The organism is Methylobacterium sp. A49B (assembly GCF_053346215.1).
This window is the reverse complement of record NZ_JBKFBO010000094.1, coordinates 1-54011: the sequence shown is the minus strand read 5'-3', so window position 1 is coordinate 54011 and position 54011 is coordinate 1. Positions and strand designations below refer to the sequence as shown.

The window sequence follows — 54011 nt, the reverse complement described above, 5'->3', positions numbered from 1 at the left end:
AGGCAGGCCGGAAGGGCCAGCGCCGACGAGGTCGAGATGATGCCGGCCGCAACGGCGGCGAGGCATCGGATCAGAGTGGCCGAACTGGCACTCACGGGTACACTCTCTTACGCGTTGTGGAGGCAGGCCCGGGAGGGACTGCCGGGTTTTCCGGGCTGGCTCGCGTCCATCCCGTCTCTGTCCGCTGAAACGGTGAAGCTGACGTGAAGGTTCCGATCCGGTTCAGCTCTTCCGGCGTCGCCGGGAGGCGAGGATTGCCGATACGGTGACAGGGACGGGCCCCATCGGGTCGACGCCGACATCGTACTGCTTCGGCATCGGCTTGAGCTTGCCGTGGCTGTGACCGTGCAGGTTGAGAGCGCCGCGGCTCATGCCGTTCCAGGTCCGGAACGCGTAATGGCAGAGCACCACCATCCGACCCTCCACCTCCAGTTCCGCGTAGTGGCGGATCGAGGCCCAGCCCGGCGCCGTCAGCGTCTCGGATCCGTCGTTGTTGCCGACGATCAAGTGCTTCTCGCCGTTCAGCCCGTCGAGGATCTCGCGGATCCGCGCGCCGCTCGGGCCGAGGGCAAAGTCGCCGAGGTGCCAGACCGTGTCGCCGGGCGAGACATTGGCGTTCCAGGCCGCGATCAGGCCGGCGTCGTGGGCCGCGAGATCGGGATAGGGCCGGTGATCGAACCGCAGCGCCCGCTGGTCGCCGAAATGCGTGTCGGCCGTGAAGAAGATGGTCACTTGTCGGCTCCGCGAGCGCCCGCCGACATCGCGCGGACAGCCGCCGAAGCCCGCCACACCCGCCCGGGTTCCCTCGGAGCCGTGATCGGGGGCCGCGTTGACGGGCCGCGCCGTAGGCGCGAAGCCTGCGCGGGAACGGGCGGAACGGCGGGGAACCGACCATGCTGGGGACGATGGGCTTCGCGTTCCTGGCCGGCCTCCTGTCGTTGCTCTCCCCCTGCGTCCTGCCTCTGGTGCCGATCGTGCTCGGCACGGCGGCCTCTGAGCATCGGCTCGGACCGGTGGCGCTGGCGGCCGGCCTGGCGATCGCATTCACCGCGATCGGGCTGTTCGTGGCGACGATCGGCTTCGCCATCGGACTCGACGGCGACGTCTTCCGCCGGGTCGGCGCAGTCCTCCTGATGATCCTGGGCCTCGTGCTGATGCTGCCGCGGCTCCAAGCTCAGGTCGCAACCGCGGCCGGACCCGTGGGCGCCTGGGCCGAGGCGCGTTTCGGCGGCGTCGGTTCCGTGGGCCTGTCGGGCCAGTTCGCCGTCGGGCTGCTGCTCGGCGCGGCCTGGAGTCCCTGCGTCGGCCCGACCCTCGGGGCCGCCTCGCTGATGGCGGCGCGGGGCGAGCAGCTCGGGAGCGTCGCCGTCACGATGCTGGCCTTCGGGATCGGGGCGGCCCTGCCGCTGGTGCTGCTCGGCTTCGCCTCTCGCGAGGCGCTGATGCGCTGGCGCGGCGGCCTCGCGGCGGCGGGCCGGACCGTGAAGGCCGGCCTCGGCATGGTCATGGTGGTGCTCGGCGTGCTGGTCCTGACGGGACTGGACAAGCGCGCGGAAGCCGCCCTGGTCGCGGCCTCGCCGGACTGGCTCACCGCCGCCACGACGCGCTACTGACGATCGGCGTGACCTTCCCGTACCGGACGGGTCAGAGACCCGCGATGGCCGATGCCCTTCCCCGGAGCTCGCGAGGAGGGCGTACCCGGGCAAAGGGAGGGCGAAGCAGCATGAGGCTTCGGCGGCCGGAGAGGCAATCTTCAACTTTCGCGGCCAGGCTCGCGCCGTGCATGACGTTCGATCCGCCACCGATATCGCCGTGACCGCACGCCTGTCGCCACCCGCGCACGGCATCGCCGACTGGCCATTCGGGCCGCGAGCCGCCACGCCCGCCCGGCCCGCATCCCTTCCCGACGGCCGCCCGTGGCCGCGAATCCGCGTGATCACCGTGGCCGGAGACGGGGCGGACCTCGCCGGGACTGTCGCGTCGGTCCTGCGCCAGGACTATCCGGAACTCCGCCACGACATCCTGGCTCCCGCGACCGGCCGCGCGGCCGTGGAGCGGACGCTGGCGGATCCCGACATCGATCACCTGCTCTGGCTCCGCGCGGGCGACCTCCTCGCCCCCGGCGCGCTCACCGCCTTGGCGCTGGAGGCCGCCCTGACCGGCGCCTCCGCGGTCGCCGGCCTGCGCATCCTGTTCGATGCCGCAGTCCGCGCCCTCGACGGCCCGGGAACGGGGACCTTCCCCGGCGGCGCGGTGCTCTGGGCCCGGGAGCACCTGCGCGCGCAGCTCGACCCCGAGGGGATGCTGCATGCGGCCGTCGCCTGGTCGGCGATCCCGGAGATCATGCGGTCGCATATCGGGCGCCCGGTGCTGCTCCACAGGCTGACGGCGGAAGCAGCTCCCCTGCCATCGGGATTGTCGATCGTGTCGCTCACAGGAACCGGCACGCAGGGGGGCGCTGGCGTCGCCCAGAGGCGGCTCGCCGAGGCGCTGATGCTGACCGGCCACCGCGTCACCGAGATCGCCCTGAGCCGGCGTCCCGAGGCCGCCGAGTGGACCGACCGCTTCCCCCAGGCCGAAGCGGCGATCGCGGCCGCCGCGCCCGACCTAGTCCTGGCCGGCAATCTGCACGGGGCGACCCGCAGCCTCGATGTGGTCGACCGCCTCGCCCGTCGTGGTCCGGTCGCGCTCGTCCTGCACGACCTGTTCCCGCTCACCGGACGATGCGCGCACCCCCGGGATTGCGGCCGCGCCCGGACCGGCTGCGATGCCGCCTGTCCCGGACCGGACGAGTACCCGCAGCTCGCCCCGAAGCGGATCGCCGGCATGCATGTCCGCAAGCGTGCGACCCTGGCCGGATCCGGGGCACCGTGGCTGCTCGCCAATTCCGACTGGACTCTGGCGCGCGCCCGGGACCTCGCGCCGACCGGCGCAGGCGCGGAGCGGGTCCAGCTCGCCTTCCCGACCGCCGTGTTTCGGCCGGGCGACCGCACCGCCCTGCGCCGCCAGCTCGGCCTGCCGGGAGACGGCGTGCTGATCCTGATCTCGGCAGTGATCGTCGATGGTCCCGACAAAGGCTTCTCGGATCTGCGCGACGCGCTCCGGGCCGTGGCGCGGCCGGGCGTCGCCGTGGTGGCGATCGGCCGGCTCGATGATCCGTCCCGGCTCGGCGTCCCGGACCTGTTCGCGCCCGGCCTTATCGGCGACGAGGAGACCTTGGCCGCCTGGTACGGCGCCTGCGATCTCCACGTCACGGCGAGCCGCCACGAGACCCTGGGCCAGACGCCTATCGAGGCCGGCCTCTGCGGCGTGCCGACCCTGGCCTATCGCACGTCGGGCCTGACCTCCGCGGTGATCGACGGCGTGTCCGGCCGGCTCGTGCCGGTGCGGCCCGGAGCCCTTGCCGAAGCCCTGGCGGATCTGGTCGCGGATGCGGATGCGCGGGTGCGCCTCGGCGCCTTCGCGCGCATCACCCTGGAGAGCCGCTACAGTCCGGCCGCCGCCGCCCTGTCGCTCGACGCGATACTCCGAAGGCGCGGGCTTCTGGATGCGGCGGCGCCCCTCACCTTCGCGCCGGCGATGCTCGGTCACTTTCCCTTCGCGGCCGAGCAGCGGCGGGGCGCGGCCGGCACTGTCCCGGCGGCCTCGCCGCGACTCGTCCGCCGGCTGCGGCGGGCCAAGCAGATGGTGCTCGGCCGCCGGATGCCGCTCTTCGTGCGCCGCTGCCTCTACCTCGCCGGGCGTCTCCGGCGGAGCGCCCCATGAGGCGCGACCCCAACGGGCCAGCCGCGTCTCAGGCCGGCGTGACGCGCAGGATCTATCTCGACCAGACCCACCTGCGCGGCCACGTCACCGGAATCGAGCGGGTCACCCTCGATCTGTTCGCCCCCGACAAACTCGGCCCTCACCAGATCCGGCCGGTGACCAGCCGATCGCTGCTGGGCATGACCATCGCGCAGCATCTCACGCTGCCCCTGCGGGCGCTCCGGGATCGGGACGCACTCCTCCTGTTCCCCGGCTTCCCGCCGGGACCGCTCTGCGCGCTCGCGGCCGCGCGCTGCCTCCTCTACGTGCACGACACGTTTCTGCTCGACCGGAAGGCGGATCTGAGCCTGCGCAGCCGGGTCTACATGAGCCCGAGCTTCGCATTCGCCCTGCGCTGGTGTCCGAACCTGTTCGTCAACAGCCGCACCACCGGCGAGGCGGTGCGGGCGGTCTGCGCGCGGCGCGCCCGCGTCGCCCTGCTGCGGCCGACCGTGCGCGACGCATTCGGCCTCGGCGACCTGCCCGGACCGGCGCCTTACGGCCACGGCCAAGCGCTCCGGCTGCTCGCCATCGGGACGATCGAGCCGCGCAAGAACTATCCGGCCGCCCTCGCCTTGACGGCGGCCCTGAACCGGGCCGGCATCCCGGCGGAGCTGCACCTCGTGGGCCGGGTCGGATGGGGGCGGCACGACTTCCTGCAGGCTCCGCCGGACTTCCTGCACCGGCACGGCTACCTGTCCGATGCCGAACTGCGAAGCCTCGTCGCCTCGTGCCACCTCCTGGTCTCGACCTCGAAGGCTGAGGGCCTCGGCCTCCCGATGCTGGAGGTGCAGCACGGCGGCCTGCCGGTCGCCGCGCCGGACGATCCCGTGTTCCGGGAGGTGCTGGGCACCTCCGGTCTGCTGGTCCGTCCTGAGGATCCGGAGACCGCCGCCGATGCCCTCGCGGCCTGGATCGCCGGAGGGGGCCTGATCGGCGCGGCCGAGCGGAGCCGGAGCAACGTGGCGCGCTGGAACGCGATGGCGGCCGACGATGGGCAGCGCTTCCAGCGGTTTCTATCCGGCGACGGAGCGGCCTACGCGGCTGTCGGGTCGATCGTGGCAGCAAACGGGATCGCGTGAGACCTGGTACGTAGTTCGCGGTGAGAACACGGTTAATTTTGCCTTAAAGCCGCGACAATTGGAGCGAAGTCAGTTAGCGTTAACTGTGGGTTTCCTGCTACCGGGCACCGCATCAAGCCGAGAGTTCTTGTCCGGTATGCCGATTGCTGGACTGTTGGAGAAGACATCGCTGCGACCCGAAAGCTGTCCCGGATCGGCACGAAGCCGGTCAGAAGCGGAACAGCTCCGGATGGCGGCGGTGGGCGGTCCGATCCGCCCCGACAGGTCAGGGAGCGAGGCGTATGTTCGACTTCTCGACACGAATGAGCGGTGAGCAGCCCGTCCGCATGGTCCTGCCGCAGACGTCGCCGCGGACGGAACCGCGCGTGATCCTGCGGCGGCTGTGGCGCGGCAGCGGTTTCATTGTCCTCGGCGGGCTGTTCATGGTGGCCGCCGCTGTGGCGCTGCTGGGCCTTCTGCCCCCGCGTTACACCTCCAGCATCCAGATCCTGGTGGACCCGAGCGACCTGCGGGTCGTCGAGAACGACGTGAACGCCCGTCAGCCGCAGGCCGACAGCGGCGTCTCCATCGCCGAGAGCCAAGTGCGGGTGATCCAGTCGGACAACGTCCTGCGCCGGGTCATCGCGAAGCTGCACCTCGATCAGGATGACGAGTTCGTGCAGCCGGACGGGAATAACCCGGTCGTCAACGCCGTGAAGGGCGCGCTCGGCATGCTGCCGCCGGCCGCCAGCCGGGATCCGGTCAACATCGCCCTCGACACGCTCCAGAACCGGCTCAGCGTCCGCCGGGCCGAGCGGACCTTCGTGATCGACGTGGCGGTGCAGTCCCGGGATCCCGAGAAGGCCGCGCAGATTGCCAACGCCATCGGTGACGCCTACTTCGCCGAGGAGGCCGCCGCCCGGACCGACACCGCCCGCCGCGCCTCGGACGCCCTGGCCGGCCGCCTCGCCAGCCTGAAGCGCGACGTCGAGGAGGCCGAGAGCGCGGTCGTGCGCTATCGGGAAGACCACAAGCTCGTGGCCTCCAGCGGTCGGCTGCTCACCGACCAGCAGCTCGGCGACCTGAACCAGCAGCTCGTCACCGCCTCCATCAAGACCGCGGAGGCGAAGTCCCGCCTCGATCAGGCCCGGAGGATGCGCTCGTCGGATCCCAGCACGGCCCTGCCCGAGATGCTGCAATCCCTCGAGATGCAGGCCCTGCGCCAGCAATACGCCACGCTGTCGCGGAACACCGCCGAACTCGCGACCCGGCTGGGCGAGCGTCATCCGGCCATGGCCGAGCAATACGCCCAGCAGCGCGACCTCCAGCGCCTGATCCAGCGCGAGAAGGAGCGGATCATCGAGACCACGCAGAAGGATTACGACCGCGCCGCCGCCAGCGAGGCGGCGATCCGGGCGAACCTCGACCGGGTGAAGACCGAGACGACGACCAGCGACCGGGCCTATGTCGGCCTGCGCGAGCTGGAGCGGACGCTCGACTCGCGCCGCGGCGTCTACGAGGCCTATCTGAAGCGCGCCCGTGAGGCGAGCGAGCAGGAACGGCTGAACACCACCAACGTCCGGGTCATCTCGGTGGCGACGCCCGCGCGCCAGCGGACCTTCCCGCCGTCGCCGAAGATCGTCCTGCCGCTGGCACTCGTGCTGGGCCTGCTGCTGGGTGGCGCCATCGCCCTGGTGCTGGGTGCCGACCGGGACCGCCGCCGCACGCGGCGCGCCGCCACGCGACCGGCCGCCAGCTTCCGGGCCGCCGATGCGTGATCTCGGGAACTTCGGCTTCGGCCTGGATGCGGGGGAAACGCTCGGTCGGGAGGTGTGTACCGTGCGATTGCCCATGCCACTCCCCCTCGCCTCCGGCTCCGCGGAGGCGAGCGCGACCGTCGAGCTGTTCGGCCTGCGGTTCCAGACCGCAGACGCCGCCACGGTGGTGGCCGCGGTGGCGGCCGGGTCCGGCGACGGACCCCGCATGATCGTGACGGCCAACGTCGATCACATCGTCCAGCTCGGCGAGAACGCCGATTTCCGCGGCGCCTATGCCCGTGCGGCAGCGCGCACCCTCGACGGGATGCCCCTGGTCTGGTTGGCCCGCCGGGCATCCCGCCGACCGGTCCATCGGGTGACCGGCCACGATCTCCTGGCCTGCATCCTCGCCGACCCGCCCGCCTTCGCGGGACGGATCTTCTTCGTCGCTTCCCGGCAGGATGCGGCGGACGCCTTGAGCGACCGCCTCCAGGCCGGCGGGCTGCCGGCCGGGTCGGTGACCAGCGTGGTGCCGCCCTTCGGGTTCGAGGCCGATCCGGATTACAGCCACGCCTTGATCGAGCGGATCCGCGCGCACAACACGACGCTGCTGGTCATGGCGGTCGGCGCTCCCAAGTCCGAGATCTGGGTCGACCGGCATCGGGCCCACCTCGGCGATCCGGTGGTGTTCTGCGTCGGCGACGCACTAAACGTGGCGGCGGGATGCATGTCCCGCGCACCGGGCGTGCTGCAGCGGCTCGGGCTCGAATGGGTCTTCCGCTTCCTGCAGGCGCCGCGCCGGCTGTTCCGCCGCTACTTCATCAAGTCCTGGCGGTTCGTCGGCATCGTGGCCCGTGATCGCGTGGCGCGCTGGGGCAGGTAGCCTCAGCCCCTGTCGGCGAATAGGTCGGGCCGCCGCAACTGCAGCGCGAACAGCAAGGTCAGCGACTTCATGTCGGTGAGCGCGCCCCGTCGGCTCATGGCGGCGAGTTCCGGCAGCGGGATCTCGTGCACGGCGACGGCCTCGCCCTCCGCCGCCAAGCCGCCGCCCATACCGGTGCGGTCGGCCGCGCCGTACGCGGCAAGGAACAGGTCCATCCGCTCGGTGGAGATGCCCGGCATCGACCAGGCGCTGACGACGAATTCGAGTTGGGTCAGGCGCAGGCCCGTCTCTTCCATCGCCTCGCGCCGCACCTCGTCCTCGGGCGCGCCCTCATCCAAAAGCCCTGCCGGGACCTCGACATGGCTCGGCGGCCCGCCCGCATAGAGGACCGGCGCGCGGAACTGCGAGACGAGGGTGGCAACGCGCCGGTCCGGATCGTAGGGGAGCACCGCCACCGCACGGCCATGATCCTCGATCTCCCGCGACATGCGGGTGCCGTCATCCTGCATCACCTCGGCCACGAGATAGCGCGCCCAGCCTTCGTGCACGAGGCGCACGCCCCCGATCCGTGGTGCCATGCCGTTCCCACCTCACCTTCGCGAGCCTCCGGGATCGTTCAGGAATGCGGCGGCTTCGCGGAGGCGGTGATGCGGAAGCGCAGGCGATCGCCGGACCGCTCCGCCCCGTCGAGCCGGGCGCCCTCCTCGCGCACGAGGTTCGGGATGTCGATCATCGCCATCGGATCCGTGCAGGTGACCACGAGGGTCCGGCCGGCCGGAAGGCGCCGCAGGGCCTTGCGGGCGCGCAGGACGGGGAGAGGACATTTGAGGCCGCTGAGGTCGAGATCGACGCTGTCAGGATCGTCGGCCACCAGAACCTCTCGCGCGCCGGTCCGAGAGCCCCGGTCGCCTTCGACGCGGGCTCGGCCGTGGCCGGCTCACCACACGGAATAGCCGAAGGCCGGGCCGTAATACCAATCGGGTGCCGACCAGACGTAGCGCGGGCCATTATAGCCGTACTCGAAGCCCGGTCGCACGACCGGCGCATAGGCGTATCCGTACCCGAACGGCACCGGGTACTGGTACTCGCCATAATAGCTGTAACGCGGCCGTCCCGGGACGAACCCGACCGCACCCCGCCCCTGATGCAGCGGTGCGCCGACGGACCCGCGCGCCGAAGGACCGTAGTACGGCGGATCGGCGGCCAAAGGGGTTCCAGTGCTCAGGACGAGGCCTGTCAGGCCGGCCAGGATGGCGGCGGGGATGCGGGCCATGGGTCGTGTCTTCCGGACGTGCAATCGATTCGGAACGTTCCAATAGCACGCGGCGTAGGAGATTCGCTGCCTGGACGGCGAGCCGATCAGGCGTCGGTCAGAACACGCAGTCCGAGAAGGCGGCGCGGACGCAGGAGCCCCAGCGGCCCTCGTAGTCGGCGAGCAGATCCTCGGCCCGCGTCCGTCCGGCGGCGACGATCGCTTCGAGGGACTGGAGGTAGACCGTCTCGTCGCGCCCCTCGGCATCGCGGCGCCCGCGCGCCCGCAGGCCCGACCGGGCGATGGCCAGGGCCTCGGCGGCGACGGCGCCGAGGGTTGTGTTCGCCACCGGGGTCGCGAGCCCGAGCCGCGGGGCGGTCGCCCGCGCGGCCTCGCGGTTCGCCGGGCTCCAGCCCTTCACCAGGTCGAGGGCGGCATCGAGAGCCGATTCGTCGTAGAGCAGCCCGGTCCAGAAGGCAGCCTGAGCGGCGATCATGCCGGGATCGCCGACATCCGAGCCACGCATCTCCAGGAAGCGCTTCAGGCGCACCTCCGGGAAGGCCGTGGAGGCGTGATTGGCCCAGTCAGACACGGTCGCGTACTCGCCCGGGAGCTGCGGTAGCTTGCCGGCCATGAGGTCGCGGAATGAGGCGCCCGAGACGTCGTGATAGGTGTCGCCGCGCTTCACGAAGTACATTGGCATGTCGAGCAGCCAGTCGACATAGGCCTCGTAGCCGAACCCGGCCTCGAACGCGAAGGGCAGCATCCCGGTGCGGTCGCCGTCGGTGTCGCGCCAGATCTCGGAGCGGCGCGACAGGAACCCGTTGGGCCGGCCGTCGGTGAAGGGTGAGTTGGCGAAGAGCGCGGTCGCCACCGGCTGCAGCGCCAGTGACGCGCGCATCTTGCGGACCATGTCGGCCTCGGAGGCGAAGTCGAGGTTCACCTGCACGGTGGCGGTCCGGAGCATCATGTCGAGGCCGAGCGATCCGACCTTCGGCATGTAGCCCGCCATGATCCGGTAGCGGCTCTTGGGCATCACCGGCGTCTCGTCACGGCGCCATCGCGGGCTCATGCCCAGCGTCAGGAATCCGATCCCCAGGGAGTCGGCCACCCGCTTCGTTGCCGCCAGATGCGTGGCGAGTTCGGCAGCGGTCGCGTGGACGTCGGAGAGCGCCGCGCCGGAGAGCTCGAACTGGCCGCCGGGCTCGATCGAGATCGCCCCACCCTCCTCCGCCGACAGGCCGATGATGTTGCCGAGGTCGAGGATCGGCTCCCAGCCGGTCTCGCGGGCGAGGCCTTCCAGCAGGGCACGGATGCCGTGCGCGCCGTCATACGGCACGGGCGTCCGGTCCGCGCGATAGAACGGGATCTTCTCGTGCTCGGTACCGATCGCGAAGCGGTCGCGCGGCTTCTCGCCCGCGGCGAACCAGTCGATCAGTTCGGCGCGCGTGGTGAGCGGCGTGGTGTCGTTGCTGTCGCGCGCCATGCGCTGCCTGCCCGTGCGTCTGTCTCAAAGCCTGGGATGAGAGCGCGCCGGAGTGCTCCGGCGGGTCCGCCCGGTTCACCCCCTCCCTGCGAACGGGGTCCGGACGGACACCCGCCCCCGACCCCGATCAGCGCGCGGCGCAGGCGGCGTCCGTGGAGGACATAATGGAGGCGCCGGGAACCCACAACGCGACTCCCGTGGACGGCGGCCCGCTTCACGTCCGATCCGGGGAAACAATCGCACCGACCGAGATCTTGATGTGCGCCGGCACACATCGATGCACGGGCCGCAGCCGTCAGCGCGCGTCGCCCAAGACGGCTTGGACCAGCGCCAGCACCGTGACGGCGGCGGTATCGGCCCGCAGGATCCGGGGTCCGAGGGACAGCGCCACGGTGTTGGGCCGGGCCCGGATCAGCGCCCGCTCCTCCTCGGAGAAGCCGCCCTCCGGCCCCACCAGCACGGCGAGCGGCGGCGGCGCCATCGGATCAGCCGCAGCGGACAGGGCCCGAACGGGATCGCGCACTGGTGCATCCTCGTCGCAGAAGACCAGAAGGCGCTCCGGCGCGAGATCCGTCAGGACCCTCGGCAGCCGCTCGGGTTCCGGGCATTCGGGAATCGCCAGGATGCCGCACTGCTCGGCGGCTTCGATCGCGTTGGCGCGCAGCCGGTCCAGGTTGACCCGATCGCCCTGCGTGAACCGGGTGATCACCGGGCGGATCGTTCCCGCGCCCATCTCGACGGCTTTCTGGGCCACGTAATCCAGGCGCGCGCTCTTCAGGGGCGCGAACAGGTAGTGCAGATCGGCGCGCGGCGTCTGTGGTCGCGTCCGCGCGGCGACGTGGAGGTCGGCGCCCTTCCGGCCGGTCTGGACGAGGTGCGCCCGCCACTCGCCGTCCCGGCCGTTGAAGATCAGCACGGGGTCGTCGGGCCCCTTGCGCAGGACGTTGAGCAGGTAGTTCGCCTGCGCCCGTTCGAGGGGCAGAGTTATGCCCGCCGCGAGGTCGGCCGCCACGAAGAGGCGCGGAGCGGTGAAGTCGTAGGCCGGCATGCGGGCGTGGTCGCGCGGCGTGGACCGCCTGTCAACGCGCGGCCGCCCGCGAAAAGTGTTGCCAAAAGATTACGAGCGTCGCTTTTCCGTCGCACGCGCACAGTCGCCGCGCCCTACCGGTTTGCCGCTCGATTGACGCCACATTCCTATGGCGAACCCAGGAGAACGGAAGTGAGCCGGCCGTCCGCGGATTCGGCAGAGCGTCGAGGGAGTCGTGGAATGGCAAAGGGGAGCGTGGCTCTGGGGACCACGGTGCTGATCGGCACCGTCCTGTTCGGGTCTGCGGCCTTCGCGCAGGGCGCGGCGCCGGAATGCGGCGCCATCCAGAAGACCCTGGCCGAGCGCAAGGCGCTGGTCGGCCGCGCCAACACGGCCTCGCAGTCTAAGAAGAAGATGACCCCGCAGGAGGCCTGTGCGCTGTTCGGCAAGCTCCAGGCCAACGGCGCCGAGGGCATCAAGTGGATCACCGCCAACAAGGAATGGTGCTCGATCCCCGATTCCTTCGCGGAGGGCTTCAAGGCCGACCACGTGAAGGTCAGCGGCATCCGCACCAAGATCTGCAGCGTGGCGGCCCAGGCGACCAAGATGGAGGCGCAGGCCCGTGCCCAGGCGCAGAACGGCGGCGGTGGCGGCCTTCTCGGCGGCCCGGGCTTGACCGGCAGCTTCAAGCTGCCGCAGGGCGCGTTGTAGGAGCGTCTGAGAGGATCGCGGATCCGGCGCGGATCCCCTCTTCGACGGGGAGCGGGGCAGACGTGCGGGACGACCGGAGATCCGACCGATGAGCGGCACGGCGATCGACGACGGGCGGCCGGCCGACGCCGTATCCGGGCACTGGGTCGACCGGTTCGCTCCGCGCTCCTGGCGGCCGTACCTGAGGCTCGCGCGCATCGACAGGCCGATCGGCTGGTGGCTGCTTCTCCTGCCCTGCTGGTGGTCGTCTGCGCTTGCGGCGATCCGGGCGGAGCAGCCCTTCCCCGATCCCTGGCACTGCCTCCTGTTCCTGATCGGGGCGGTGGCGATGCGCGGCGCGGGCTCGACCTACAACGACCTCGCCGACCGCGACCTCGACGCGCAGGTCGAGCGGACCCGCCAGCGCCCCCTCCCCTCCGGACAGGTGCGGCCGCGCCACGCCGCCCTCTTCCTCGTGGTCCAGGCCCTGGTGGGACTCGCGGTGCTCCTGCAGTTCAACGGGGACGCGATCCTGGTCGGGCTGTGCTCGCTGGTACCGGTGGCGATCTACCCGTTCATGAAGCGCATCATGCCGCTGCCGCAGGCGGTCCTGGGCCTGGCCTTTGCCTGGGGGGCGCTGATGGGCTGGGCGGCGGTGTTCGCTCGCCTCGATGCGCCGGCCCTGCTGCTTTACGCGGGTGCGCTGTGCTGGGTGATCGGATACGACACGATCTACGCCGTGCAGGACATCGAAGACGACGAGATCGCCGGGATCCGCTCCTCGGCCCGCCTGTTCGGCCGGCATGTCAAACTGGCGGTCGGCACCTGCTACGCCCTCGCGGCGATCCTGGTGCTGCTGGCGGCCCGGGGGGCCGGGGCGGGCGTCGTCGGCTACCTGGGCGTCGCGGCCTTTGCGGCCCATCTCGCCTGGCAGGCCCTGTCGCTGCGGGACCGGGACGGACGCGGGGCGCTGACACTGTTCCGCTCGAACCGGGATGCGGGACTCATTCTGTTCGCGGGTCTGGCCACGGACGCGCTTTTGCGCGGGCTCTCCTGACCGCGTTCCTGACTATCCTGGCGGCTTCAGTTGCGGGCGATGATCTCGTTCTCACCGCGGTGGATCTGCGGACGCGCCGGCAGGCGGCCAGTCTTGCGCCGGGTGAGGAAGCGAGGGCGACGGCGCCCGAGGCCGGCATGACGCCGCCGCATGCGCACCTGCCCGAGAACCAGACGCCCGATCTGCTGGCAGACTGGAACGAGGGCCCCGTCCTCCCGGACGATCATCCGCACGAGGCCGGCGCGGGCCGCGATGTCCCGCCACACCGCCACCACGTCGTCCTCGTCGAAGCTGCCGAGGCGCTGCACTTCGTCGCCCTCGGCATCGACCATGATCAGGCTGAACCGGTCGGCCCCGGTGATCTCCGCATCCTCGGCCGCGTAGGCAAGGGCGACGCCGGCGGCCCGGCGGGCGCCGGGGATCCGGCCGACCACGAGCAGCGGGGAGGCGGTGAAGCAGAGCGCGCCTTCTGCACCAAGCATCAAGTGTCCTGCGCGAGGTTCGTCCGTGATCGGGGAAGTGTTCATCTGTCCGAGTCCCTGGAGCAAGTGGCGACCCCTGTCGGGCCGTCCGTTATGCCAAGCAAAATCGCACCCGAACTCCTCCGCACCGCTTAAGAGCCGTCGTTAAGCGAATCTGGACGGCGCTGTCATTTGCGGAATGCTCAATGCTTCCTTGAATGCTCAACACTTCCTTGCTCAGATCGATCATTATCGATCGATCAACCCAGACTCCTTGTGGCGCTGCGGGCGGCACCGTACAACGGGATGACCGCCCGCGATCCGTGCGACCGCCCGGTCTCCCCAGCCCGAGCGGGCCCGGTCGTCCGAGCCGACGGACGGACGGCGCAACGAGGCCCGCGCGGGCCTGACGGATTCCACGCGGAGCGCGATGCCGGACCTTCTCACCGACTCGGACGTGTCTGCCCTGATGCCGGAGCTGCGCGCCGTGATGCGCGAGGCCGCCGACATCGCGCGGCCGTTCTTCAGGCTCGGCGGACAGACCTCGGCACGCATCTGGTCGAAGGCCGGCGGCTCGCCGGTGACAGAGGCCGACGTCGCGGTCGATGCCTTCCTGAAGGTTCGTCTCAGCGCCCTCGTGCCGCAGGCGGCCTGGCTGTCCGAGGAAACTGCCGACGATCCGGCGCGGATCGGGCACGATCTCGTCTGGATCGTCGATCCGATCGACGGGACCCGGGCCTTCCTGTCGGGGCATCCCGATTGGTCGATCGCGGTGGCGCTGCTCGCCGGCGGCCAGCCGCTGATCGGCTTCGTCCACGCGCCGGTGGGCGACGCGGATTACGAGGCCGTGCGCGGGCGCGGCGCGACCCGGAACGGCGAGACGATCCGGGTCGATGCCCGGCAGAGCCTCGCGGGTGCCCGGATCACCGGTCCCAAGCCGATGCTCGACCGGCTGACCCGGGGTGCCGGATCAGATCCTGATTTCGAGGTGATCACGCGGATCCCGTCCCTCGCCCTCCGTCTCGCCCGGGTGGCGGAGGGAACCGTGGATATCGGAATGATTTCGGGCCATGCCCGGGATTGGGATCTCGCCGCCGCAGACTTGGTCCTGCGCGAAGCGGGCGGGATCGTGTGCGGGTTCGACGGCGAGGCGACCCGCTATAATCGTCCCGATCCGGTTCACGGCGAGTTGCTCGCCGCGTCCACGGCCCTCCGCGATCCGGTTCTGACGGCCTGGGGCCGCTGAGATGGCTTCAGGACGACCCGGCGGTGTTCAGGCCGCCGTCGCGTCGCGGAGCTTCACCGCGGCGGGCGCGAGTCCGAGCCGCTCGGCGAGATGCCAGTGAAGTTCCCGCGGAGAGTGGTAGTTGTAGGACCGGTCGATCATGTGGCTCATGTCGACACCGGTCTGATCTGCGGTCTTGGCCCGTGCGAGCTTGCCGACCCGGAAGGTCGGCGCATCGGTGACGGGAGAGCGGACGCCGCGGCGCCGCGTGTATTCGAACAACATAGGTAAAGTCTTTTCTTTTCTGAACCGGACGTTCGTGCCGTCCGGCGTCGTTTCTAGGATATTGCCTCCGGCGCAACCGACCCCAGACGATGTCGCCCGCGGGGAAGCGTCGGAAGGGGGAACCGCTTCAAGCGGCCGGTTCAGGACCCCGTTCGGGTCTTCCGCTTCGGAAGACGCCCTCCATGCACGGCGGCACAGCGGGCGTCCCGTGGGGCCCTTCAGACCTGAAGGTCGGTCACGCCGCCTGCAGGTTGCCGGCAGCGTCCTTGCCGCTGCGCTTGTCGGTGAGGATCTCGTAAGTGATCCGCTGACCTTCGATCAGGTTGCGCATCCCGGCGCGCTCGACGGCCGAGATGTGAACGAACACGTCCTTGCCGCCGTCGTCGGGCTGGATGAAACCGTAGCCCTTAGTCTCGTTGAACCACTTCACAGTGCCGGTATTCACGTAGTGTACCTCATTCGTCCATAGGCCATCCGCGCGGCACGAGGGCCGCGTGATGCACCACGGTCTTTCTGGATTTGGCCAGTGTGGCGGGGCGCGAGGCGCTGAACCTGAAGAGCGTCAGCCTCGGTGGGGAAGCCCCCCGGGACCTATTTAGGCGCAGGCTGCGGCCGCAACAAGGCGTCGGCGGCGTATCATTGGCGTCGCATGCGCGCGGCGCGGCGCGGCCGGAGCGCGGCGCCCCCTGTGATTTTCGGCCTTCACGATGCATATACGGAATGCGCTCAAACAGTTACGGCGCGTGGCTCTGGACGATACATGGCAGGCATTTCGGTCTCGCTGGACGGTGCGAACATCCAGCTCTCCTTCCAGAAGGACGATCAGGCGACGGCGGTGGTGATGGATGCCCGCGCCGCGCGCGCGCTCGTGCGCGCCGTGGGTCAGCTCCTCACGGCGATCGACGACACCGACGAGCCCGATATGCCGGACGAGATGGGCGACGAGGAGATCGCGATGCTCGACGTGACGTCCTCGGCGATCGAGATCGGGACAGACGATGAGGGACAGGCCGTCGTCGCCCTGCAGGCTGGCGCCCTGCCACCGTTCCAGTTGCGGCTGACGGACGAAGAGGCCCGTCACGTGGTGACGAGCCTCTCCGAAATCCTCAACGCGCCGCGCGACGTCCGCACATCGCACGGCGGGCACTGACAGACAAAGATTACATCCGCGTTCCCGGATCGGTCGGCGTACCCGGGAAGATGTCGGGCTCGGAGCCCGGACCGCCCGGTTCGCCGATGCCGGGATCGTTCACCGGATAGGGTGTGCGCGGGCCCGTCGGGCCGATGTCCGGCTCTTCATCGGGCGGCGTGGGCGGGGGCGGCAGGTCTCCGGGCGTAGGCTCGGGAAGGCCGGGATTGGCCATGACGCGACTCCTGATGGGTGGGGATACGGACCAACAAACCGCGCCTTTCGGGGTTCCGCGAACTGAACCGCGGCGCGGCAACATCCAACGCGCGTCGGGCGGAACGGCGCGATCCACCTCCCGTTAGCCGGGCAGACCGCAACACGGAGCCCTGCCATGCCCGACATCCGCCAAGCCAAGATCCTGATCCTCGCCACCGACGGCTTCGAGGAGAGCGAACTCATCGTTCCGCAATCCAAGCTGTCCGCGGCGGGGGCCAAGGTCACCGTGGCGGCCCCGCAATCACGCCAGAGCAAGGGCACGATCCGCGGCTGGGACAAGACCGACTGGGGCAAGGAGGTCGGGGTGGACACCGACTTGGAGCAGGTCGATCCGTCGGCCTACGACGCGCTGGTGCTGCCCGGCGGTCAGATCAATCCGGACAAGCTGCGCCTCGAGCCCGAGGCTCTCGCCGTCATCAGAAGTTTCCTGACCTCCGGCAAGGTGGTGGCCGCGATCTGCCACGCGCCTTGGCTGCTCATCGAGGCCGGCGCGGCCAAGGGCCGCGACCTGACGTCGTTCAGTTCGATCCGCACCGACGTGATTAACGCGGGCGGACGCTGGCACGACAAGGAGGTCGTCACCGACCAAGGCATCGTCACCAGCCGCAATCCCGGCGACCTCGACGCCTTCTGCGCGAAGGTTATCGAGGAAATCCAGGAAGGCGGCCACGGCGCACGCCAGCTGGCGGCCTGACCGTCAGGGCGCGGGCGCCGCTCGGCGCCCGTGCGTCAGCCGCGTGCGCCCGCCACCTCCAGCACGGCGCAGCCGCGGATCGGGCGGCCGTACTCGTCGGTCCCCTCGACCGTGACGCGGTGGACGCCCGGCGCGAGGTCATCCGGCAGCCGCGCCGTCCAGATGTGGGTCGAGGGTATCGCCTGGACCCAACTCTTCTTCGTCTCCGGATAGCGCTGGAAAAGCTCGGTGACGAAGGGATCGAGGCGGCGGGTGCGGGCCAGCGGCTGCGGGGCGCGGTCGCCGATCCGGGCCGAGAGCTGCGTCCGCGGGCCGCCGTCGAACACGTTGACCACCAGCGTCGTGTCGGCCAGCGCGTCCTGGGCGATGGGCGGCCGGAGGCCCTGCATCGGCCGGGTGTGACGGATCACCTCGACCGCGCCGGCCCGCGCCTCGCTCTCGAACAGGATGCGCATCGTCCCGTCCGGCTGACCCTGCGCCGGGACGTAGCGCGTGGTGTAGTCGGCGCCCCGGACCGACAGCACGTGGAAGCCGTTGGGCGTGCCGTCGCGACTGTCGGCCGAGGGGATGCCTGTGCGCGTGTCGGGCCCGCTCCACCACGAGCCTGAGACCGCCGTGAGGACGTGGTGGTGGTGTCCCTCGGCCGGGTAGTGATGCTCGGTGGTGTGGGTGTGTCCCGCGAGGCTCAACACCTTGCGCCCCGCCAGCAGGTCGAGGAGCGCGGCCCGATCGGTCGTCGTCCCGTGCGGGTCGTCAGGCGTCGTGTCGGTGAAGAGCGGGATGTGCATGGCGAGTACGATCAGGTCGTCTCGCGGGATCTCGGCGAGCAGATTGCCGAGGAAGGCGAGGCCGCGCTCGCCGATACGCCCGCGATAGGTGTTGGCGCCGAGCGGGACCGGTGGACCCAGCCACTCGACGTTGTCGAGCAGGACGAACCATGCCCGCCCCTGCCGGAACGCGTAGGTGGGCGACCCGAAGACCCGCTTCCACGTCTCGCGGCTGTAGCGGGCATCCGGCGCCTGCATGTTGAGGTCGTGGTTGCCCGGCAGGCTGTACCAGGGCTGGCCGATCTGGCCGACGATGCGGTTCGACCGTCCATAGAGCGACAGGTCGTCGAACAGCACGTCGCCGGTGGTCAGGCCGAAGGCCGCCGGGATCGCCATCGCGCGGGCGACCGCCGTATCGCGCACGTGATCGAGTTCGGAGCGGCTCTCGGGCTGCGGATCGGTGAACAGGAGAACGTCGTAATCTGCGGGCTCGTCGATCCGCGTCAGGGTGAAGTCGAGCGAGGCCGGCAGCTTTCCGGTGGGGGCGACGCCCCCGTAGCGAAGGCCGAGTTCGGCCGGCGTGCCGCCGGGCTGGTAAATGTAGGTGTGGCGCGGAACGTTGTCGGCGTCGCGGGGCAGAGCGTAGCCGGGCGGCTTGATCACGAAGATCGCGCCGTCGCCCTGCAGCGGCAGGCGGTAGCGACCCTGGTCGTCGGTGCGCGCGACCTCGCGCCCGTTTGAGATCAGCACTCCTGGCAGGGGAGTCCGCGCGGTACTGCCCGCCTCCGCGGCGAAGACGATGCCGGTGGCCTGCCCCGCCTCCTGCGCGACGCCGCGAGCCGAGACCAGCCCCAGTCCGGCGAGGCCAGCGACGGTCGCCCGGCGGGTCAGACGTGCGTCGCCGATTTGTGGTTCTCGCGACATGGGCGGGCTCCTGCTCGACATCCGGACCGATCGCCTGCGGGGTCTCTTGTCGATGCGGCGGCGACGATCCCAGCGGCCAAGCAGAGGTGTTTGACCGCCGGATGACACGAGCGCCTGAAACGCGAGAGGCCCGCACCTCGGCGGGAGGTACGGGCCTCGGGACCTTCGCGTTCGCGGGTCTGAGGCGGGATTACTCCTCGTCGCCGGGCTCGAAGGTCTGCGGCATCGGCTCGGCGCTGGCGACAGGCGTCGGAGCGCCGATGGTGGAGGGCACGTTCACCCCGTCGCGCTTGTAGATGTCGTCACGGAATTGCACGAGGCCGTCTGGGGTCGACCAGGCGGTGATGTAGGTCCAGTAGACCGGCACCGGCTGGGCGATGTTGGCGTCGACGCGCTTGCCGCTCTCGATCGCCTCCTCGACCTTCTGGCGATCCCAGCCGGGCGTATCCTTCAGGAGCCACGTGATGTACTCGCGCACGTTCTGGACGCGGACGCAGCCCGAGGAGATGAAGCGGAAGTCGTCGCCGAACACGCCCTTGGTGTTGGTGTCGTGCATGAAGACGCCGTAGGGATTCGGGATGTTGATGCGCACGATGCCCATCGAGTTGAAGTCGGCGCCCGAATCCTGCCGGTAGGTGAACCGGGTGCCCTCGTCGGAGAACCAGTTCACAGACTTCGGCGAGATCTCGGAGCCGTTCGACAGGATCCGGATCTTGTTGTCCGTGAGGTAGTTCGGATCCTTCTGCATCTTCGGGATCAGGTCCTTCTTCACGATGGAAGCCGGGACCGTCCAGGTGGGGTTGAAATTGATCTGCGTCGCCTTGGTGTTCATGATCGGCGACTGCCGGTCGATCTTGCCCACGCCCGCGGCGTGAAGGGTGACGACCTGACCGTTCTCCACCGTCTCGACCAGAGCGGCCGGGATATTGGTGATCACGAAGCGCCGGCCGAGATCGCCCGAGTAGGAGCGCAGGCGGACGACGTTGGTCTCGAGCTGGCGCAGCCGCACGTCGGCGGGCACGTTCATGGCCTGCTGGGTGGCGAGGCTCATCGTGCCGGTCTGGCTGAGGCCGTGGCGGGCCTGGAAGCGCTTCACGCCGGCCGCGACATAGGAATCGTAGACGCCCGAACCGCCGGCCGCCTGATCGAGGTCGCCGGTGACGATGAGGCGCTGGCGGATCGCCGCCACGGCCGGGCCGCGCGAACCGACCCGCAGGTGATCGGCGCCGGAGACCGGGCGCCAGCCGCCGCGGGCCACGATGTCCTTGTAGCGCTCGACCATCTGCTCGGTCGCCGCCACGGTCTGGGGCGAGAGGATCGGAACCGTCTCGCGCTGCACCTGCATCCCGGCGGGCGAGGCGTAGTCCTGCGCCCACTCGGCCTGGGCGTAGTTGCCCTGCTCGCGGGCTTCGGCTGCGCCGAGGCCGAGCGCCCCGAGGGCGGCGACGCTCAACAGCGCGGTGAACCGGTTTTGTGCCTTCATGCGCATCGGTCGCTGGCTCTGGTCCGGAGTTCGTCAGGTCGTGACGGGAGCGGATTGTCTCGTGCGCCACGGTGTCGGGATGGCGTTAAGAGTCCCTATCGAAGGGGCCGGATTGTGGCATCGGGGTGCGCAAGCGCACGCTCCGGCCCGATGCGGCAACCGAGCAACATGCACGAACCCGCGCCTGTGGCGCTGATGCCATAGCGTCCCTTGAAACCAACCGGATGCGGTCGCTGGCCGGCGATGATGCGGCCTGTCTCTGTGCCGGCGGCGGCGTGGTCGCGAGCGCTGACGCGCGATTATGGCGGCCTTATTGGCGTCTGACGGCTCATTAAGGTTAAGAAAGGATGAACCCTGATGTTGCCGCCGATCGGCGCTAGGATTGCTGCGTCGTCGGACAGTCAAGGACGCAGCGTCCCAGATCCGGACGGACCGGGCCGTCGGACGGCACAGGAGAGGCAGGATGAACGGCTTCGATGTCACGTTCCGGGACGACCGGGACTGGGTGGATTTCGGCAAGTCCTACGTCAATTCGGATGCCTTCAAGACGCTGTTCCGCGAGGGGATGACGCTCGTCGAGGAGACGGCGGCCTACCTCGACGGCGAGGGTCGCGACGAATCCCGCCTGATCTCCCGCGATGCGACCTTGAGCTACGCCGCCGAGAGCATGCGCCTCACCACCCTGCTGATGCAGATCGCCTCCTGGCTACTCGTGCAGCGCGCCGTGGCCGAAGGTGAGATGACGCCGGCCGAAGCGCTGCTTGAGAAGCATCGAGTCAAGCTCGGCAGCGGCGAGCCGTCGAAGCCGAACGATTTCAACCAGCTGCCGGTCCGCCTGCAGCAGTTGATCCTGCGGGCGCGGCGCCTCCACACACGAATCCTGCATCTCGATTCGCTGATCGCCGAGGATCGTCCGACGCCGGCTCCGGTGGAGAGCCCGGTGGCCCAGCAGCAGGGTCTTCTGCGGATGGCCTTCCGGATGAGCGAGGGCTGACGGCTTCGACGCTCAGCCGGCGAATCGGAAGGTGTTTCGGCCCTCCGCCTTCGCACTGTACAGGGCACGATCCGCGCTGTTGTAGAGGCTCAGGGGATCCGCGCCACAGGCTGGGGCCAGGGCAATCCCGATGCTGAGGCCGACGGACAGTCGACGCCCGTCGATGTCGAGCGGCCGCTGCACGGCGGCGATCAGGCGCTCAGCGAGCACAGCGGCGCTGTCGGGCTGATTGGCCTCGGTCTGGATGATCACGAACTCGTCACCGCCGATCCGGGCCAACGTGTCTTCCAGGCGGATCGCGGTACGGAAGCGGTCGGCGACGATCCGGAGCAGCTCGTCCCCGATCAGATGTCCGTGGGTGTCGTTCACGGCCTTGAACCGGTCGAGATCCAGGCAGAAGAGCGCGAAGGCGGCGCCGCGCCGACGGATCCGGGCGAACTCCTCTTGGAGACGCGTGTCGAACAGCGCACGGTTGGCGAGCCCTGTGAGGGGATCGTGGCAGGCCATATGGGCGATCTTCGCCTCCGCCTCCTTGCGAGCGGTGATGTCCAGGCTCAGGCCAACGACCTCGGTCGCGGTTCCAGCGGAATCAGTCTCCACCTGCCCTAATCCGGCGATCCAGCGCACCCCGCCATTCGGCAGAAGGACGCGGAAGTCCGTCACGAATTTCGTCCGCGCCGCGATGGCTGCCTGTAGGTCGAAGAGGGTCCGATCCGCGTCTTCGGGATGGACGCGGGGACGCCAATCCCGCTCGACGTCGATCTCGATGGCTCGATCCCCGAACCCGTTATGGCGCGCCATGCGTTCCGACAGCTGAGCCCGCCCGGTCCGGACGCAATAGCGCCACGTGCCGGCATCGGCGGCCTGCAGGGCAAGATCGAGGAGCAATGTCTTCTCGGCAAGCTGCTCGTTGGCGACGCGCAGTTCAGTCTCGCGCTGTAGTTCGAGGCGAAGTCTCCGCTCGGTTTTGGCCAGCGCTGCGTTGGCAGCCGCCGCTCGCTGCACCCGGTCGATGAGGATCAGGTTGATGCCCACGACGGCGCCGTAAAGCCCCAGGGCGACGGCGGCCGACGATCCCCCCGTCGCCGGAAGGTTGGACGGCAGCACGAAGTGCCACGCAGCCAGACCGGACAGGAGCGCCGAGACGATCGCAGGACCGAGCCCGCAGAAATAGGCGGTCAGGATCACGGCCGGGTAGAATGTGATGAACGGAAGGCCGGGCTGTACGACGGCGCGTGCCACCAGCGCCGTGAGGACCGCCGCGACGGCAATCGGATAGGCGTAGCGCGGCGCCCTTATGGCCGGCCTCCGGATCGACATGCGGTGCTCGACGTCGGTGCGGTCGACATTGCCAGTCGACGGACCTCCGCTCATGGCCTCAACCGTCCCTCGACATCCGGAAACCAGACACGGCGGAGACGACATGCCGCGCCGCACGTCGCATGCACGGCTTCAATACAAGTTCATGATGAGAAAAGCATTAAGACCTAAGTCTGAACGCATATAACAACTCAAAATAGCATATCACCGGCAGCAAAACTTCTGCGACTATCGGAACCTCTTACCATGCCGGCCAGGACATCTTGTAGATGTCGGTTAGGCCGTACAAACGAGAACGGGCGGCCTCGCCAGGAGACCGCCCGCCAAAACGCCGCCCATCGCGGCAAAATCATCGTGTGCTCAGCGCTTGCCGAGGTTGCCGAACCGCGAGTTGAAGCGCGAGACGCGGCCGCCGCGATCGAGCATCTTCTGCTCGCCGCCCGTCCAGGCCGGGTGGGTGAGCGGATCGATGTCGAGGTTGAGGGTGTCACCCTCTTTCCCGTAGGTCGAACGGGTCCGGTACTCGGTACCGTCCGTCATCACGACCTTGATGAAGTGGTAGTCGGGGTGCTCGGTCCCCTTGGCCTTCGCGGCCGCGTCCTTCGCCATGACCTGTGGTCCCTGATCTGGCACGCCGGCGGGAAGCGCAGGAGGCGCCGCCCGGCCCGGAATGCGGAAGATATCACCGGTTGCAACGAACCATGGGTTCGTGGCAACGGCACGTCCAAGCCGACCGTGGTGGCGGCCCGCGGCCATTGAACACACGCAATCGGATGAGCGGCGGCGTATACCGCAGGCTCTCTCCGGTCACAAGCGCCGCGGACCGGAAGATCGACTGACACGTGAGGCGTGATGGCTCGTAAGAACAAGGCCACCGAAGGCCGCCCAAAAGCCCCGCTGAGCGCGCTCCGGCCGCTGCTTCCGTTCGCGCTGCGCTACCGCGGCCGGATCGTCGCCGGACTGATTGCCCTCATCTGTGCCTCGGCTTCGACGCTCGTCGTGCCGATCGCCATGCGCAGAGTGATCGACCACGGCTTCACAGCCGATGGCTCCGAAGTGATCGACGCCTACTTCCTGGCGCTCCTCGGCGTCGTGGCGGCCTTCGCCCTGTCGAGCGCGGCCCGCGTCTACACCGTGGTGACCCTGGGCGAGCGCGTGGTGGCCGACCTGCGCAGCGCCGTCTTCGCAAGGTTGACGATCTTGGATCCCGCCTTCTTCGACCGCGCGCAGTCTGGCGAGATCGTCTCCCGGCTCACCGCGGACGCTACGCAGATCAAGTCCGCCTTCGGCGTCTCGGTCTCGATCCTGCTGCGCAACCTGTTCCTCTTCGTGGGCGCCACCGCCATGATGGTGATCACGAGCCCGCGCCTCTCCGTGATGGTGCTTGCGGCGATCCCCGTGATCGTCTTCCCGCTGATCGTCTCCGGCCGCGGGGTCCGCCGCCGCTCCAGGGCCGCGCAGGATCGCTTGGCCGACGCCTCCGCGTACGCCGCCGAGGCGGTCGGGGCCGTGCGGATCATGCAGGCCTTCGGGCGCTCGGCCAGCACGGCCGCCCGCTTCGCCGCCACCTCCGAGGATGCCTACGCGGCCGCCCGCGATTCGGTCCGGGCGCGGGCGCTGCTCACGGGCGTGGCGATCTTCCTGATTTCCGCCTCGGTGGTCGGGGTGATGTGGTACGGGGCGCAGGGTGTCCTGAACCACACCATGACCGGCGGCGAGCTTTCGCAATTCGTGCTCTACGCGGTCTTCGGCGCCGGGGCGCTCGGCCAGCTCTCCGAGGTCTACGGCGATCTCGCCATGTCGGCTGGGGCGGCTGAGCGGCTGACCGAAATCCTCGCCGCGGAGCCAGCGATCCAGGCCCCATTGCCGGCGCTTCCGCTGCCCGAACCCGCCCGCGGCGCGGTGGACTTCGAGGCCGTGCGCTTCACCTATCCGACGCGGCCCGGGCATGCTGCCCTCGACGGCCTCAGCTTCGCGGCCGCGCCCGGCGAACGCATCGCCCTCGTCGGCCCCTCCGGAGCCGGCAAGTCGACCGTCTTCCAGCTGCTGCTGCGCTTCTACGACCCGCAGGGCGGCCGGATCCTGGTGGACGGCGCCGACATCGTGAAGGTTGACCCGGAGCGCCTCCGCGCCCGTATCGCCCTGGTCCCCCAGGATCCGGTGGTGTTCTCCGGGAGCGTCAGCGAGAACATCCGCTACGGCCGCCCCGAGGCGGGCGAGGCGGACGTGCGGCGCGCCGCCGAACTCGCGAACGCGCATGGCTTCATCACGGCACTGCCGCAGGGCTACGCGACCCAGGTCGGCGAGCGCGGCGTGACACTGTCGGGCGGCCAGCGCCAGCGCATCGCCATCGCCCGGGCGATCCTCAAGGATGCGCCGATCCTGCTCCTCGACGAGGCCACCTCGGCGCTCGACGCGGAATCGGAGCGCGCCGTGCAGGCGGCCCTCGACACGCTGATGCAGGGCCGCACCACCCTGGTGATCGCCCACCGACTCGCGACGATCCGCGCGGCGGACCGGATCCTCGTCCTCGACGACGGCCGCATCGTCGAGACCGGGACCCACGAAAGCCTGCTGACACAAGGTGCGCTCTACGCGCAGCTCGCGAACCTGCAGTTCACCGATGCTCTGGACGAGACCGCCCGCGGCAAGGAACCCCGCGCCCGCGGCGAGCGGTTGCCGGCCGGGGAGTAGGCAGAGACGGGCCCTCCCGCCGCGGTATGAACTGCCGCCCTGCCGACGCGCGACCGCGCGCGGCACCCGCTGGGTTGGCGCGCCAGGAGCGTAGGCTGGTCGGCCCGACCGACGATGAGGGTCTTTGCGGGCCTGCTCCACGACGTGCGCGCCGGACGCTGTCGGCCGGGCACGGCGGTGCCGCTCCTGATCGCCGGAATAACGTCCGGAATCTCTTCTTAAAGGGCGGCACTGGCGGGCTGACCGGGGCCACACCGCTTGGGTGGCGCGGCCGAAAAGTGAAGGGACTTAGACCGCGACGCTATTCGCGCGTCCGCGCCGCTCCGCAGCAAATGCGTCCTGCGCCCGCTCGGCGGCAGCCTGAATTTGGCCGACCTGCGAAACCAGCGTGTCGGTGGCCCGCGCCATCTGCCGGGCCAGGCTTCGCACATCGGCGGCGGCCGCCGCGAAGCCCCGTCCCGCCGCACCGTCGTGGGTCGATTCGATCGAGGCCCTGAGCGCCATCAGGCTCGTCTGGCTGGCGATCGCGGCCAACAGGCCGGTCACGTCCTCCGCACAGCCGGCATTTGAGACGACGGCATCCGGCCTGCGCGTCATCAGATGGGCCAACCCATCCTCGAAGACCTGCATCGCAGCCGCGATGGCGCCGGCCTCGTAGCCCGGAGCACCCTCGACTAGGACCGCCGCCGTCGGCGTGCCCGAAGAGAACGTCTCCGCTTCGTCGGGACGTGCAGACCTGTTGAGACTCGACATCGAGGGCATCCTCCGCGGGATGCCAGCACCATGCTGAGCCATGGATAACGAAGCGTTAATTCAACACAGACCCGAGATCCACGCCATGCTTCGAAGGTCTTTCTTCTCAATCAGTCTTGATCGGAGCCCGCCGCATCTGAAAAGATCAGCCTTCAAGTCAAAATGATCCGGCTTCGACCCATAATTCATGCAAATTGCGTCGCGACAGGCAGATCAATATTCGCACGCGCAGGCACTGGCTACCGCTCGGTGAGCTTCATCTCGATCCGGCGATTGCGCGCGTAAGCCTCTTCGGTGGTGCCGGCGTCGAGGGGCTGGAATTCGCCGAAGGCTCCGGCCAGGAGGTGCTGCGGCGGGATGCCCTTGCCGGCGAGGTATTGCACCACCGCGATGGCGCGGGCGGCCGAGAGCGCCCAGTTCGACGGGAATTGCGCCGTGTTGATCGGGCGCGCGTCGGTATGGCCGTCGACCCGCAGGACCCAGGGCAGATCCGAAGGGATCTGCTTGGCGAGATCCGAGATGGCGCCGGCGATCCGGTCGAGTTCCGGTCCGGCCTCGGGCTTCAAGGTCGCGGAACCTGCGGGGAACAGCACCTCGGACTGGAGCACGAACCGGTCGCCGACGACGCGGATATCGGAGCGATTGCCGAGGATCTGCCGCAGGCGTCCGAAGAAGTCGGACCGATATCTGGCGAGTTCCTGGACCTTCTGCGCCAGCGCCACGTTCAGGCGGCTGCCGAGCTCCGCAATGCGCGCCTGCGATTCGCGGTCACGGCTCTCCGAAGCCGCCAGCGCGTCCTCCAGGGCGGCGAGCTGGCGGCGCATGGCGCTGATCTGCTCGTTGAGCAGATCGATCTGCGACAGCGCCCGCTTGGTGGCACCGCGCTCCGCCTCAAGCTGCTTGTCGAGCGGCGCCGCAGCACCCTGGCTGACGGTGGCGGCCTCGGCCTGCGTCCGGGCCTGATCGCGCTCGCTCTCGACACCGGCCAGCGTCGTGCGGAGGTTGCGGACCTCGTCCTCCTGATTGCGGCGGCTCGAGCGCTCCAGCGCCAGCAGATCGGTGAGGTCGGCGATCTGCCGGTTGAGCTTGGCCAGGGTCTCGTCCCGGCCGGTCAGCTCCTGGGACAGGAAGAACTGGCCGACCACGAACACCGTCAGCAGGAACACCACCGACAGAAGCAGCGTCGCCAGCGCGTCGACGTAGCCGGGCCAGACGTTGAGGGTCCGGCGGGATCGCGCCGCCGTGGAGGCCATCAGACCCGCTCCCGGCCGAGCCGGTCGAGCACCTGCTTCAGCTCGCGCTCGCGGCTCGCCTGCGCCTCGACCCAGTCGCGGATCATCTGCTGCTCGGCCCGCATGTGCTGCACGAGACCCTGGATGCCCTCGGCGAGGTTGGTCATGGCGAGGGTGGCGGCACGGCTGCTACCGCCCTCGGCGACCAGGGCGGTCAGGCGGTCCACGGCCTCCTTCAGCTCCTGCGAGCCAAGCGTAGTGGATACGGCCGGCGCGCCCGCCGTCTCGGCAACGGCGTCGCCCGACATCAGCCAATCCTGCAGGTCGTTGTGGAATCGGGCATGGGCCTGGCCCGCCTGCAATTCCAGGAAGCCCGTAATCAGCGACGAGGCGAGGCCGAACAGCGAGGCCGAGAACGCGAGGCCGATGCCGGACAGCGGCACCGCGAGGCCAGATTTCAGTTCGTCAAACATCACGCCGGCATCGCCGCCCCCGCGCATGCCCTTGATGACGCCGCCCACCGCCGAGAGGGTGTCGATCAGGCCCCAGAACGTGCCGAGTAGGCCGAGCAGGATCAGGATGCCGGCGATGTAGCGCAGGATCTCGCGCCCCTCGTCGAGACGCGCCGCGATCGTGTCCAGATAGCCCGCGGTGCCCGGCAGAGTTGTCCCGGCGGCACGCGCGGCGATCATCGGCACCATGGGCGCCAGCAGCGCCGGCGGCCGCTTGGCCTGCGCGCCGCTCGCCACAGCGTTGACGTAGCTGGTCTCGCGGAACAGCCGGATAACCTGCCCGAACGCGATCAGGACGGCGATCAGCAGCACACCGAGGATGAGACCGTTGAGCCCGGGATTGGCCAGGAATGCCGGCGTGATCTGCTTGAACAGGATGAAGGCCAGGAAGCCGACCAGGATCAGAAAGACCAGCATGCGTCCGAGATAGATCCCGGGCCGCGCCAGCGGCTCTCTCTTGACTTCGCCGGTATCGCGGGCGGCCATCAATCGCTCTAGCCTGATCTCGTGGTTCGGTCGCCGGCGGCGTCCGTTGCGGCCACTGTGGTGTGAGGCCCGCACGCGATCAAGTCACGCGAAGGACACGCCAGTGCCCATCCCGGCCCGTGTTGCGATCGGGGTCAACGCCAACCTTCTAGACGACTTGTCCCTTTGCCGAACCGGTAGCCGATACGGAGACGCGAGCGTCAGTCCCAGAAATGCGGCCGGCTCTGCTCGAGATGCGGACCCAGACGGAGCGCGGACACCTGCGTGGCGAGGCCGCGCGCATCCAGTTCCACGGCAATGCCGCTGAGGGTCGCCTCCCCGACGGCGACCTCCCAGCGGGAGCCCGGCGTCTTCTGGATCATGCGGCGGATCGGTTCGTCCTTCTGCATGCCGATCACCGAATCGTAGTCGCCGCACATGCCGGCATCCGACATGTAGGCGGTGCCGCCCGGGAGGATGCGGTGGTCGGCGGTCGGCGTGTGAGTGTGGGTGCCCACGACGAGGCTCGCGCGGCCGTCGAGATAGTAGCCGAAGGCCTGCTTCTCGCTGGTCGCCTCCGCGTGGACATCGACCACAACGGCGTCGGCCGCCGCCCCGAGGGGGCAGGCCTCGATCTCACGCTCCACTGCCGCGAAGGGATCGTCCATCGCGTCGAGGAAGACGCGGCCCATCACGTTGACCACGAGCACCCGGGCGCCGCCCTGCGTCTCGATGACCGTCGCGCCGCGGCCGGGAGTCCCGGGCGGGTAGTTCGCCGGACGCACGAGACGCGGCTGGCGGGCGATGAACACCAGCGCTTCACGTTGGTCGAAGCTGTGGTTGCCGAGCGTCACGGCATCGGCACCGGCCTGGATCAGCTCGTCGCAGATCGCCTCGGAGATGCCGAAGCCGCCGGCCGCGTTTTCCCCGTTGACGACCACGCAGTCGAGGCGCCAGCGCTCACGCAGGCGCGGCAGGTTTTCGCAGACCACGGTGCGGCCGGACCGCCCTACGACGTCGCCGAGGAAGAGCAGCCGCATCGGTCAGGCGGCCCCGTCGCAGCGGATCACACCCGCCTCAGTGATCACGAACCGGAGCGGCCGGTCGTGCGGCTCGGCGGGCACATGTTCGACCTCCTGGGCGGCGAAGCCGATGCCGACCGTGAGGACGGGGCGGGAGCGGGACAGGCGGGTGATCGCGCCGTCGTAGTAGCCGCGGCCGTAGCCGATGCGCTGGCCGGCCCGGTCGAAGGCGGCCAGCGGCACAATAAGGGCGTCAGGCTCGACGGGCGGCAGCGACGGATCGGGCTCGCTGAGGCCGAAGCGTCCGGCGACGAGCGCGTTCCCGGCGCGCCATTCCCGGAACACGAGGCCATCCGGTGTGACGTGCGGCAGGGCCACGCGCTGGCCGCGGCCGAGCAGGCCTTGGGCGGCGGGACGCGGATCGACCTCGCTGCGGATGGGCCAGAAGGCGCCGACGAGATGGGCACTGGTGAGTTCGGGCAGCGCGAGGAGCGCATGCACGATCGCCGCGGAAGCGGCCTGCCGGGCGTCCGGGTCAAGGGCATCGCGGGCGGCGAGCGCCGCCTGACGGAGTTCGGCCTTGCGTGCCGCGCCCGAGTCGCCGGTTTCTGAAGAGGATGAGTGCGGAGCCACGTGAGCCGTTGGAGGATCGATCCCGGGAAACCTACAGCGTAGGTGGGCGCCGTGTTGGCCAAGTCCAGGGACGAGGCCAGGGACAGCTCCCGAGGGAGTCGATAAGGCCCCGGGGAAAGTGCTCCTGACGAACTCTGCAGCCCCGCCGACACCATGTAGCGGTCCGGGCGCGTTCCCGCCAGGGCCGCGCCGGTGGAAATCGGACGCATCGTGCGTTCCGGACAGTGCCCGTCCGGGACGAGCGGTCAGTCCGGTCATCGACAATCCGCGCCGGGCACTCGGCCTTCGCGGCTGACCGAGGCGTGTCCGTGTCGGGACGGTCTTCGGAACCGGAGGGCGCGGGCGGACCCGTCGATGCACTCAATCCCGCCACCCGCATTCACCGTGTGGAGGCGACTGCCCGGCCACGCCGGTCCGGGCCCGATGCGCGCAGTGATGGTCTGGGCGAACCCCTCCTGGTCGAGCCGATCGATCCGCGCCAGCGCCAGGGCGCGGCCATAGCCCTCGGCGCAGTCTTGGACCGGGCGGATCAGCGCCCCGTCCCGCGCGACCATCTGCCCGGCCGGGCGCGCGAAGGCGGGATCGACCAGCACCGGGTTGGCCGGATGCGGCGTGTACGGCCCCCGGAAATCGGGCGCGGACCAGAGGTGCAGCGCGTCGTGGAAGGAGCCCGACCCGGCCGGCGCCCCGGGCTCCGCGTCGCGGACGGTGGCGAAGATCCACCAGATCCCCCCATGCTCGACGAGCGTGGCGTCGCTCGCCACCACGCCGGACAGCAGCGTCGCCTCCTTCACCCAGCCGCCGGGGAAGCGTGTCGCTCGGTACAGGTCGACCGTGCCGGCGGCCGAACTCTCCGGCACCATCCAGACGTGACGGTCGCGCTCGAAGACGAACGGGTACGAGAGGTGGTGGGCCTCCTCCAAGACGGGGATGGGCGCCCCCTCGGGACCATCCCGACCAAACCGGACCGCCGAGATGATCGCCTTGCCGGTGGCGTGGGGGAAATCCTCGACGAACAGGTGCGTCGTTCCGCCGACGGCGATCGGGAAGGGATCGGCGTAGAAGCGCCGGCCGTCGTCGGGGAGCACGGTCCAGGCCGCGTCGGGGAGATGCCCGAGCGCGATCAGGTCGGGCCCGTCCAGGCGGCGCCAGCCACAGCGCCAGTGGGGAGCGTTGTAGCAGAGCCGGTACAACCGGTGAACGAGCGCGCCAGCGAGCATGCGGCCGGTGCGCGCCCCCAGCGCCGGGATCGGCAGCGAGACGGCGCGCGGGGCCGGCCCGTCCGCCGCGGAGACCGGTGCGATTTGCCCGGAAGCTCGGCGCCGCAGGGCAGCGGCGATGACCGTCGCCGTGCGGGCGAGCGCGTCGTCGAAGCTCGCCAGCACGATCCCCGGCCGATCGGCACCGAGGCGGCCCACGGCGACGACCGCTCCGTTCTCGACGAGGTCGAGCCGCGGCACCCCTCCCGCGACCAGGCTCGCGAGCAACGCCGCCGCGCCGCTATGTCCGTCGTAGGCCAGCTGCCAGGTACCCGGCCCCGTCGGCGCGTCGCCGCAGAGGTCGAGCAGGAGATCGGGCGCGGCGTCGGTCCGGCGCCACCGGTCGAGCTCGGCGGCGGCGAGCGCCGCCGAGCCCACCGGGCGCAGGCCGTGGACCAGGGCTTCAAGACGGAACAGCAGGTCTGCCGTCGCCGGCCAAACCTCGGTCGCGGGTGCATCGTCGATGCTCACGGCGCGGATCCCCGGCAACCCGGAGATGCGCCGCAGTAATGCGGCGTGCCATCGGACGGGCCGCGCACCGTCCAGGCGAACTCTCACATGCATCGATGCTCGCGCTCCCGCTCGGCGCGGAGGTTCGTCGATCACGAACACGGTTCCCGTCTACGACCTGAACCGTAACGGGAGTGATAACCCAGGAGGAGGAGACCGGACTTCGCGGGAATGTTCACCATCATTCCAGTAAAGACGGCGCATTCATGGAGCCACCGCAGTCTTGACGGCTTGCCAGTTGCCTGCGCGCCTCTCGCCTGCGCGACTCTTGCGGGAGGGGGTGTTACCCGCTCGGGGCTGAACCAGATCGAGACGACGGTGACCGATCGTGACACAGATCGACCATAACATCGCTGTCGCGACCTGGCTGTCTCCCATGCAGGAACCGCACCCGGAGCGACCGGCCCAAGGCCGGCCGGATACCACCGCGGAGTTCGGCGACCTGTGGCGAATCCTGTGGCGACGCAAGACGCTCGTGTTCGGCACGGCACTCCTGCTCAGCCTCGCGGTCCTGGCCTACGCTGTCATCGCGCCGTCCCTCTACACGGCGACCGCCCAGATCCTGATTGATCCGCGGGACCGGCAGGTCGTCTCCAACGACGTCAACCCGGGCGCGCTATCGCCGGACGGCGGCATCGCGCAGGTCGAGAGCCAAGTGAAGGTGATCGAGTCGGACGCGGTCCTGGGGCGCGCCGTTGCTCAGGCGGGGCTGGAGACCGAGCCGGGATTCGGCGTCCCCCAGGACAGCGCCGTTGCGCGCACCCTGGCGTCGCTGCGCGCGATGGTCGTCGGCCCGAAACCCGAGCGACGCGTCGATCCGCGAGGCCGGGCCCTGGACCAGCTGCGCCGGAAGCTCGCGGTGAAGCGCGCCGACAAGGTCTTCGTGATCGACGTGATTGTCACCACGACGGATCCCGATCTTTCGGCGCGCATCGTCAATGCCATCGCGGGCGCCTATCTGGCCGACCAGACGGAAGCCCGCTCCGACGCCGCCAAGCGGGCTGCGGGCGATCTGCGCGGCCGCCTCGACGAGTTGCGCAACGCGGTCAGCGCGGCCGACAAGAAGCTCGAGGATTACAAGGCGCAGAACGGCCTGATCACCTCCAGCGGCCGGCTCGTGAACGAGCAGCAGCTCACCGATTCGAACGCCCGCCTCGTCGCGGCCCGGGCCCGCACGGCCGAGGCCAAGGCGCGCCTGCAGGGCATCCGCGACGCGCGGGGTCAGGCGATCGGGTCGGGCGCGATGCCGGAGGCGGTCCAGTCGGCGGTGATCGACCGCCTGCGCGGCCAGTATGCCGAACTCGCCGCCAAGGAGGCGGATCTGCGCACGAACCTGGGCGAGCGCCATCCGTTCATCGCCGCGGTGCGCACCCAGATGCAGGACGTCCGCCGGCTGATCGACGCCGAGCTGAACCGCATCGCCGGCGCGGCCGAGACCGAGTACCAGCGGGCTCAGGCCAACGAGCGGACGCTGACGGCCGAGCTGGAGCGGCTCCAGCGGCAATCGGCGACGACCGCCAAGTCGTCGGTTCAGCTCCGCGAGCTGGAGCGCGAGGTCGAGGCGTCGCGCACGGTCTACAACACCTTCCTGGTGCGCGCCCGCGAGATCAAGGAGCAGACCAGCATCGACAGCTCCAACGCCCGGATCATCACGGCGGCCCGACCGCCGCAGGATCCGAGCTGGCCGCCGCGTCTGATCCTGGTGGCGGCCGCGCTGGTGGGCGGCCTCGGGCTCGGCGCCGGCCTCGCGCTGACGCGGGAATACGTGGCGCCGACGGTTCTCTCACCGCGCCAGCTGGAGCGGATCTCGAACGCGCCGGTGATGGCGGTTCTCCCCGGGCTGCGGCCGCGCGGCGCCAATGCGGCGGCGGCGAGCCTCACGCTGGACCACCTCGCGGCGACGTCGGGCACCGCGGGCCCCTCGCAGGCGCTCCTAGTGACCTCGGGCGAGTCGGACGAGGCCGAGCGCCGGGCGGTCATCCAGCTGCTCGCCTCCGTGGCGGTCGGGCGCGGTGACCGGGTGCTGCTCGTCGATGCCGACCTGCGGAGCGACGGCTCCGGTGCGGGCGGGCTCCTCGACATCCTGCGCGGCGAGCAGAGCCTGAACGCCGTGACCCAGACCGATCCGAAGACGGGCGCGCGCCAGATCGGCCTCGGCGACACCGGGAAGCCGATCCGCGACGCCCTGACGCCCGGCAACATCACCCGCTTTCTCGCGGGGGTGAAGGGCCGGTTCGAGCTGGTGATCCTGGACGGCGGCGTCCTCACGGAAAACCTGCGGCTCGGCCCCGTCGCCGCGGCGGCCGACCGCGTGCTGCTCGTCGCCTGCAACGGCGCGACGCGCCAGCGCGATCTCATCGACCTGGTCGACACCTCCGAAGCCCTCGGCCGGCCGATCTCCGGTTCCCTGCTCCTGAAGAGGCGGAGCGCGTGAGGGCAGCCCAACCGCAGGGCCTCGCCCGCCGTTCCGCCGCGTCGCCGAGGAGCATCGCGATCCGGCGCGGGCTCCCGCGACCGTTGCCGCGCGGGCTGGCGCGGATCGAATCCCTCGCCTTCGTCCTCTGGACGCTGATCCTCGTCGGCGTGTCGGGGGGCCTGCTCTGGGCGCTGGGGATCAACTACGACGGGATCAGCGGTTCGGCGCCGTCCAAGATCCACCCGGCCACCTATCTGGCAGTGGCTCTGACCGGCTGGACGCTGCTGCGCGCCGGCAACCCGGTGCTCCCCGTGGTCCGGGCGCTGAACCGCCGCCCCGCCTGCGTGCTGCTGGCGCTTTGCGGCGTCCTGCTCCTCGTGCTGATCGCGGCCCGCGGCGGGACCGGCCTCGCCGGCTCGATCGACACGTTCGTGCTGGCCGGCCTCGTTCCGATCCTGCTCATGGACCGCGATGCCGCGACGCTGCGGCGCCTGGAGACCGTGTTCCACCTCGTGATGCTCGCCAACGCCCTGCTCGGGCTGTTCGAGTTCGTCAGCGGCCAGCGCTTCTTTCCGTTCCGCTTCGACGGCATGGCCTTCGAGACCGACACCCGCTCGGCGGCGCTTCAGGGACACCCCCTCGTCAACGCCACGATGACGGCGTGCTACATCCTGGCCCTGGCCCAGGGTGGTGGCCGGCTCGGCCCGGCCCTGCGCGCCGGAATGATCGCCCTGCAGGTCGTCGCCCTCGTGGTGTTCGGCGGTCGCTCCGCCACGGTGACGACTCTGGTCCTCGGCACCGGCGTCGGCCTCTTCGCGCTCCACCGCAGCCTGCGCGGCGGCCGCATCCCGCTCGCCGCGGCGGCCTGCGCGTGCTTCGCCCTGACGATGCTGCCGGTGGCGGTGACCGTCCTGGCCGCCGCGGGCTTCTTCGATACCTTGCTGGAGCGGTTCGTGTCCGACGGCGGCAGCGCCCAGGCGCGGGTCGACATGCTGGCGATCTTCAGCGCGATCCCGTTCCGGGATCTCCTCATCGGCCCGGACATCCTCCAGGTCAGCACCCTGCGAAGGATCTACGGCCTCGAATGGGGGATCGAGAACTCGATCGTCTCGGACCTGCTCTATCACGGCATCCTGGTGACGGCGCTTCTGGTCGTCGCGGTGGGCCTCTACCTCGCCGAGGTCGCCCGCGCGTGCCGCCGGGGCGCCTGGCTGCCGATCCTGACCTTCGTGATCCTGGTGAACACCTTCGAGGGGCTGGCCGGGAAGACCACGATGCTGGCCAAGTTCGTCCTGATGCTCATCGTCCTGTTTCCGATCGGGACGGACCGGGCCCGGACCTGACGGAAGCTCAGGGCCGTGCCCGCAGGCCGAGGGCGGCCACCAGAGCGGGATCGGGCATGTGCGCCTCGTCCATGAGGCCGAGACCGTCGAACAGGTTCCAGAACGACCACGCGAAGCCGGCTCGCTCCGCAGCCTCGCGCACGTCACGGATATAGGCCGCCCGGTCGATCGACCGCGCCGCCGTGTAGCGGACATCGGTTCGCAGGGCTCCGAACTCGCCGATGAGCACGTGCCGCGGCGCGATGCCGTAGAGATCGGCCCAGGTCGAGACCGGCGCCATCGCGGCGGCGAGGTAGTCGGGCCCGGGCCGGGCCTCGAAATACTCGCGCAGCTTCCCCTCGATCACGGCGCGGTCGCGGATCTTCTCGGCCGAGGAGACCGTCTGGTCGGAATCGATCCGGGCTTGCACCGCGGCCAGGGTCTCCGCGAGCGTGCCGCGCGAACCAGGCCACGGCACCGCGTTGAGCCAGCGGTAGAACGGTTCCTCGGTGAGCCACGGTGCGCCCTGGTGGGAGAACAGGTACGGCTCGTAGAAGTGGAAGGTGTAGAGGAGCGGCGCGTATCGCGCGAGGGCGGCCGGGTCGAGGGCCGTCAGCCCGGCGACCAGGCTGCCGCAGGAGCCCGTCGCCACAAGGGTCAGCGACGGGGCCGCCGCCCGGGCGGCGGTGAGGAGTGCGGCCTGGACGCGGTTCCACGCGTCGGCGCCGCAGGCCTGCGGCGGCTCGTTGACCGGCTCAAGCGCCACCCGGTCGAGGCCCTTGCGGGCGCACAGGCGGGCGAGTTCGGCCACGAGATCCCGGTAGAGCGGGAACAGGGGTGCACGATCGGAGCCGTAGAAGGCGTCCGGCGTGTAGTGATGGGTCGCCGCGTTTGCCTGGACGTTGACCAGCACGCGCATCCCGGTCGCCAGCACCGCGTCGATCGCCGCCGAGAGGCTGGCGAGGAGTTCGGTCCGCCGCGCGCCCGTGAAGGCCACGAAGGGACCGGGGTCGAGGGGAAGCCGCGTGAAGTCGAACCCCAGAGCGGCGAGGCGGCGCAGATCGGAGTCCGTGGGTGTCGGCCGATCCGATTGGAACGGCGGCCACGCGTATTCGGTCCGCGGCGCCGGGTACTCGGTGGTGAGCGAGAACCAGGGCCACAGCGCGATGCCCCGGCGCAGCGACTGCGGTTCGGCGGCGCGGGCCGGGAGCGCGTGCGCGCCCGCCGCAGCCAGGCCGCCCGCCAGCAGCGCCCGCCGGCTCGCCCTCACCAGCCCGTCCCGGTCGTGGCACCGACCGGCGCCGGCCGCGGCGCGGATGCCACGGCCCCGGGGTGGTGTACCGCGCGGGTCGGTGCCGGCGGGTAATTGCCAACCTGCCGCAGCGTGTCCTCGTAGGCGGCCAGCACGTCGTCCCAGCGGAAGTCCTCGGCCCGCTCCCGAGCCGCCGCGCGTGCGCCGGCGACCGTCGGCGTGTCGGTGAGCACCTGCTCGATGACGGCGGCGCAGGAATCTCCGTCCGAGAAGTAGAACTGCCCCTCTCCGGCCGTGCCGCGGTTGAACGGGTTGTCGTGGGCGACGACGGCGCTCCCAGCCCAGAGGGCTTCGACCAGCGAAGGGTTCGTGCCGCCCACCGTGTGTCCGTGGAGATAGGCGCGCGCGTGCACCCGCAGGGCCTGCACTTTCTCGGCTTCGTAGATCGCGCCGGGGAACAGGACCTCCTCCGACGCGGCGTCCTCCACCGCCCGGTGGTACGGGTTTCCCACCCTCATCGCGCCGAGCACGACGAGCCGCGCGCCACGGCGTCGGCGCGAGAACGCCTCGACCAGGGTGAGGATGTTGTTGTCCGGCTCGATGCGGGCGATCGAGATCAGGTACCGGTCGGGCTCAAGGCCGAGCGGAGGTGACCCGAGGCCTTCGGGTGGCGGGTCGCCGCCATAGGGGATCGTCGCGATGTCGCGCCGAGGCCGCCGCCGGGCGAGGTGGTCGGCGATGATCGGGTGGTCAGCCACGAGCCGATGCGAGGACCAAGCCGCGATCCATTCGCTGGCATAGAAGAAGGCCCGGACCGGAAGCGGCCATTTCGGCCGGCGCCACTCGATACCGTCCATGTTGGTCAGGATCCGTCCGCCCCGGGCGCGCAGATAGGGCAGAAACACCGCGCCGTTGTAGCCGAGCACGAGGGCAACGCCGCCGCGCGCCGCCGCGTCATGGGCGCAGACGGCGTCGAAGGCGAGGGTCGCGGCCGGGCCGCGCAGGCCGACTTCTACGGTAATCAGCTCGATGCCATTCCACATTCGGGACGCCACCCGGGTCTCTACCCGCTCGACATCGCGCTGGCAGTACACGCCGACGCGCCAGCCGCGGCCGGCAAGGTAAATCGCGAGACGCTCGGCGAAAGTCTCGAAGCCGCCATGGGCTGCCGGAATCCCGCGCGTTCCGAGAATAAGTACCGTCGGCGCGCGGTCAGGCATGGTCCTTCCTTCCCATTTTGCCCATCCTAATATAAAAGTATCACAATAATATCGTCGCGAAATCGATATTGCAACCTATGGTTGTAGGTTAATTTTATTAATGATCCCTCTGACAAACGAGACGATCTTGCGCACGACTTACGTAGCAACCGGGGCGGCGAGGACAACACCCGGGGACGCGCGATCCGCGAGCGACGTCGGCTCGGGCCTGCGCATCACCTGTGTGCATCAGGGTTTCGAACTCTACGGTTCCGACCGGTGTTTCGTCGAAACGGTCTGCACCCTCCGAACCATCCATCCGACCGCGCAGATCGATGTCGTCCTGCCGCGCAGCGGCCCGATCGTGGCGGCGTTGACGCCCTTCGCGAGCCGGGTGTCGATCGAGCCCCTGTGGATCCTGCGACGGAAGGACCTCGCACGTCTCGCCACCCTAGGTCTGATGGTGTTGCCGCTCGCGGTGCTGCGCGCGTACCGGCGTCTCCGCGCAAGCGACCTCGTCTACATCAACACGACCGTGGTGGCGGACTACCTCCTGGCCGCGCGGTTCCGGCCGGGCCGCAGCATCGTGCACGTCCACGAACTTCCGGACGGGGTCGTGCTGAAGGTTCTGCGCGCCCTCATCCTGTGGAGCGGTGCCCACGTCGTGTTCAACTCGCGCGCCACCGAGCGGGTCTATGCGCTTCCGGCGCAGGTGACCGCTTGCGTGGTCTACAACGGGATCGCCGGACCGCCGGGGGCGAAGCCGGCGGATTACGATGGACGCCGTCCACTCCGGATGCTGATGCTCGGGCGGATCAGCGGGATCAAGGGTCAGGATGTTTTGGTCGAGGCCCTTGCCTCGCTGCCCGAGGCCATGCGGCGGCGGATCGAGTTGCGCATCGTCGGGAGCGCCTTCGAGGACGAGGCCCGTGAGCGGGCCCTGACGGCGCGGATCGAGGCGGCAGGCCTCTCCGAGCATGTCAGCCTGCAGCCCTTCGTGTCCGATCCCGCGCCGCTCTATCGCTGGGCCGACGTGGTCACGATGCCGTCGCAGAAGCCCGAATCCCTCGGCCGGGTCGCGATCGAGGCCATGTCGTACGGCGTACCGCCTCTGGTGACCGCGATCGGTGGTCTGCCGGAGGTCGTGGAGGACGGCAAGACCGGATGGATCGTACCGCCCGGCGGGCCGGAGCCGATCGCGGAGGCCCTGATGCGCATGATCTCGGATCCTGAGCATTGGCGGGGTTTCGGCCAGGCCGCACGGGCGCGCTACGAGAGCGTGTTCTCCGAGAAGTCTGCGGCGGACGGGATCGCCGCCATGGTCCGAACGACCCTGGGCGGGCCGCGCACGGCGGCTCCGGAGGCGCAACATTCGACGCGACCGAGCCTCTGAGGAGTGGGCGAAGACGGCACGTATATCCGGCGCGGGTTTAACAAAAGTTCAGCTCGTTGGCTGTATCCCGGCGCACGGATGACGGATTCGGTTTTTGGTGGACAAGTCGCGCGGCACTAAGCTCCTGGAAGCCCGGTTCGCAGACCTTTCTGCCTGCTGAGGCAGAATCGGATCCGGCGGCGACTGTGCGGCGATAGCGAGGGAACGGGCTCGGCGAAGGGAACGCGCACTCATGGATGTCGCCCACTTCATCCAGCAGATCGCCGAGAAGCTCTCGGGCGAGAACCTGCTCGCCGCCGGCCTGCTGTTCGCGACAGCGCTGTGCTGCGCCCTGATCGCCTATCTGAGGACGGCGGAGCGGTACTCGTTCGCCGAGTTCTTCGAGTTCGCGCTCCCGCGCGCGGTGATCACCCATCCCTCGGCCCGCGCGGACCTGCTGTTCTACGTCACCCGCAAGGCAATCATGCCGTTCCTGCTCATCCCGGCGGGGGTGACCTTCGTGGTGGCGGTCGGCTACGCGACCAACCGGCTCCTGGGCGCGCTGTTCGGCATCGACCATCCGGTCTTCGGCGAGCCCGGGCCCATCACCATCGTGGTGTTCACCGCCACGATGCTGCTGGCCTACGACCTGTCCTACTATCTCTATCACACGGCCCAGCACCGATTCCCGTTCCTGTGGGAGCTGCACAAGGTCCACCACTCGGCCGAGGTCATGGTGGGCATCACCAAGGACCGGGTGCACCCGCTGGATGAGCTGATGAACCGCGCCTGGGACGGGGTGATCCCCGGGATCTGCTTCGGGATCTGGAGCCTCCTGTCCCTGAACCCGGTCGAGCTGACGGTGTTTGGCATCAACGTCTACATCATGCGCAACATCCTGATGATGGACTTCGTCCGGCACACGCACTTCAAGATCTCGTTCGGGCCGCTCAACAATGTGGTCCTGTGTCCACACTGGCATCAGCTTCACCACTCGACGGCGCCGCAGCACTACGACAAGAATTTCGGTCTCCTGTTCTCGTTCTGGGACCGTCTGTTCGGGACCCTGTGCGTCCCGCACCCCGACGAGGACTTCAAGTTCGGCCTCATGGATCGGGATGTGGCCGACTACCAATCCCTCTCGGGCCTGTACGTGCTGCCCTTGAAGAAGATGGGTCAGCGGATCTCCCGGCAGGTGCGGCGCCTGCGCGGCGTGCCCGCCCAGTCCCGACCAGGCGCGTGACCGCGATGCAGGACCGCATGCAGGAACGCTTCGAGACGATCCGCACGGCCGAGCGCCTGGCTGAGGTCGGACCCGCGTGGAGCGACCTGTGGGCGCGCAGCGGCGCGCTCATCTTCCAGAGTCATGCCTGGATCTCCGCGTGGTGGGCGAGCGCCGCCGACAGGGACCGTCGCACCCTGGCCATCGCGCTGGCTTGGCGAGGCCAGGACCTCATCGGCGTGATGCCCCTCGCCACCGTCCGGCGGAAGGGCTTCCGTGTGCTCGAGTGGGCCGCCAAGGACTGCTCGGATTTCGGGGACGCGCTGCTGGCGCCGGAAGCCGACCGGGACCTCGTGCGGAGGATGTGGCGCCATGCCGGCCGGACCGGCGGCTTCGATCTCGCCTATCTGAACCGGTTGCTTCCGGAGGCTGCGGCGCGGACGCTGCTCGAACCGGCAAGCGGCGGGATCCGGCTGCATCTGAACCATCGCGATGAGGCGAACTGGCGGGTGCGCGGCCCCTGGAAGACCGGGCAGGCGTGGTTCGACGCGCAGTCGAAGAAGACGCGTCAGAATTACAGGCGCGGCCAGAAGTTCATGGGCGAACGCGGCCCCCTCGCCTTCCGCCTGCTCGGCTCGGAGGAGCCGCTCGGCCCGGTCCTCGACCGGCTGACGACCTTCAAGCGGGCCTGGCTCGCGACCCACGCCCTCGCCTCCACGGCGTTCTACGACGAGGGCTCCCAGGCGCTGCCCGCCATGGTGCGGGTGCTGGCCGAGACGGGGCTGCTCCACGCCTTCGTGCTGGAATGCGGCGGCGAGGTCGTGGCGGTGTCGATCAACTTCGTCCAGGCCGGCACGATGATGGCCTTCGTCACCACCTACGATCCGGCCGTCGAGCGCGGCTCGCCGGGCATGGTGCTGATGATGGACTACATCATGTGGTCGATCGACCGCGGGCTGCACACCGTGGATTTCCTCTGTGGCGACGAGGGCTTCAAGGGTCGCTTCGGCACGCAGAACCTGACCCTGGCCTCGATGATGGGCGCGCGTACGCCGCTGGGCTTGGCCGCCCGCGTCGCCGACAGCGTCGGGCACGCGGCACGGCGCCGCTTCGGCGGGACCGCGCCGCAGAGCGGCGGGGCACCGGCGGCGGAAGCGGCGGCCTGAGGCCTGGGGGCGCGCGGTCAGGCTGACCCGGCGGCCCGCCGGAGGCTTAGCCCGCGCGCGCGGCCGCGGAACGCCTCCACCGACCAGGCGAGGGTGGCGAGTTCGGAGGCGATGAGGCCCAGGAGTGCAGTGACCGGCGGCAGCATCAGCAGGGCCGGCACCATGATGGCGAATCCGATGGCGGCGCTCGCCACCGCACCCGCCGTGATGGTCCGGAAATCCGCGGACGCTTCCAGATAGGCGCGCGGGATCGCGTAGAGCAGCGAGACGGTCACCACGGCCCAGACGCCGAGCCCGATCCAGCCCATCGGCTCGCCCGCGAACCGCCCCTTGAACAGGATCTCCTCGATCAGCGGCAGGGCCGACGCCATCACCGCCCCGTAGGCGAGGCAGGCGGAGCCGAGCAAAACCATATGGCGGACGACGAGGCGGCGCGCGGCCTGGACCTCGCCGTTGGCCAGCAGCCCGCTGATCTCGGGCAAGACCATGTTCATCAGCGCGCTCGTGGGAATGCGCAGCGGGGCGTAGAGGACGAGCGTCGCGGCAATCGGCGCGTAGGCGGCGGGCCCGGCCAGGACGCCGAAGAGGAGCGTGAGGCCCTGGCCCTGCACGGTGAGGCTGGTGACGCCCGCCAGGGACCACGCCAGCGTCCGCCAGATTGCCCGGTAGCGCGCCCGCGCCCGCGCGTGCAGCGAGAATCGCAGACGCTCGCGAACCGCCCCGTAAGCCACCGCGATGGCGATCGCGTGCGCCACGGCGATTGCCACGAAGGCCCGGTCGAGCAGCGCCGTGCCGGCACCGGTGAGGCCGCGCGCCACGATCAGACCGCCGCAAACGGCGTAGACGAGGTCGCTCAGGCCGGCGATCCGCGGACGCCCGCGAGCGAGGAGCACGATCCGGAGATAGCTGCGGAAGGCGTAGAGGCCCGCGAACGCCCCGCCCGCCAGAGCGCCGAGGCCGATCACCGGCACTAAGGCCGCGCCGACTCCGAGGCCCAACACGCCGGCGACGAGGACCGCCCCGGAGCCGAACATGACGTCGTAGCCCAGAGCCGCCGGTCGACCGAGGCTCCGGGCCAGATGGAGCGTCGCGGGGACCGCCACCAGGGCGCGGATGTAGGTGATCCCGACGGCGCCCACCGCGAAGACGATCGCGAACAAGCCGTAATCGTGCGCGTCGAGTTCGCGCACCAGCAGGATGTTGAGCACGAAGTGGAACAGGCTCTGGATCAGTTCGCCTGAGAGGATCACGGCAAACCGTCCTGAGGAACCGGCCCGGATGGCGCGCGACAGCCGCGTTCGACCGGCGCCACGCTGATCCGGTGTGCGGAGAATCTCACCGGGAGGCGGCATCGATCCTGACATGCGGCTTGGAAAAGCTTTCCTCAGACACCGGCGCCATCGGCGCCAGAGGCTCATCTAGGCGCGATCCCGTGCGGGGCACCCGCATCTCATCGGTCGGGCTCGGCTTAGCGGCCCTGTGTTTCCGTGCTGTCGCTGCGGCAGCCGCCCAGCGCTTCGCCGAGCGCCGCCAGGCAGCGCGCGACGTCATCGTCGTCGTTCCAGACATGCGGGCTGAGGCGCAAGGCGCCCGCGCGCTCGCTGGCGAATACGCCCCGCTCGCTCAGGCGATTGACGAGGCCAGCGGGCAACCCGCTGGGCCGCCGCAAACCGAGGATGTGGGGGGCTCTCAGGTGATGCGGCGCGACCGCGAGCCCCAGAGCCTCCGCTCCGGCCGCGAGCCGATCCGTCAGCGCGCGCAGCCGGACCGCGACGGACGCCGTATCCCAGCCGGCGACCAGCTCCAGCGCCGCCGCCGCCATGGCGAGGACGACCGGATCGTTCAGTTCGCCCCGATCGTAGCGGCGGGCCCCGACGGCCGGCGGAACGTTGCCCACATGCGCCTCGATCGCCGCGCCGTCCTGGCGGTGGGGCGCCGCGTACAGGCAGGCGAATCCGTAAGGCCCGAGCGCCCACTTGTAGGTCGGGAAAGCCAGGAAGTCGGGCCGCCAGCGCGCCACGTCCATCGGGACGGCACCCACGGCCTGGGTCGCATCGATTACGAGGTTGCCCCCCGCCGCGTGGACGGCGGGTGCAAGAGCGTCGAGGTCGATTCGGACGCCGTCGGTCCAGTGCAGCGGCGTCAGGGTGGCGAGCGCCAGCGGCGCTGCGCCCGGGCGGGCGAGCGCGGCCAGCACCGCCGCCGTCCAATCGCCGTCGTCGGGTCGCGCGACCTCCTCGACCGTCAGGCCGTTGACCGCGGCCAAACGATCAAAGGCGAAGCGCAGGGAGGGAAACTCCTCGGCCACCCGGAGGAGGCGACCGCCCGGACGCGGGTGGAGGTTCCGCGCGGCCGTCGCCATCGCGTGGCTCACCGAGCCGACGATCGCCACGTCGTCCACGGCTGCCCCGATGAGCCGGGCGGCCGCCGCACGGGCTCGCTCGGCCATCGCGGGAATCGCCGCGCGGGGATGATCCCAGGGGCGGCTCTTGAACAGCATGCCCGCCTCGCCGGCGGCCCGGACGGATCGCGGCAGCGGCGACCATGCCGCGGCGTCGAGGTAGCTGACATCGGCCGGCACCTCGAACAGGTGACGCTGGCCGGGAAGCGCGGCGGTCGACATGGCGACCGGAGACTAGAGGATCGGGCGGCCCGAGGCCACGACAGGGATGAGGCAGGTCGACGATGCGGATCGCTCGACCGCGCGTCGAGCGATCCGGGACATCCCCGCGGGTTTGATCGCGCGGCCCCGATGCCGCAAGCGGGCGCGCCACACCCGCGAGGTCGCCCGTGCAGACCCGCCTGCTCAAGCCGGGCAAGCCCGTAGCGCTGGGGCAGGTCGCCGAGACGGCCTTCGCCGGATTGCCAGGCAACCCGCCCGCCGCCTACGTCACGGCGCCGGCGGTGCTGAAGCCGCTGGTGCTGCACCTGTCCGGGGGGCGCGCGACTTGGCGCCGGCCCTGATCGTGCGGAGCGGCTTCGCCACGCAGAAGCGCCCTGGCCAGCGCGAGTCCCTGCGGGTCTGCCTGCAGCCGTATGGGAATGGGATGCCGCACGCCGTCCCGGCGCCTGCCGGCGCACTGTCCGGCCTCGCGGCCAGTGTCGGGCTAGTCGAACTCGCCGAGGATCTGATCACGATCCGGCCGGGCGATGCGCTGCCATACACGCCGCAGGGCAATATGGGCTGAGCTGTTGTTTGCGGCCATGAAACTGTAGAGCCTCGGGAGCCGTCATCATCAGCCGACCGAGACCCCGTGCCCATTCTCGCAGACCGCGCCTCCGCCAAGGTCAACCTGACGCTCCACATCCTCGGGCGTCGGGCGGATGACGGCTACCACGCGCTGGAGAGCCTCGTGGCCTTCGCGGGCACCGCCGACCGGCTGACCCTGGATCCCGACGCGCCGCTCGGCCTCACCGTCAGCGGCCCCACGGCCGGACCGGCCGGCCCAACAGGCGACAACCTCGTCCTGCGCGCCGCACGCGGGCTCGCCGGGCGGGTGCCGGAGCTGCGGACGGGCGCCTTCCACCTCGTCAAGCGCCTTCCAGTAGCGGCCGGCATCGGCGGCGGCTCCTCCGACGCCGCCACGGCCTTGCGCCTGCTCGCCCGCCTCAACGGATTGCCCCTCGATCACGCCGCAGTCGTGGCGGCCGCGCGAGAGACGGGCGCCGACGTGCCGGTCTGCCTCGATCCGCGGGCCCGGATGATGCGCGGCGTCGGGGAGGAGATCGGACCAACGCTGGGCCTCGCGCCGCAACCGGCGGTGCTGATCAATCCTGGCGTTCCGGTACCCACCGCGCCGGTGTTCAAGGCCCTGGGCCTCAAGCCCGGTCAGAGCCTCGACGGAGCCACCCACCCCGACATCGCCCCGGATCTCGGCGGCGAGGCCCTCGTGGCCGCGATCGCCCCGGCCCGCAACGACCTGGAAGCGCCGGCCCTCACGGTAGCGCCCGTGATCGGCGCCGCGCTCGCGGCCCTGCGCGCACAGGGCTGCAGGCTGGCGCGGATGTCGGGCTCCGGCGCCACGGTCTTCGCCCTGTTCGCCGACCGGCGCGGAGCGGTGCGGGCGGCGACGGTGCTGCGGGCGGCGCATCCGGGCTGGTGGGTGGCGCCGACCTTCCTGCGGTGAGGTGCCTGCGGCACGCATCTCAGCCCGGTTCGGCCGCGTAGACGGTGACGACGCCGCCAGCCTGTGGGATCATCACCCGCCAGCGGGCCGCCTGCGGCAGCCCGGCCACGTCGATCGCGCTGGCCGCACCGCTTTGGACATCGAAGGTCGCCAGCTGGCCGGCCTGATCACGGCCGCATAGGAAGGCGCTGCTTTCGGCGAAGTGAAGCGCGGCCGGAATCCGAACCCTGGGCCCGGACGCCGTGGCGGCGAGCGGGCCAGCGGGCGCCAGGAAGGCGCCACGCAGGACCGTGACCTCCGCGTCCATGGCGAGATCGGACACCAGGGGCAGGTCGCCTCCCAACCCGTCGCGCCGGTTCAGCATCAGGGCCTCCCGCCGTCCCGTGCGCGACACGATGAGGGCAAGGTCCCGGTTGCTTTGGTCTTCCATCAGGTACACGGTCCCGGGGCCAAGCCGAGCGATACGGTGTGTCGTCCCCGGATCGCGACGGCCCATGATCAGGCTCCCGTTTCTGCGCGGCGCTCGAGCCGGCCCTTCCGGAAGAACGCGCGGCGCTCGGCTTCGGAGCGGACCACCGTGGCACGCACCTGCAGCAGATCCTTGCGGGTCAGGAGCCCGACCAGCCGGCCGCTCACCGGATCGGTGACCGGCAGGCGCCCCTGCCCGGCTGACAGCATCATGTCGAGGGCGTGCGAGACCACGTCGCCGGGATGGACCACCGCAACGTCGGCATCCGAGACCCGCTCGCCGAGGGTGCCCTCTGCCTCTTCCCCTTCACGCTCCTCCATCGCCCAGTCCAGGGCATCGCCGCGCGAGACCAGCCCTACGGGACGGCCGGCCCCATCGACCACGGGATAGGCATGGTGGGCGCCGGTCTCGATGGCGGCGAGCGCCTCGGCGAGCGGCAGGTCGGCTGCCAGGGTCTCGACCGTGCGCGTCATCACGGCCTCGACGCGGGCGAGATCGTAGGGATCGATCCCGTATTCGCGGGTCACGTGCTGGCCGCGCCGGGCGATCTTCTCGGTGAGGATCGAGCGCTTGAGGAGCAGGACGGTGACCGCGTAGGCCGCCATGGTGGCGGCCAGCAGCGGCGCCAGAGCGGCAACGTCGCCGGTGATCTCGACGGCGAAGACCACGCCGGTCAGGGGCGCTGGCAGCGTGCCGCCGAGCATCGCCGCCATGCCGATCAGCGCCCAGAAGCCGTGCGCGCCGGGCAGAAGCAGCCCGATCAGCCACCCGACCGCACCACCGACGATAAGCAGCGGCGCGAGCACGCCGCCGGACGTGCCCGACGACAGGGCTGCGAGCCAGATCACGGTCTTCACCACCAGGATCATCACCACCGCGCTCGCCAGCATGTGCCCGGAGAGCAGATCGTGAATCACATCGTAGCCGACGCCGAGCGCCCGCGGCTCGACCAGGCCGCCGAGCCCGACCACGGCGGCGCCGAGCGCCGGCCACCACATCCAGTGCAGCGGCAGCCGGCCGAACCCGTCCTCAAGGGCGTAGAGCGCGCGCGTCAGCACGCCCGAGATCAGGCCGCAGGCGATCCCGAGGGCGGCGCAGGCGGGCAACCCCCACCAGGGCAGCGCCGGGTTGTCGGCGAAGGGGAAGAGCGGACCGGCGCCGAACAGCACCGGCCGCCAGCAGGTCGCCGTCACGGCGCCGACAGTCACTGGGACGAGGCTGCGCGGCCGCCACTCGAACAGCAGAACCTCGACGGCGAGCAGCACGGCCGCCACCGGTGTCCCGAAGATCGCCGTCATGCCGGCGGCGGCGCCCGCCACCAGCAGCGTCTTCCGCTCGGCGGCGCTCAGATGAAAGAACTGGGCGAACAGCGAGCCGACCGCACCGCCCGTGACGATAATCGGTCCCTCGGCGCCGAACGGGCCGCCGGTCCCGATCGCCACGGCCGAGGAGAGCGGCTTGAGCACCGCCACCTTGGGCGACATCCGGCTGCCGCCGATGAGGATCGCCTCCATCGCCTCCGGGATGCCGTGGCCGCGGATCTTTTCCGAGCCGTAGCGCGCCATGGCCCCGACGACGAGGGCGCCGATCACGGGAATGGCCACCATCCCGGGGCCGGGCGTGGCGCCGGCAAGGGATGTCAGCGCCGTATCGAAGCGGCCGAACCAGACCAAGTTGGTGACGAGGCCGATCAGGGTGAGGAGGATCCAGGCGGTGCCGCTCGCGGCCGTGCCGGTGATGACCGCCATCCCGGCAAGGGTGAGGACGCGCCAGTCGGCACTGAAATCGCCAAGCGTCCGCCGCCGCGGCCCGTCTCCGCCGCGCGCCGTCTCGAGCCGGCCGTTCATTCAAGTCTCCCCTGTGCAGAGTCTGTCATTTATGTCGGGTTACGATATATTCCACAACGGCCGGCTGCGGTCGTGGCGCGGCACGTTGTGGAACGGTGCGTCGCGTTGGTACGTCCGCTGAACCCACCGCAGAGGCGATCATGACGGTCGACATGCCGGAGACCGGCGCGCTCACCGCGGAGCAGTACGCAGCCCTTGCGGATTTCCGTTTCCGGCTCCGGCGCTTCCTGGCCTTCAGCGAAGCCGCGGCGGCCCGGGTCGGGCTGCCGCCGCAGCAGCATCAGGCGCTGCTGACCCTCGCCGGTCATGCCGGGCGCGCACCCGCCACAGTGGGGCTGCTGGCGGAACAATTGCTCATCGCCCCCCACAGCGCCGCCGAGCTGGTCGCCCGGATGGTCGAGGGCGGATTGCTGACCAAGGGGCGCGCGGTCGAGGATCGGCGGCGGAGCGAACTGGCGCTCACGCCCCGCGCCGAGGCGCTGCTGCGGACGCTGACGAACGCCCATCTGGAGGAGCTGCGCGGGCTGGCACCGGCCCTCACCGACGCGCTCGCGCCCGTGGGGCGTTGACGCGACGGGCGCCGGCGAACGGGCTTCCCGGGAGACCGAAATGACCGACATGGACGAGGCGAAGTCGCGCACCGTCAAGCTTCGGCGGTTCTACGCCGAACTCGTCACGGGCCGGGCCGCGCCGGAGATCACGGCCGCTTTCGCGGCGATCCCGCGGGAGATCTTCGCCGGGCCCGGACCCTGGTCGATCCCCTGCGCCACGATCGTCCGATCCCCGGAGCAGCGTCCGCATTACGTCCGCACGCCCGACGCCGATCCGGCCTTCCTCTACCAGGACGTGCTCGTCGCCCTCGACCCGGAGCGGGGCGTCAACATCGGACAGCCCAGCCTCCACGCCCTATGCCTCGCCGCGCTGGGGCTGCGTCCTGGCGAAACCGTGATCCAGGTCGGCAGCGGCAGCGGCTACTACACTGCTCTGCTGGCCCATCTGGTCGGTCCGGGAGGCCGGGTCCACGCCTACGAGATCGATCCCGACCTCGCCGCCCGGACGGCCGCCAATCTCGCACCCTGGCCCTGGGCGCAGGTCGCGGCGCGCTCCGGGGTCACGGCGGGATTGCCGCCGGCCGACGCGATCTACGTCAATGCCGGGACGGCGCGGCCGGCCCGCGCGTGGCTCGATGCCCTGAGGCCGGATGGACGGCTGCTCTTCCCGCTCCAGGGCCCGCAGAGGCGGGGCGGCCTGCTGCTGGTCCGCCGGACGGCCAACGACGCGGCGTGGCCGGCTCGGTTCGTGTCCCTGGCGACGTTCATCGCGCTTCAGGATGCCGACGACGGCGATGCGGTCCGGCTCAACGCGGCTTTTGCCGGAGGCGGACTGTTCGCGGTGCGGTCGCTCCGCTTCACCGGCGCGCGCGACGCGAGCTGCTGGTACGATGGCGGAGACTGGTGGCTGTCAACGCTGGACGCGTGAGCACCGGCCCTCAGCGCGCCCGCGCGACGCAGAACTCCACGGCACCGAGGAGCGCCGCCTTCACGGCGCCGTCGGGGAAGATGTCGAGGGCGGCGCGCGCCTCGGCGCCGTAATGCTGGGCGCGGGCCACCGTCTCCTCGAGGGTGCCGTGCCGCTGGAGCAGGTCGAGGGCCGTCTCCAGATCGCCGTCGCGGATCTCGCCCTGCTGAAGGGTCCGCCGCCAGAAGCCGCGTTCGCCCTCGCTGGCCCGGCGATGGGCCAGAACGATCGGCAGGGTGATCTTGCCCTCGCGGAAATCGTCGCCGACGTTCTTGCCGAGCTCGGCCGACGTTCCGCCGTAATCCAGCACGTCGTCGATCAGCTGGAAGGCGATGCCGAGATTCATCCCATAGGCGCGCGCCGCGGCCTGCTCGGCCTCCGGGCGCCCGGCCAGCACAGGCCCGACCTCGCAGGCGGCGGCGAACAGCTCGGCGGTCTTGCCGCGGATCACCGCAAGGTAGGCGGCCTCGTCGGTCTCCAGGTTCTTGGCATTGGTGAGTTGCATCACCTCGCCCTCGGCGATCACCGTGGCGGCGGCTGAGAGGATGTCGAGGGCCTTCAAGGAGCCGACCTCGACCATCATCCGGAAGGCCTGTCCGAGCAGGAAGTCGCCGACCAGCACCGAGGCCTCGTTGCCCCACTTGATCCGGGCCGCGACGCGACCGCGGCGCATGTCGCTCTCGTCGACCACGTCGTCGTGCAGGAGCGTGGCGGTGTGCATGAACTCGACGCTGGCGGCGAGCTTGACGTCCCCGTCGGTCCCGCCCGCGTAGCCGCAGAGCTGGGCGCAGGCGAGGGTCAGGATCGGGCGCAGGCGCTTGCCTCCGGAGGCGATCAGGTGGTTGGCGACTTCGGGAATCATCGCCACGTCGGATCCCGTCCGCGACAGGATCGTGGTGTTGACCCGCGCCATGCCGTCAGCCACGAGCGCGACGAGGTCGTTCAGCCCCGCCTCCGCCTCGGGCTTCGGGTTCTCGATGGAGAGGGCCATACCCAAGATCCGTAGCCTCCAGACCGGTTGCCCGTCGCCGGGTGGGCGATCCCTTCGCACGCGTCCCGCGGCGCCGCAACATCGTCCCCGGAGGGATATGGTGTACCGGCAACGCGGATCTCGCGCGACGAAACCGCCGATGTGCCTGTTGATGACGACAAGTGCGCGATGATTGAGCTGATCCGGGCCAACGATATCGTACTGATCGGCTTCGCGCGCTCGGTCCTCGAAGCCGCCGAGATCCCGGTCCTCGTGGCGGACAGCCACATGAGCCTGATGGAGGGCTCCATCGGCGTGTTCGGCCAGCGCCTCCTGGTGCCGCGCGACCACGAGGCCCAGGCCCGGCGCCTGCTCGCCGATGCCGGGATCGGGCACGAACTGCGCCAACCGTGATGGCTGAGCCGGACGCCTTCCTGGGCGGATTGCTGCGCCTGCACCAGCCGCCGCGGGGAGCCCATCGGGCGGGGACGGACGCGGTCCTGCTCGCGCGGCTGCTCCCCGTGAGCGCGGGTGATCGGGTCTGCGACATCGGGGCCGGGACCGGCGCGGTCGGGCTCGCCTGCGCCGCGCTGGCGCGGGGGCTTCAGCCCACCCTGGTGGAGCGCGATCCGATGCTCGCCGAACTGGCCCGAGCGAATGCCGCGCTCAACGGTATCGACGCCCGTGTCATCGTGGCCGATGTGCTCGCGCCAGCGGCGGAACGCCGCGCCGCAGGTCTCTCGCCGGACGCATTCGACGTGGTGCTCACCAACCCGCCGTTCTTCGCGGCCGGCAGCCACCGCGCCTCGCCGCATCCGGGGCGGGCCGCGGCCCACACCTTCGCGGAGGGCAGCCTGGACCTGTGGATCCGCGCCTGCACGGGGATCCTCCGGCCGGGCGGCCGGCTCGGGCTCATCCACAGGGCCGACGCGCTGCCCGCTGCCCTCGACGCGCTCAAGGGGCGCTACGGCGCCGTGGCGATCCGTCCCGTCCATGCTCGCGGCGACACACCGGCGATCCGCGTGCTGATCGCGGCGATCCGGGGCAGCCGCGCGGCGCCGCGCCTGCTTCCGGGCCTCGTGCTGCACGAACCCGACGGCGGCTTCACGCCGGAGGCCGACGCACTCCATCGCGGAGCACCCTGGCCGCTGGCCTGATGGAACCCCTCACGCCGCGAGGGCGGTGGGCTGCGCGTCGCGGATGCCGAGGAAGCGCTCGACCTCGGGCAGGTCCGGGAAGGCGAGGAATTCCGGCCGCAACGGCTCGGGCAGACCCTCGAAGTTGAGCCCCGGGAACGCGTCGGGATGCGGATAGAGCTGCCAGGCCGCCCCGGGCTCGACCGGAGGGAACAGGATCGCCACCTTCTCGGATCCGAGGCGCACGATCCGGGTCGGGCTGTAGGACAGCGTCTCGATGCTCCAGCTCTGGTGGGAGTCCCGGCGGGCCTTCATGGTGCGGCGGCTCGTCGCGCGATGCATGGCGGTCTCCTGCGGTTGGGGTGAAGGTGTGCTGAGGGTCAGGCGGCGCTGCGGCGCCCGGCCCGCTTCGGCCAGCCGAGGGCCACAAGGCGTGCCTTGGCGTAGTCGCGAACCTCGTCGCGGGTGCCGGCCGGCATCGTCGCCAGGATCGCCTGGGTGGCACCGTCCAGCATCAGGTCGGTGACGGCGTTGATCGTCTCGGCCTCGTCGATGCGGCGCTTGAGATCGCCCTCGGCCTCGGTGACCTCGTCGAAGGCGGCCGGCTCCTCGAAATCCTCGTCCACGGCCCGGACGGGGATCTGGTGCGCGCGGAACTCGTCGGCTTCCTCCTCGCTGTAGACGAGGCCGTGCAGCTCGATGAGCTTGAGGATCACGCGGTCCTTTCCGCGCTTCTCGGCCATGGCGTAGACGTAGGCCGCCTGCTTGCCCGAGACGCGGTAGTTCACGTTGACCAGCGCCTCGCCGAGCGACCACTCGACACGTTCGGTGCCGGGCTTCGTCCCCGGCAGCCGGCCGGTCACCAGGATCACGGCTTCGTCCCGCTCGGCGCGGATGATGGTCGGCGGTTCGAACACGATCCCGGCCTGCGCGGCGATGCGCTCCAGGGTCTTGTGATAGATCACGGCCGTGCCCTGCACGCGCCAGACGTTGCCCCCGAAGGGCTCGCCGTAGCGGACGAGGATGTCGGCGATCTGCTTGTCGGCGGTTCGCATGCGGGGCTCGTACCGGCGGGAGGAGGCCGCGCCGTCCACAGCTTTGTTGGACGACGCGCTTTTGTTCTCTTTTTGTTCGTATCTATATGCGTAATTGGCCGGTCCTGCGCAAGGGGCGCGCTCGCTCCACATCCGACCGCGCCGCGCCAAGGCAGACGCCGTGGTCGGGCCGTCTTCAGCGGTTTTGCCATTCCATGACGTGGAAGTACGGGGCTCGACGGTGCTGCCGGACCCGTTCGGGATCGCCGCCGGTTGGAAGCGGCTCGTCGAAGTGGATCAGGCGCAAGCCTGAGCTGAGCAGGGGTTTCATGTACGCGCTGAAGGGGCGGTGCCAATTCCGGATCGTGATTCCGCGCCAACTCACCCACTCGGAGCGCGCGAGCATATAATTGTCGAGCACGAAAGAGCGGGATCCGTCGTCGCGCTCGTGCCATTCACCCGCGGTGTTGAAGCTGTTGAGATTGGCGATCAGGAGAGAGCCGCCGGGCCGGAGCACGCGGGTCATCTCGGCGATGGCTGCTTCAAGACCGTCGATATCGATCAGCGTCAGATAACTCACGACGAGATCGAACGCGCCGTCCGCAAACGGAAGGGTTTCGGCCCTGGCGGCGATGTAGGTGCCCGATGGATCGCGGGCGATCGCAGCGTCGCGCAGGGTGGGCGTCGGCTCGATACCGACCGGCACGATACCTTCCGCCCGCAGCATCCGGCAGAAACGGCCTTCCCCACATCCGATATCGAGAGCCCGGCCGAAAGATCGACTCCGAACCCGTTCAAGCATCGGCGTATCGAGCACGTATGTCCGGCCGTAATCGCCCTGCTCACCGATTTCCGAGATCCAGGCCGATGCGGACTTTTCCCATCCATTGTCTCGAGTCTGCATCGCTTTTGCTCCGCTCCGGCGAGTCGTGCGATACGGACTCTATGGGCGAGAGGTGGTCGCTCGAACTATACCGGGACGAGCCATGTGCGCCATCGTCCTCACCCGCCTTTCGGCGCCGGGGGCATGGCCCAGGAAGCAACACGCGGGACGCGGGACGCCGCGGGAACCCAGGTGTCGGCCGTGTACGCGCGGGATCCGATCCCCGCGGCGCCCGCGGCAGCGGCCGGGCATCACCCCCGATCGCGGCCGTCTTTCTCGTCGCGGTGTCTTGTCGACGTCCCGGTCCTGCGCCTCGCTGCCGGCGGTCTCGGACGAGGTGCACGCACCTCCGGAACCCGCCCTTCAGCGCCGTGGCCTTCCAGCCGTCCCCCGCCTCGTAGTGGGCGGGTCCGCAGGGGGCTT

Annotated in this window: 55 protein-coding genes and 1 other RNA gene (1 of these 56 running past the window's edge); 24 read left to right on the top strand and 32 right to left on the bottom strand. The window is 70.2% G+C overall.

Annotation, left to right across the window (positions count from 1 at the left end; genetic code table 11):
• Positions 1-95: the 5' end (the start) of a hypothetical protein gene (locus ACLBX9_RS13625; RefSeq protein WP_010682803.1), read on the bottom strand. The gene continues 229 nt to the left of window position 1, outside the view; the window shows 95 of its 324 coding nt (coding positions 1-95); it begins with the start codon at positions 93-95; its stop codon lies beyond the left edge, outside the window.
• Positions 96-222: 127 nt separating this feature from the next.
• Entirely contained in the window at positions 223-732 is a 510-nt protein-coding gene (locus ACLBX9_RS13620) for a metallophosphoesterase family protein (protein ID WP_010682802.1), read from the bottom strand.
• 161 nt (positions 733-893) lie between these two features.
• Here ACLBX9_RS13620 and ACLBX9_RS13615 point away from each other — a divergent pair, with 161 nt between their 5' ends.
• The 5 genes from ACLBX9_RS13615 to ACLBX9_RS13595 all read left to right on the top strand — a co-directional run bounded on the left by ACLBX9_RS13615 (position 894) and on the right by ACLBX9_RS13595 (position 7505).
• Positions 894-1613, top strand: a complete 720-nt coding sequence (locus tag ACLBX9_RS13615; RefSeq protein WP_010682801.1) for a cytochrome c biogenesis CcdA family protein — start codon at positions 894-896, stop codon at positions 1611-1613.
• A 199-nt stretch (positions 1614-1812) separates the two neighbouring features.
• Positions 1813-3765 carry a glycosyltransferase gene (locus ACLBX9_RS13610; RefSeq protein ID WP_244625648.1) on the top strand — a complete coding sequence of 651 codons (1953 nt, stop codon included), beginning with the start codon at positions 1813-1815 and terminating at the stop codon, positions 3763-3765.
• Positions 3762-4886 carry a glycosyltransferase gene (locus ACLBX9_RS13605; protein ID WP_010682799.1) on the top strand — a complete coding sequence of 375 codons (1125 nt, stop codon included), beginning with the start codon at positions 3762-3764 and terminating at the stop codon, positions 4884-4886. The genes ACLBX9_RS13610 and ACLBX9_RS13605 overlap by 4 nt, the downstream gene beginning before the upstream one ends.
• Positions 4887-5167: 281 nt before the next feature.
• Positions 5168-6643: a GumC family protein gene (locus tag ACLBX9_RS13600; RefSeq protein WP_447719303.1), complete on the top strand. Its 1476-nt coding sequence runs from the start codon at positions 5168-5170 to the stop codon at positions 6641-6643.
• 73 nt (positions 6644-6716) lie between these two features.
• Complete coding sequence (locus tag ACLBX9_RS13595) at positions 6717-7505, top strand: WecB/TagA/CpsF family glycosyltransferase (protein ID WP_447719302.1); 789 nt, start codon at positions 6717-6719, stop codon at positions 7503-7505.
• A 2-nt stretch (positions 7506-7507) separates the two neighbouring features.
• Here ACLBX9_RS13595 and ACLBX9_RS13590 read toward each other — a convergent pair whose 3' ends face one another.
• From ACLBX9_RS13590 to ACLBX9_RS13570, 5 genes are all read right to left on the bottom strand, one after another.
• Positions 7508-8083, bottom strand: a complete 576-nt coding sequence (locus ACLBX9_RS13590; protein WP_447719301.1) for an NUDIX domain-containing protein — start codon at positions 8081-8083, stop codon at positions 7508-7510.
• A gap of 38 nt (positions 8084-8121) precedes the next feature.
• The gene (locus ACLBX9_RS13585; protein WP_010682795.1) at positions 8122-8376 is read right to left on the bottom strand and encodes a sulfurtransferase TusA family protein; all 255 of its coding nucleotides are present in this window, start codon (positions 8374-8376) and stop codon (positions 8122-8124) included.
• A gap of 66 nt (positions 8377-8442) precedes the next feature.
• Positions 8443-8778 carry a hypothetical protein gene (locus tag ACLBX9_RS13580; protein WP_447719300.1) on the bottom strand — a complete coding sequence of 112 codons (336 nt, stop codon included), beginning with the start codon at positions 8776-8778 and terminating at the stop codon, positions 8443-8445.
• Positions 8779-8875: 97 nt separating this feature from the next.
• On the bottom strand, positions 8876-10243 hold the full coding sequence (locus ACLBX9_RS13575; RefSeq protein WP_447719299.1) for a glutamate--cysteine ligase: 1368 nt from the start codon (positions 10241-10243) through the stop codon (positions 8876-8878).
• 295 nt (positions 10244-10538) lie between these two features.
• Positions 10539-11291 carry a 16S rRNA (uracil(1498)-N(3))-methyltransferase gene (locus ACLBX9_RS13570; protein WP_447719298.1) on the bottom strand — a complete coding sequence of 251 codons (753 nt, stop codon included), beginning with the start codon at positions 11289-11291 and terminating at the stop codon, positions 10539-10541.
• Positions 11292-11510: 219 nt separating this feature from the next.
• Here ACLBX9_RS13570 and ACLBX9_RS13565 point away from each other — a divergent pair, with 219 nt between their 5' ends.
• Positions 11511-11981 carry a hypothetical protein gene (locus ACLBX9_RS13565; RefSeq protein ID WP_010682791.1) on the top strand — a complete coding sequence of 157 codons (471 nt, stop codon included), beginning with the start codon at positions 11511-11513 and terminating at the stop codon, positions 11979-11981.
• A gap of 88 nt (positions 11982-12069) precedes the next feature.
• Positions 12070-13017 carry a 4-hydroxybenzoate octaprenyltransferase gene (ubiA, locus tag ACLBX9_RS13560; RefSeq protein ID WP_447719297.1) on the top strand — a complete coding sequence of 316 codons (948 nt, stop codon included), beginning with the start codon at positions 12070-12072 and terminating at the stop codon, positions 13015-13017.
• 26 nt (positions 13018-13043) lie between these two features.
• On the opposite strand, the gene ACLBX9_RS13555 is transcribed toward ubiA, so the two are convergent.
• Positions 13044-13499 (bottom strand): DUF6101 family protein, encoded by a 456-nt coding sequence (locus ACLBX9_RS13555; protein ID WP_447719296.1) that lies wholly within the window; start codon positions 13497-13499, stop codon positions 13044-13046.
• Positions 13500-13908: 409 nt separating this feature from the next.
• Between ACLBX9_RS13555 and ACLBX9_RS13550 the strand changes: the two genes are divergently transcribed.
• Positions 13909-14724 carry an inositol monophosphatase family protein gene (locus ACLBX9_RS13550; protein WP_447719295.1) on the top strand — a complete coding sequence of 272 codons (816 nt, stop codon included), beginning with the start codon at positions 13909-13911 and terminating at the stop codon, positions 14722-14724.
• 27 nt (positions 14725-14751) lie between these two features.
• Here ACLBX9_RS13550 and ACLBX9_RS13545 read toward each other — a convergent pair whose 3' ends face one another.
• Both ACLBX9_RS13545 and ACLBX9_RS13540 read right to left on the bottom strand, forming a co-directional pair.
• Entirely contained in the window at positions 14752-14988 is a 237-nt protein-coding gene (locus ACLBX9_RS13545) for an AsnC family transcriptional regulator (RefSeq protein WP_447719294.1), read from the bottom strand.
• A 235-nt stretch (positions 14989-15223) separates the two neighbouring features.
• Positions 15224-15433 carry a cold-shock protein gene (locus ACLBX9_RS13540; protein WP_010682786.1) on the bottom strand — a complete coding sequence of 70 codons (210 nt, stop codon included), beginning with the start codon at positions 15431-15433 and terminating at the stop codon, positions 15224-15226.
• A gap of 315 nt (positions 15434-15748) precedes the next feature.
• Between ACLBX9_RS13540 and ACLBX9_RS13535 the strand changes: the two genes are divergently transcribed.
• The gene (locus ACLBX9_RS13535; protein ID WP_039892377.1) at positions 15749-16138 is read left to right on the top strand and encodes a hypothetical protein; all 390 of its coding nucleotides are present in this window, start codon (positions 15749-15751) and stop codon (positions 16136-16138) included.
• A gap of 10 nt (positions 16139-16148) precedes the next feature.
• Here the strand turns inward: ACLBX9_RS13535 and ACLBX9_RS13530 are convergent, their stop codons facing one another.
• Entirely contained in the window at positions 16149-16352 is a 204-nt protein-coding gene (locus tag ACLBX9_RS13530; RefSeq protein ID WP_010682784.1) for a hypothetical protein, read from the bottom strand.
• A gap of 156 nt (positions 16353-16508) precedes the next feature.
• On the opposite strand from ACLBX9_RS13530, the gene ACLBX9_RS13525 reads away from it, so the two are divergent.
• Positions 16509-17087 carry a type 1 glutamine amidotransferase domain-containing protein gene (locus ACLBX9_RS13525; protein ID WP_010682783.1) on the top strand — a complete coding sequence of 193 codons (579 nt, stop codon included), beginning with the start codon at positions 16509-16511 and terminating at the stop codon, positions 17085-17087.
• 35 nt (positions 17088-17122) lie between these two features.
• Here the strand turns inward: ACLBX9_RS13525 and ACLBX9_RS13520 are convergent, their stop codons facing one another.
• Both ACLBX9_RS13520 and ACLBX9_RS13515 read right to left on the bottom strand, forming a co-directional pair.
• Positions 17123-18778 carry a calcineurin-like phosphoesterase C-terminal domain-containing protein gene (locus tag ACLBX9_RS13520; RefSeq protein ID WP_447719293.1) on the bottom strand — a complete coding sequence of 552 codons (1656 nt, stop codon included), beginning with the start codon at positions 18776-18778 and terminating at the stop codon, positions 17123-17125.
• Positions 18779-18968: 190 nt separating this feature from the next.
• Positions 18969-20267 (bottom strand): L,D-transpeptidase family protein, encoded by a 1299-nt coding sequence (locus ACLBX9_RS13515; protein WP_010682781.1) that lies wholly within the window; start codon positions 20265-20267, stop codon positions 18969-18971.
• Between the two features lie 457 nt (positions 20268-20724).
• On the opposite strand from ACLBX9_RS13515, the gene rcdA reads away from it, so the two are divergent.
• Entirely contained in the window at positions 20725-21255 is a 531-nt protein-coding gene (rcdA, locus tag ACLBX9_RS13510) for a protease adaptor protein RcdA (RefSeq protein ID WP_447719292.1), read from the top strand.
• 12 nt (positions 21256-21267) lie between these two features.
• Here the strand turns inward: rcdA and ACLBX9_RS13505 are convergent, their stop codons facing one another.
• Positions 21268-22629, bottom strand: a complete 1362-nt coding sequence (locus ACLBX9_RS13505; protein ID WP_447719291.1) for a diguanylate cyclase domain-containing protein — start codon at positions 22627-22629, stop codon at positions 21268-21270.
• 306 nt (positions 22630-22935) lie between these two features.
• Positions 22936-23184, bottom strand: a complete 249-nt coding sequence (gene rpmE, locus ACLBX9_RS13500; protein WP_010682778.1) for a 50S ribosomal protein L31 — start codon at positions 23182-23184, stop codon at positions 22936-22938.
• Between the two features lie 243 nt (positions 23185-23427).
• Here rpmE and ACLBX9_RS13495 point away from each other — a divergent pair, with 243 nt between their 5' ends.
• Entirely contained in the window at positions 23428-25269 is a 1842-nt protein-coding gene (locus ACLBX9_RS13495; RefSeq protein ID WP_447719290.1) for an ABC transporter transmembrane domain-containing protein, read from the top strand.
• Positions 25270-25557: 288 nt separating this feature from the next.
• Here ACLBX9_RS13495 and ACLBX9_RS13490 read toward each other — a convergent pair whose 3' ends face one another.
• The 7 genes from ACLBX9_RS13490 to ACLBX9_RS13460 form a co-directional block, all read right to left on the bottom strand.
• Entirely contained in the window at positions 25558-26022 is a 465-nt protein-coding gene (locus tag ACLBX9_RS13490; RefSeq protein ID WP_447719289.1) for a methyl-accepting chemotaxis protein, read from the bottom strand.
• 239 nt (positions 26023-26261) lie between these two features.
• Positions 26262-27275, bottom strand: coding sequence for a peptidoglycan -binding protein (locus ACLBX9_RS13485; protein ID WP_447719288.1), 1014 nt, complete (start codon positions 27273-27275; stop codon positions 26262-26264).
• The gene (locus ACLBX9_RS13480; RefSeq protein WP_447719287.1) at positions 27275-28252 is read right to left on the bottom strand and encodes a flagellar motor protein MotA; all 978 of its coding nucleotides are present in this window, start codon (positions 28250-28252) and stop codon (positions 27275-27277) included. Before ACLBX9_RS13480 ends, ACLBX9_RS13485 begins: the two co-directional genes overlap by 1 nt.
• A 200-nt stretch (positions 28253-28452) precedes the next feature.
• Positions 28453-29271, bottom strand: coding sequence for a TIGR00282 family metallophosphoesterase (locus tag ACLBX9_RS13475; RefSeq protein ID WP_010682773.1), 819 nt, complete (start codon positions 29269-29271; stop codon positions 28453-28455).
• Between the two features lie 3 nt (positions 29272-29274).
• Complete coding sequence (locus ACLBX9_RS13470; RefSeq protein WP_447719286.1) at positions 29275-29886, bottom strand: 5-formyltetrahydrofolate cyclo-ligase; 612 nt, start codon at positions 29884-29886, stop codon at positions 29275-29277.
• Positions 29876-30032: non-coding RNA, 6S RNA (gene ssrS, locus ACLBX9_RS13465), on the bottom strand. Before ssrS ends, ACLBX9_RS13470 begins: the two co-directional genes overlap by 11 nt.
• A 108-nt stretch (positions 30033-30140) precedes the next feature.
• Positions 30141-31709, bottom strand: coding sequence for a glucosamine inositolphosphorylceramide transferase family protein (locus tag ACLBX9_RS13460; RefSeq protein WP_010682771.1), 1569 nt, complete (start codon positions 31707-31709; stop codon positions 30141-30143).
• 274 nt (positions 31710-31983) lie between these two features.
• Between ACLBX9_RS13460 and ACLBX9_RS13455 the strand changes: the two genes are divergently transcribed.
• Together ACLBX9_RS13455 and ACLBX9_RS13450 are read left to right on the top strand one after the other, a co-directional pair.
• Positions 31984-34089, top strand: coding sequence for a GumC family protein (locus ACLBX9_RS13455; RefSeq protein WP_447719285.1), 2106 nt, complete (start codon positions 31984-31986; stop codon positions 34087-34089).
• Positions 34086-35414, top strand: a complete 1329-nt coding sequence (locus tag ACLBX9_RS13450; RefSeq protein WP_447719284.1) for a VpsF family polysaccharide biosynthesis protein — start codon at positions 34086-34088, stop codon at positions 35412-35414. The genes ACLBX9_RS13455 and ACLBX9_RS13450 overlap by 4 nt, the downstream gene beginning before the upstream one ends.
• 7 nt (positions 35415-35421) lie before the next feature.
• On the opposite strand, the gene ACLBX9_RS13445 is transcribed toward ACLBX9_RS13450, so the two are convergent.
• Positions 35422-36663: a glycoside hydrolase family 5 protein gene (locus tag ACLBX9_RS13445; RefSeq protein WP_447719283.1), complete on the bottom strand. Its 1242-nt coding sequence runs from the start codon at positions 36661-36663 to the stop codon at positions 35422-35424.
• Positions 36660-37865, bottom strand: a complete 1206-nt coding sequence (locus ACLBX9_RS13440; RefSeq protein WP_447719282.1) for a DUF1972 domain-containing protein — start codon at positions 37863-37865, stop codon at positions 36660-36662. The genes ACLBX9_RS13445 and ACLBX9_RS13440 overlap by 4 nt, the downstream gene beginning before the upstream one ends.
• Positions 37866-37965: 100 nt before the next feature.
• Here ACLBX9_RS13440 and ACLBX9_RS13435 point away from each other — a divergent pair, with 100 nt between their 5' ends.
• The 3 genes from ACLBX9_RS13435 (at position 37966) to ACLBX9_RS13425 (ending at position 41604) form a co-directional block, all read left to right on the top strand.
• Positions 37966-39237: a glycosyltransferase family 4 protein gene (locus ACLBX9_RS13435; RefSeq protein ID WP_447719281.1), complete on the top strand. Its 1272-nt coding sequence runs from the start codon at positions 37966-37968 to the stop codon at positions 39235-39237.
• 232 nt (positions 39238-39469) lie between these two features.
• A complete protein-coding gene (locus ACLBX9_RS13430; protein ID WP_447719280.1) occupies positions 39470-40459 on the top strand; it encodes a sterol desaturase family protein in 990 nt (329 codons plus the stop codon).
• A gap of 5 nt (positions 40460-40464) precedes the next feature.
• Positions 40465-41604, top strand: a complete 1140-nt coding sequence (locus ACLBX9_RS13425; RefSeq protein ID WP_447719311.1) for a GNAT family N-acetyltransferase — start codon at positions 40465-40467, stop codon at positions 41602-41604.
• 17 nt (positions 41605-41621) lie between these two features.
• On the opposite strand, the gene ACLBX9_RS13420 is transcribed toward ACLBX9_RS13425, so the two are convergent.
• On the bottom strand, positions 41622-42854 hold the full coding sequence (locus ACLBX9_RS13420) for a hypothetical protein (RefSeq protein WP_447719279.1): 1233 nt from the start codon (positions 42852-42854) through the stop codon (positions 41622-41624).
• 218 nt (positions 42855-43072) lie between these two features.
• The gene (locus tag ACLBX9_RS13415; RefSeq protein WP_447719278.1) at positions 43073-44227 is read right to left on the bottom strand and encodes an aminotransferase class V-fold PLP-dependent enzyme; all 1155 of its coding nucleotides are present in this window, start codon (positions 44225-44227) and stop codon (positions 43073-43075) included.
• A 167-nt stretch (positions 44228-44394) separates the two neighbouring features.
• On the opposite strand from ACLBX9_RS13415, the gene ACLBX9_RS13410 reads away from it, so the two are divergent.
• The 3 genes from ACLBX9_RS13410 (at position 44395) to ACLBX9_RS13400 (ending at position 45731) form a co-directional block, all read left to right on the top strand.
• Positions 44395-44568 (top strand): hypothetical protein, encoded by a 174-nt coding sequence (locus ACLBX9_RS13410; RefSeq protein WP_244625651.1) that lies wholly within the window; start codon positions 44395-44397, stop codon positions 44566-44568.
• Positions 44553-44792: a hypothetical protein gene (locus ACLBX9_RS13405; protein WP_039892371.1), complete on the top strand. Its 240-nt coding sequence runs from the start codon at positions 44553-44555 to the stop codon at positions 44790-44792. Before ACLBX9_RS13410 ends, ACLBX9_RS13405 begins: the two co-directional genes overlap by 16 nt.
• Positions 44793-44858: 66 nt before the next feature.
• Positions 44859-45731, top strand: coding sequence for a 4-(cytidine 5'-diphospho)-2-C-methyl-D-erythritol kinase (locus ACLBX9_RS13400; RefSeq protein ID WP_010682761.1), 873 nt, complete (start codon positions 44859-44861; stop codon positions 45729-45731).
• 19 nt (positions 45732-45750) lie between these two features.
• On the opposite strand, the gene ACLBX9_RS13395 is transcribed toward ACLBX9_RS13400, so the two are convergent.
• Positions 45751-46161 (bottom strand): hypothetical protein, encoded by a 411-nt coding sequence (locus ACLBX9_RS13395; protein ID WP_447719277.1) that lies wholly within the window; start codon positions 46159-46161, stop codon positions 45751-45753.
• 68 nt (positions 46162-46229) lie between these two features.
• The gene (locus ACLBX9_RS13390) at positions 46230-48047 is read right to left on the bottom strand and encodes a chloride channel protein (RefSeq protein WP_447719276.1); all 1818 of its coding nucleotides are present in this window, start codon (positions 48045-48047) and stop codon (positions 46230-46232) included.
• Positions 48048-48187: 140 nt separating this feature from the next.
• On the opposite strand from ACLBX9_RS13390, the gene ACLBX9_RS13385 reads away from it, so the two are divergent.
• Positions 48188-48616, top strand: a complete 429-nt coding sequence (locus ACLBX9_RS13385; protein ID WP_010682758.1) for a MarR family winged helix-turn-helix transcriptional regulator — start codon at positions 48188-48190, stop codon at positions 48614-48616.
• A gap of 40 nt (positions 48617-48656) precedes the next feature.
• Positions 48657-49526, top strand: coding sequence for a protein-L-isoaspartate O-methyltransferase family protein (locus ACLBX9_RS13380; RefSeq protein ID WP_010682757.1), 870 nt, complete (start codon positions 48657-48659; stop codon positions 49524-49526).
• Between the two features lie 10 nt (positions 49527-49536).
• Here ACLBX9_RS13380 and ACLBX9_RS13375 read toward each other — a convergent pair whose 3' ends face one another.
• Entirely contained in the window at positions 49537-50556 is a 1020-nt protein-coding gene (locus ACLBX9_RS13375) for a polyprenyl synthetase family protein (RefSeq protein ID WP_010682756.1), read from the bottom strand.
• Positions 50557-50724: 168 nt separating this feature from the next.
• On the opposite strand from ACLBX9_RS13375, the gene ACLBX9_RS13370 reads away from it, so the two are divergent.
• Together ACLBX9_RS13370 and ACLBX9_RS13365 are read left to right on the top strand one after the other, a co-directional pair.
• Positions 50725-50949 carry a putative signal transducing protein gene (locus ACLBX9_RS13370; RefSeq protein ID WP_039892370.1) on the top strand — a complete coding sequence of 75 codons (225 nt, stop codon included), beginning with the start codon at positions 50725-50727 and terminating at the stop codon, positions 50947-50949.
• Positions 50949-51692: a tRNA1(Val) (adenine(37)-N6)-methyltransferase gene (locus ACLBX9_RS13365; protein WP_447719275.1), complete on the top strand. Its 744-nt coding sequence runs from the start codon at positions 50949-50951 to the stop codon at positions 51690-51692. The genes ACLBX9_RS13370 and ACLBX9_RS13365 overlap by 1 nt, the downstream gene beginning before the upstream one ends.
• 9 nt (positions 51693-51701) lie before the next feature.
• On the opposite strand, the gene ACLBX9_RS13360 is transcribed toward ACLBX9_RS13365, so the two are convergent.
• The 3 genes from ACLBX9_RS13360 to ACLBX9_RS13350 form a co-directional block, all read right to left on the bottom strand.
• Positions 51702-52013, bottom strand: coding sequence for a hypothetical protein (locus tag ACLBX9_RS13360; RefSeq protein ID WP_010682753.1), 312 nt, complete (start codon positions 52011-52013; stop codon positions 51702-51704).
• Positions 52014-52051: 38 nt separating this feature from the next.
• Positions 52052-52726 carry a hypothetical protein gene (locus tag ACLBX9_RS13355; RefSeq protein ID WP_010682752.1) on the bottom strand — a complete coding sequence of 225 codons (675 nt, stop codon included), beginning with the start codon at positions 52724-52726 and terminating at the stop codon, positions 52052-52054.
• 175 nt (positions 52727-52901) lie between these two features.
• On the bottom strand, positions 52902-53609 hold the full coding sequence (locus ACLBX9_RS13350; RefSeq protein ID WP_447719274.1) for a class I SAM-dependent methyltransferase: 708 nt from the start codon (positions 53607-53609) through the stop codon (positions 52902-52904).
• Between the last annotated feature and the right edge of the window lie 402 nt (positions 53610-54011).

Coding starts and splice junctions, on each gene's coding strand:
- ACLBX9_RS13615 (WP_010682801.1), top strand. CDS start 894: ATGCTGGGGACGATGGGCTTCGCGTTCCTGGCCGGCCTCCTGTCGTTG.
- ACLBX9_RS13605 (WP_010682799.1), top strand. CDS start 3,762: ATGAGGCGCGACCCCAACGGGCCAGCCGCGTCTCAGGCCGGCGTGACG.
- ACLBX9_RS13600 (WP_447719303.1), top strand. CDS start 5,168: ATGTTCGACTTCTCGACACGAATGAGCGGTGAGCAGCCCGTCCGCATG.
- ACLBX9_RS13595 (WP_447719302.1), top strand. CDS start 6,717: ATGCCACTCCCCCTCGCCTCCGGCTCCGCGGAGGCGAGCGCGACCGTC.
- ACLBX9_RS13590 (WP_447719301.1), bottom strand. CDS start 8,083: ATGGCACCACGGATCGGGGGCGTGCGCCTCGTGCACGAAGGCTGGGCG.
- ACLBX9_RS13580 (WP_447719300.1), bottom strand. CDS start 8,778: ATGGCCCGCATCCCCGCCGCCATCCTGGCCGGCCTGACAGGCCTCGTC.
- ACLBX9_RS13575 (WP_447719299.1), bottom strand. CDS start 10,243: ATGGCGCGCGACAGCAACGACACCACGCCGCTCACCACGCGCGCCGAA.
- ACLBX9_RS13570 (WP_447719298.1), bottom strand. CDS start 11,291: ATGCCGGCCTACGACTTCACCGCTCCGCGCCTCTTCGTGGCGGCCGAC.
- ACLBX9_RS13565 (WP_010682791.1), top strand. CDS start 11,511: ATGGCAAAGGGGAGCGTGGCTCTGGGGACCACGGTGCTGATCGGCACC.
- ubiA (WP_447719297.1), top strand. CDS start 12,070: ATGAGCGGCACGGCGATCGACGACGGGCGGCCGGCCGACGCCGTATCC.
- ACLBX9_RS13555 (WP_447719296.1), bottom strand. CDS start 13,499: ATGCTTGGTGCAGAAGGCGCGCTCTGCTTCACCGCCTCCCCGCTGCTC.
- ACLBX9_RS13550 (WP_447719295.1), top strand. CDS start 13,909: ATGCCGGACCTTCTCACCGACTCGGACGTGTCTGCCCTGATGCCGGAG.
- ACLBX9_RS13545 (WP_447719294.1), bottom strand. CDS start 14,988: ATGTTGTTCGAATACACGCGGCGCCGCGGCGTCCGCTCTCCCGTCACC.
- ACLBX9_RS13535 (WP_039892377.1), top strand. CDS start 15,749: ATGGCAGGCATTTCGGTCTCGCTGGACGGTGCGAACATCCAGCTCTCC.
- ACLBX9_RS13530 (WP_010682784.1), bottom strand. CDS start 16,352: ATGGCCAATCCCGGCCTTCCCGAGCCTACGCCCGGAGACCTGCCGCCC.
- ACLBX9_RS13525 (WP_010682783.1), top strand. CDS start 16,509: ATGCCCGACATCCGCCAAGCCAAGATCCTGATCCTCGCCACCGACGGC.
- ACLBX9_RS13520 (WP_447719293.1), bottom strand. CDS start 18,778: ATGTCGCGAGAACCACAAATCGGCGACGCACGTCTGACCCGCCGGGCG.
- ACLBX9_RS13515 (WP_010682781.1), bottom strand. CDS start 20,267: ATGCGCATGAAGGCACAAAACCGGTTCACCGCGCTGTTGAGCGTCGCC.
- rcdA (WP_447719292.1), top strand. CDS start 20,725: ATGAACGGCTTCGATGTCACGTTCCGGGACGACCGGGACTGGGTGGAT.
- ACLBX9_RS13505 (WP_447719291.1), bottom strand. CDS start 22,629: ATGAGCGGAGGTCCGTCGACTGGCAATGTCGACCGCACCGACGTCGAG.
- rpmE (WP_010682778.1), bottom strand. CDS start 23,184: ATGGCGAAGGACGCGGCCGCGAAGGCCAAGGGGACCGAGCACCCCGAC.
- ACLBX9_RS13495 (WP_447719290.1), top strand. CDS start 23,428: ATGGCTCGTAAGAACAAGGCCACCGAAGGCCGCCCAAAAGCCCCGCTG.
- ACLBX9_RS13490 (WP_447719289.1), bottom strand. CDS start 26,022: ATGTCGAGTCTCAACAGGTCTGCACGTCCCGACGAAGCGGAGACGTTC.
- ACLBX9_RS13485 (WP_447719288.1), bottom strand. CDS start 27,275: ATGGCCTCCACGGCGGCGCGATCCCGCCGGACCCTCAACGTCTGGCCC.
- ACLBX9_RS13480 (WP_447719287.1), bottom strand. CDS start 28,252: ATGGCCGCCCGCGATACCGGCGAAGTCAAGAGAGAGCCGCTGGCGCGG.
- ACLBX9_RS13475 (WP_010682773.1), bottom strand. CDS start 29,271: ATGCGGCTGCTCTTCCTCGGCGACGTCGTAGGGCGGTCCGGCCGCACC.
- ACLBX9_RS13460 (WP_010682771.1), bottom strand. CDS start 31,709: ATGCATGTGAGAGTTCGCCTGGACGGTGCGCGGCCCGTCCGATGGCAC.
- ACLBX9_RS13440 (WP_447719282.1), bottom strand. CDS start 37,865: ATGCCTGACCGCGCGCCGACGGTACTTATTCTCGGAACGCGCGGGATT.
- ACLBX9_RS13435 (WP_447719281.1), top strand. CDS start 37,966: ATGATCCCTCTGACAAACGAGACGATCTTGCGCACGACTTACGTAGCA.
- ACLBX9_RS13430 (WP_447719280.1), top strand. CDS start 39,470: ATGGATGTCGCCCACTTCATCCAGCAGATCGCCGAGAAGCTCTCGGGC.
- ACLBX9_RS13425 (WP_447719311.1), top strand. CDS start 40,465: ATGCAGGACCGCATGCAGGAACGCTTCGAGACGATCCGCACGGCCGAG.
- ACLBX9_RS13415 (WP_447719278.1), bottom strand. CDS start 44,227: ATGTCGACCGCCGCGCTTCCCGGCCAGCGTCACCTGTTCGAGGTGCCG.
- ACLBX9_RS13395 (WP_447719277.1), bottom strand. CDS start 46,161: ATGGAAGACCAAAGCAACCGGGACCTTGCCCTCATCGTGTCGCGCACG.
- ACLBX9_RS13390 (WP_447719276.1), bottom strand. CDS start 48,047: ATGAACGGCCGGCTCGAGACGGCGCGCGGCGGAGACGGGCCGCGGCGG.
- ACLBX9_RS13385 (WP_010682758.1), top strand. CDS start 48,188: ATGACGGTCGACATGCCGGAGACCGGCGCGCTCACCGCGGAGCAGTAC.
- ACLBX9_RS13380 (WP_010682757.1), top strand. CDS start 48,657: ATGACCGACATGGACGAGGCGAAGTCGCGCACCGTCAAGCTTCGGCGG.
- ACLBX9_RS13375 (WP_010682756.1), bottom strand. CDS start 50,556: ATGGCCCTCTCCATCGAGAACCCGAAGCCCGAGGCGGAGGCGGGGCTG.
- ACLBX9_RS13370 (WP_039892370.1), top strand. CDS start 50,725: ATGATTGAGCTGATCCGGGCCAACGATATCGTACTGATCGGCTTCGCG.
- ACLBX9_RS13365 (WP_447719275.1), top strand. CDS start 50,949: ATGGCTGAGCCGGACGCCTTCCTGGGCGGATTGCTGCGCCTGCACCAG.
- ACLBX9_RS13360 (WP_010682753.1), bottom strand. CDS start 52,013: ATGCATCGCGCGACGAGCCGCCGCACCATGAAGGCCCGCCGGGACTCC.
- ACLBX9_RS13355 (WP_010682752.1), bottom strand. CDS start 52,726: ATGCGAACCGCCGACAAGCAGATCGCCGACATCCTCGTCCGCTACGGC.
- ACLBX9_RS13350 (WP_447719274.1), bottom strand. CDS start 53,609: ATGCAGACTCGAGACAATGGATGGGAAAAGTCCGCATCGGCCTGGATC.